Source organism: Pseudomonas sp. IT-P2, assembly GCF_949767575.1.
Lineage (GTDB): Bacteria > Pseudomonadota > Gammaproteobacteria > Pseudomonadales > Pseudomonadaceae > Aquipseudomonas > Aquipseudomonas pharyngis.
Window position 1 is genome coordinate 342849 of sequence record NZ_CATKQA010000046.1, and the last position, 41952, is coordinate 384800.

General features: G+C 60.2%; 36 protein-coding genes (1 of these 36 cut by a window edge). 9 read left to right on the forward strand and 27 right to left on the reverse strand.

What is annotated here, in order from left to right; translation table 11 throughout:
* Positions 1–764 carry the 5' portion of a heavy metal sensor histidine kinase gene (locus tag ACM6JM_RS25570; RefSeq protein ID WP_039767447.1) on the reverse strand. The gene continues 646 nt to the left of window position 1, outside the view, so 764 of the gene's 1410 nt are visible here — the first part of the coding sequence; the start codon lies at positions 762–764; its stop codon lies off the left edge, out of view.
* Positions 761–1435, reverse strand: coding sequence for a heavy metal response regulator transcription factor (locus tag ACM6JM_RS25575; RefSeq protein ID WP_007951475.1), 675 nt, complete (start codon positions 1433–1435; stop codon positions 761–763). Before ACM6JM_RS25575 ends, ACM6JM_RS25570 begins: the two co-directional genes overlap by 4 nt.
* A 408-nt stretch (positions 1436–1843) precedes the next feature.
* Between ACM6JM_RS25575 and ACM6JM_RS25580 the strand changes: the two genes are divergently transcribed.
* The 5 genes from ACM6JM_RS25580 (at position 1844) to ACM6JM_RS25600 (ending at position 8249) form a co-directional block, all read left to right on the forward strand.
* Positions 1844–3091, forward strand: coding sequence for a TolC family protein (locus tag ACM6JM_RS25580; RefSeq protein WP_414882730.1), 1248 nt, complete (start codon positions 1844–1846; stop codon positions 3089–3091).
* Between the two features lie 49 nt (positions 3092–3140).
* Positions 3141–4334, forward strand: a complete 1194-nt coding sequence (locus ACM6JM_RS25585; protein ID WP_414882731.1) for an efflux RND transporter periplasmic adaptor subunit — start codon at positions 3141–3143, stop codon at positions 4332–4334.
* A 15-nt stretch (positions 4335–4349) separates the two neighbouring features.
* Positions 4350–7502, forward strand: a complete 3153-nt coding sequence (locus ACM6JM_RS25590) for a CusA/CzcA family heavy metal efflux RND transporter (RefSeq protein WP_414882732.1) — start codon at positions 4350–4352, stop codon at positions 7500–7502.
* Between the two features lie 134 nt (positions 7503–7636).
* Positions 7637–7837 carry a co-regulatory protein PtrA N-terminal domain-containing protein gene (locus ACM6JM_RS25595; RefSeq protein WP_163975831.1) on the forward strand — a complete coding sequence of 67 codons (201 nt, stop codon included), beginning with the start codon at positions 7637–7639 and terminating at the stop codon, positions 7835–7837.
* Positions 7838–7916: 79 nt separating this feature from the next.
* Positions 7917–8249, forward strand: a complete 333-nt coding sequence (locus tag ACM6JM_RS25600; RefSeq protein WP_039767437.1) for a DUF2790 domain-containing protein — start codon at positions 7917–7919, stop codon at positions 8247–8249.
* Positions 8250–8398: 149 nt separating this feature from the next.
* On the opposite strand, the gene ACM6JM_RS25605 is transcribed toward ACM6JM_RS25600, so the two are convergent.
* Positions 8399–9724, reverse strand: a complete 1326-nt coding sequence (locus ACM6JM_RS25605) for an OprD family porin (RefSeq protein WP_414882733.1) — start codon at positions 9722–9724, stop codon at positions 8399–8401.
* A 147-nt stretch (positions 9725–9871) separates the two neighbouring features.
* Entirely contained in the window at positions 9872–10051 is a 180-nt protein-coding gene (locus ACM6JM_RS25610; protein ID WP_134333884.1) for a hypothetical protein, read from the reverse strand.
* Between the two features lie 326 nt (positions 10052–10377).
* On the opposite strand from ACM6JM_RS25610, the gene ACM6JM_RS25615 reads away from it, so the two are divergent.
* Entirely contained in the window at positions 10378–10851 is a 474-nt protein-coding gene (locus tag ACM6JM_RS25615; protein ID WP_414882739.1) for a GNAT family N-acetyltransferase, read from the forward strand.
* Positions 10852–10909: 58 nt separating this feature from the next.
* On the opposite strand, the gene nuoN is transcribed toward ACM6JM_RS25615, so the two are convergent.
* The 22 genes from nuoN to ACM6JM_RS25725 all read right to left on the reverse strand — a co-directional run bounded on the left by nuoN (position 10910) and on the right by ACM6JM_RS25725 (position 36924).
* Positions 10910–12373 (reverse strand): NADH-quinone oxidoreductase subunit NuoN, encoded by a 1464-nt coding sequence (gene nuoN, locus ACM6JM_RS25620; RefSeq protein WP_064597748.1) that lies wholly within the window; start codon positions 12371–12373, stop codon positions 10910–10912.
* A gap of 7 nt (positions 12374–12380) precedes the next feature.
* Complete coding sequence (gene nuoM, locus ACM6JM_RS25625) at positions 12381–13913, reverse strand: NADH-quinone oxidoreductase subunit M (RefSeq protein ID WP_414882734.1); 1533 nt, start codon at positions 13911–13913, stop codon at positions 12381–12383.
* A 39-nt stretch (positions 13914–13952) separates the two neighbouring features.
* Complete coding sequence (gene nuoL / locus ACM6JM_RS25630) at positions 13953–15806, reverse strand: NADH-quinone oxidoreductase subunit L (RefSeq protein ID WP_074688953.1); 1854 nt, start codon at positions 15804–15806, stop codon at positions 13953–13955.
* On the reverse strand, positions 15803–16111 hold the full coding sequence (gene nuoK, locus ACM6JM_RS25635; protein WP_003180046.1) for an NADH-quinone oxidoreductase subunit NuoK: 309 nt from the start codon (positions 16109–16111) through the stop codon (positions 15803–15805). Before nuoK ends, nuoL begins: the two co-directional genes overlap by 4 nt.
* 3 nt (positions 16112–16114) lie before the next feature.
* Positions 16115–16615, reverse strand: a complete 501-nt coding sequence (gene nuoJ, locus ACM6JM_RS25640; protein WP_007951462.1) for an NADH-quinone oxidoreductase subunit J — start codon at positions 16613–16615, stop codon at positions 16115–16117.
* Positions 16616–16624: 9 nt separating this feature from the next.
* A complete protein-coding gene (gene nuoI / locus ACM6JM_RS25645; RefSeq protein WP_007951461.1) occupies positions 16625–17173 on the reverse strand; it encodes an NADH-quinone oxidoreductase subunit NuoI in 549 nt (182 codons plus the stop codon).
* A gap of 11 nt (positions 17174–17184) precedes the next feature.
* Entirely contained in the window at positions 17185–18192 is a 1008-nt protein-coding gene (nuoH, locus tag ACM6JM_RS25650) for an NADH-quinone oxidoreductase subunit NuoH (RefSeq protein WP_007964859.1), read from the reverse strand.
* The gene (gene nuoG, locus ACM6JM_RS25655) at positions 18189–20903 is read right to left on the reverse strand and encodes an NADH-quinone oxidoreductase subunit NuoG (RefSeq protein ID WP_414882735.1); all 2715 of its coding nucleotides are present in this window, start codon (positions 20901–20903) and stop codon (positions 18189–18191) included. Before nuoG ends, nuoH begins: the two co-directional genes overlap by 4 nt.
* Positions 20904–21039: 136 nt before the next feature.
* Positions 21040–22395: an NADH-quinone oxidoreductase subunit NuoF gene (gene nuoF / locus ACM6JM_RS25660; RefSeq protein ID WP_039767423.1), complete on the reverse strand. Its 1356-nt coding sequence runs from the start codon at positions 22393–22395 to the stop codon at positions 21040–21042.
* Positions 22392–22889, reverse strand: a complete 498-nt coding sequence (gene nuoE, locus ACM6JM_RS25665) for an NADH-quinone oxidoreductase subunit NuoE (RefSeq protein WP_039767421.1) — start codon at positions 22887–22889, stop codon at positions 22392–22394. Before nuoE ends, nuoF begins: the two co-directional genes overlap by 4 nt.
* A gap of 2 nt (positions 22890–22891) precedes the next feature.
* Entirely contained in the window at positions 22892–24676 is a 1785-nt protein-coding gene (gene nuoC / locus ACM6JM_RS25670) for an NADH-quinone oxidoreductase subunit C/D (protein WP_039767687.1), read from the reverse strand.
* A 69-nt stretch (positions 24677–24745) separates the two neighbouring features.
* Entirely contained in the window at positions 24746–25420 is a 675-nt protein-coding gene (locus ACM6JM_RS25675; protein ID WP_007951456.1) for a NuoB/complex I 20 kDa subunit family protein, read from the reverse strand.
* Positions 25421–25430: 10 nt separating this feature from the next.
* Positions 25431–25844 (reverse strand): NADH-quinone oxidoreductase subunit A, encoded by a 414-nt coding sequence (locus ACM6JM_RS25680; RefSeq protein WP_003223812.1) that lies wholly within the window; start codon positions 25842–25844, stop codon positions 25431–25433.
* Positions 25845–26391: 547 nt separating this feature from the next.
* Positions 26392–27717, reverse strand: coding sequence for an isocitrate lyase (aceA, locus tag ACM6JM_RS25685; protein ID WP_039767419.1), 1326 nt, complete (start codon positions 27715–27717; stop codon positions 26392–26394).
* A gap of 476 nt (positions 27718–28193) precedes the next feature.
* The gene (locus ACM6JM_RS25690) at positions 28194–28946 is read right to left on the reverse strand and encodes a secretin N-terminal domain-containing protein (protein WP_011334955.1); all 753 of its coding nucleotides are present in this window, start codon (positions 28944–28946) and stop codon (positions 28194–28196) included.
* Positions 28947–29191: 245 nt separating this feature from the next.
* A complete protein-coding gene (locus ACM6JM_RS25695) occupies positions 29192–29617 on the reverse strand; it encodes a GNAT family N-acetyltransferase (RefSeq protein WP_414882736.1) in 426 nt (141 codons plus the stop codon).
* Entirely contained in the window at positions 29610–30785 is a 1176-nt protein-coding gene (locus ACM6JM_RS25700) for a JmjC domain-containing protein (RefSeq protein WP_414882737.1), read from the reverse strand. Before ACM6JM_RS25700 ends, ACM6JM_RS25695 begins: the two co-directional genes overlap by 8 nt.
* Positions 30786–30871: 86 nt before the next feature.
* Positions 30872–32242 (reverse strand): adenylosuccinate lyase, encoded by a 1371-nt coding sequence (gene purB / locus ACM6JM_RS25705; protein WP_039767413.1) that lies wholly within the window; start codon positions 32240–32242, stop codon positions 30872–30874.
* A 127-nt stretch (positions 32243–32369) separates the two neighbouring features.
* Entirely contained in the window at positions 32370–32993 is a 624-nt protein-coding gene (hflD, locus tag ACM6JM_RS25710; protein ID WP_039767411.1) for a high frequency lysogenization protein HflD, read from the reverse strand.
* The gene (gene mnmA / locus ACM6JM_RS25715) at positions 32990–34114 is read right to left on the reverse strand and encodes a tRNA 2-thiouridine(34) synthase MnmA (RefSeq protein ID WP_007951446.1); all 1125 of its coding nucleotides are present in this window, start codon (positions 34112–34114) and stop codon (positions 32990–32992) included. Before mnmA ends, hflD begins: the two co-directional genes overlap by 4 nt.
* 59 nt (positions 34115–34173) lie before the next feature.
* Positions 34174–34620, reverse strand: coding sequence for an NUDIX hydrolase (locus ACM6JM_RS25720; RefSeq protein WP_103386160.1), 447 nt, complete (start codon positions 34618–34620; stop codon positions 34174–34176).
* Positions 34621–34698: 78 nt separating this feature from the next.
* Positions 34699–36924 carry an NADP-dependent isocitrate dehydrogenase gene (locus ACM6JM_RS25725; RefSeq protein ID WP_039767409.1) on the reverse strand — a complete coding sequence of 742 codons (2226 nt, stop codon included), beginning with the start codon at positions 36922–36924 and terminating at the stop codon, positions 34699–34701.
* Between the two features lie 481 nt (positions 36925–37405).
* On the opposite strand from ACM6JM_RS25725, the gene icd reads away from it, so the two are divergent.
* Positions 37406–38662, forward strand: coding sequence for an NADP-dependent isocitrate dehydrogenase (gene icd, locus ACM6JM_RS25730; protein ID WP_007951441.1), 1257 nt, complete (start codon positions 37406–37408; stop codon positions 38660–38662).
* 79 nt (positions 38663–38741) lie between these two features.
* Here icd and ACM6JM_RS25735 read toward each other — a convergent pair whose 3' ends face one another.
* Positions 38742–39023 carry a cold shock domain-containing protein gene (locus ACM6JM_RS25735; protein ID WP_039767406.1) on the reverse strand — a complete coding sequence of 94 codons (282 nt, stop codon included), beginning with the start codon at positions 39021–39023 and terminating at the stop codon, positions 38742–38744.
* A 224-nt stretch (positions 39024–39247) separates the two neighbouring features.
* On the opposite strand from ACM6JM_RS25735, the gene clpS reads away from it, so the two are divergent.
* Complete coding sequence (clpS, locus tag ACM6JM_RS25740; protein ID WP_011334948.1) at positions 39248–39631, forward strand: ATP-dependent Clp protease adapter ClpS; 384 nt, start codon at positions 39248–39250, stop codon at positions 39629–39631.
* A 30-nt stretch (positions 39632–39661) separates the two neighbouring features.
* Entirely contained in the window at positions 39662–41932 is a 2271-nt protein-coding gene (gene clpA / locus ACM6JM_RS25745; protein WP_007951436.1) for an ATP-dependent Clp protease ATP-binding subunit ClpA, read from the forward strand.
* Positions 41933–41952 lie beyond the last annotated feature (20 nt).

Genomic DNA, 41952 nt, shown 5'->3' on the forward strand with positions numbered 1-41952 from the left:
TCGTGGGCCAGGTCATCGGAGAACTGCGACAACTGCTGCACGCCGCTGTCCAGTCGATCGAGCATGACGTTGATGCCCTGCGCCAGTTCGCTGAGTTCCTGGGGCATGTTCAGCACCGACAGGCGATGGTCGAGATCCTGCGTCGTCACTCGCGCCGCCACTTTGCGAAACTCGCGCAACGGTGCCAGCCCTCGCTGCACGGCACCCCATGCGGTCAGGCCGATGAATACCAGCAGCAACGGCAAAGCCATCAATGTCGAGCGCAAATAAGCACTGAGCAAGGCCTGATCGTGGGCGTTATCCATCGACAGCAGGACCGGTACGCTGCTGCCGTCCTTGAGGCGAATCAGCTTGGAGACGGTGAGAAACTTCGCACCTTCGGCATCGGCGCTGTCGGTGTGGGTCAACTGATCGGTTGTCGCCCGTACCGCCTTCAGTTCAACGCGCGGATCGGTCAGACCCGAACCGGACTTGAGCAGCGGGGTGCGCAGGTTGTTCAGGTCATAAATAGTCAGGGTCAGGTTGTCGTGCCCCATGACCTGATCGAGCAGAATGTGCGGCTTGGCGCTGATCTCGCCGGTGTCGAAGTACAGCGTCAGGCTGTGCTCGACCTGTTCCAGCTTCTTTTCCAGGCTGTCGCGCGATAGCGCGTTCAGCTCGTGGGTCAGGGCGAAATACGCGAGGATCGCCAGGAACACCACCAGCAGCGCGCCGAGAATGCTGACCGTCAGACCCAGCCGCAGCGACAGGCTCGCAGGCTTCATTCCCGCGCCTCCAGCACATAGCCGACACCGCGCAGGGTGTGGATCAGTTTGCTGTCGAACGGGTCGTCGATCTTCGCCCGCAAGCGACGGATCGAAACTTCGACCACGTTGGTGTCGCAGTCGAAATTCATGTCCCACACCAGCGAGATGATCTGGGTGCGGGTCAGCACTTCGCCGGACTGGCGCATCAGCAGGTGCAGCAGGGCAAACTCCTTGGTGGTCAGGTCGATGCGCTGGGTGCCGCGAAAGGCCCGGTGACGGCCCGGATCGAGTTCCAGATCGGCGACCTTGAGCACCTGCGGCACCGGAATATTTTCACTGCGCCGCATCAACGTGCGTACCCGGGCCAGCAGTTCCGGAAACTCGAACGGCTTGACCAGATAATCGTCGGCGCCCAGGTCCAGACCCCGGATCTTGTCCGCCAGCCGCCCGCGTGCGGTGAGCATCATCACCCGGGTGGAGTGGGTGCGACGCAGTTGTTCCAGCACGCTCCAGCCGTCGAGTTCCGGCAGATTCACATCTAGAATGATCAGGTCATAAACCTGTTGTTGCGCCAGGTGCAAACCATCCGCGCCATTGACCGCGTGATCAACGATATAACCACTTTCGGTCAGGCCCTGATGCAAGTATTCGGCAGCTTTAAGCTCGTCCTCGACGACAAGGATTCGCATGATGTTTCACCACTTTTAATGAATGGGTATTTAAGTAAGTGAGTCTGGAAGTTGCAGTTTTTGCAGGGACTTCCTGACGGACTTTGGAGCTGAGTGGCGTGTACCGTAAAGGCTGTAGTGGCTACAGAGTCAACGCCTGAGCCCTTTAAATCGGCCATCCGCGACAGCCTGTCGCAGCGAAGTGGTCAATTTTTCATGACTTCCATTTCGGCAAGTGCTGTTCGGCGGATAACTAACGTGCATTTGTTTCGATGTATTGCAGCAAAGCCATTCGAACTTCGAATCCTAGAGCAAAACAACTTCGACTAACCGTGGATAACGGATTTGTAATGTTCACGTCACCTTGTCGATAAGTTCAAAACCCTACCGTGGCGCCATCAACGATTCTTGATTGAAGGAAGTCTTCCATTGCCCGGTTTAATTGAACTGACGGCGCGATCACGCCTGAAAAAAACCGCCAGCGGCCTGTTGTTGCTGGCTTGTACCAGCCTTGCCAGTGCATCGACTTTGACGCTGGGTCAGGCGTTGCAAACCGCCTTCGCCAACAACCCGGAGCTGGCCGCCGCGCAGTGGGAAATCGGCATTGCCGAAGGTGACCGCAAGCAGGCCGGGCTGATCCCCAACCCCGAGGTGTCGTGGGAGGCCGAAGACACCCGGCGTGAATCACGCACCACCACGGTGATGCTCAGCCAGCCGATCGAGCTGGGCGGCAAGCGCGGCGCGCGGATTGATGTGGCGAGTCGTGCCCAGGATGCCGCCGGCATCGAGCTGGAGCGCAAGCGCAACGTCCTGCGCGCCGACGTGCTTCAAGCGTTCAACGGTGCGCAAACCGCGCAGCAACGTTTGCAACTGGCCCGGCAGTCGCTGCAACTCGCCGAGCACGGTTTGCGTGTGGCGCAGGGGCGGATCGAGGCGGGCAAGTCGTCGCCGGTGGAAGGCACGCGGGCGCAAGTGCAGCTTTCGGAAGTGCGCCTGGAATTGAGCCGCGCCGAGCGTGATCAGGCCAATGCGTACCAGCAGTTGGCACAGGTCATGGGCGCACCGTTGCCGACGTCGACCACGGTGCAGACCGCAACTCAAAGTCTGCCCAGCGTACCGCCGCCCACCCGTTTGCTTGAGCGTCTGAACGAGACCGCGCAGCTGCGGCTGGCCAGGTTGCAGATCGACCAGCGCGAAGCGTCGCTGGGGCTGGAAAAGTCCCAGCGGATTCCCGATCTCACCGTCAGCATCGGCAGCCAGTACAGCGAAACCGAGCGCGAGCGGGTCAACGTGGTCGGGCTGTCGATGCCGATTCCGCTTTTCAACCGCAATCAGGGCAACGTGCTGGCGGCGGCGCGGCGTACCGATCAGGCGCGGGACCTGCGCAACGCCACCGAACTGCGCTTGCGCACGGAAATCCAGACCACGCTGGCGCAATGGCAGACCGCCAACGGCGAAATCCAGGCATTCGACCGGACCATCCTGCCCGCCGCGCAAAGTGCGGTCGACAACGCCACTCGCGGTTTCGAAATGGGCAAGTTCGGCTTCCTCGACGTGCTCGATGCCCAGCGCACATTGATCGCCGCTCGCAGCCAATACATCCAGGCGGTGAGCGAGGCGACCGACGCCCGGGTCCGCATCGAACGCATCTTCGGCGACCTCAGCGCCAACCCTTGAATTTCAACGTTCTGATTACTGCGCGATGGTTTGGCGCAGAGGAGTTTCCATGGATAAAAAACTGATCGTGGTTGCTGCGGCGACCTTGGCGCTGGGCATTGGCATCGGCTCGATGTGGAGCGGCAATGCGTCTGTCGATGCGCATGCCGATGAAGCGGCGGAGCACGCCGACCATGCCGAAGAAGGCGCCGCCGCTGACGGCGGGCACGACGAAGAAGGGCACATCGAACTGACGGCCGAGCAGATCGCGGCGGCGGGGATTCAACTGGCCGCCGCCCGGGCGCAGAACTTCAGCCTCGGTCTGTCGTTCCCCGGCGAAGTGCGCTTCGACGAAGACCGCACCGCGCATGTGGTGCCGCGTGTGCCGGGCGTGGTCGAGTCAGTGTCGGTCAATCTTGGGCAGTCGGTGAAGAAGGGCCAGTTGCTGGCGGTGATCGCCAGTCAGCAGATTTCCGATCAGCGCAGCGAGCAGGCAGCCGCGCAACGCCGCTTGGCCCTGGCCCGCACGACGTTCGAACGCGAGAAGAAACTGTGGCAGGACAGGATCTCCGCCGAGCAGGATTTTCTCCAGGCGCGCCAGGCCCTGGAAGAAGCCGAAATCGCCGTGAGCAATGCCCGGCAAAAGATCAGCGTGCTCAGTGGCAGCGTGGTCGCCACTGGTGGCAATCGCTATGAACTGCGCGCGCCTTTCGATGGCGTGGTGGTAGAAAAACACCTGACGCCGGGCGAAGTGGTCGATGAAACCACGGCAGCGTTCACGCTCTCGGATTTGTCGCGGGTGTGGGTCACGTTCGGCGTGTCACCGAAAGACTTGAACAAGGTGCAAGTGGGCAAACCCGTCACCGTCAGTGCGGCGGAATTGAACGCCGAAGTCAGCGGCACCGTGACCTACGTCGGCAGCCTGCTCGGCGAACAGACCCGCACCGCGACCGTGCGCGTCACCCTGGAAAACCCGCAAGGCTCCTGGCGCCCGGGCCTGTTTGTCACCGCGCTGGTCGCCACCGACAGCCGCCAGGCCAAAGTCGCCGTACCGGAAACCGCAATCCAGACCGTCGAGGACAAGCCCACGGTGTTTGTGCGCACCGACAACGGCTTCAAGACGCAAGCAGTGGAGCTGGGCAGTCGCGCGGCAGGCCAGGCGGAAGTCATCGCCGGACTGGAACCGGGCGTGCAAGTCGCCAGTACCGGCAGCTTCGTCCTCAAATCGGAGCTGGGCAAAGCCTCGGCCGAGCACAGTCATTAATCGCGGAAGACTCCCATGTTCGAACGCCTGATCCAGTTTGCCATCGAGCAGCGCATCATCGTGCTGCTCGCCGTTCTGCTCATGGCCGGCCTCGGCATCGCCAGTTATCAGAAACTGCCGATCGACGCCGTGCCCGACATCACCAACGTCCAGGTGCAGATCAACACCGGTGCAGCGGGATTCTCGCCACTGGAAACCGAGCAGCGCATTACGTTCCCGATTGAAACCGCGATGGCCGGTTTGCCAGCGCTGGAGCAGACCCGCTCGCTGTCGCGTTCGGGGTTGTCGCAGGTCACGGTGATCTTCAAGGAAGGCACCGATCTGTTCTTTGCCCGGCAATTGGTCAACGAACGATTGCAGTCCGCCAAGGAGCAGTTGCCCGAGGGCGTGGAAGCGGTGATGGGGCCGATCTCCACCGGGCTCGGCGAGATCTTTTTGTGGACGGTCGAGACCAAGGAAGGCGCACTGAAGGACGACGGTACGCCCTACACGCCGACCGACTTGCGGGTGATTCAGGACTGGATCATCAAGCCGCAACTGCGCAACGTCCCCGGCGTGGCGGAGATCAACACCATCGGCGGTTTTGCCAAGGAATATCAGATCGCGCCCGATCCGAAAAAACTCGCGGCCTACAAACTGACCCTCACCGATCTGGTGACGGCGCTGGAGCGCAACAACGCCAACGTCGGCGCCGGGTACATCGAGCGCAGCGGCGAGCAATTGCTGATTCGCGCGCCGGGCCAGGTAGCGAGCACCGAGGACATTGCCAACATCGTCATGGCCAACGTCGACGGCACGCCGATCCGGATCAAGAACGTCGCCACCGTGGACATCGGCCGCGAACTGCGCAGCGGCGCCGCCACGGAAAATGGCCGGGAAGTGGTGCTTGGCACGGTGTTCATGTTGATCGGTGAAAACAGCCGAACGGTCTCCCAGGTCGTCGCCGCGAAGCTCGAACAGATCAACAAGTCGTTGCCCGCCGGCGTGATCGCGGTGCCGGTGTACGACCGCACGCATCTGGTCGACAAGGCCATCGCCACGGTGAAGAAGAACCTCGTCGAAGGCGCGATTCTGGTGATCGCAATCCTGTTTCTGTTCCTCGGCAATATCCGCGCTGCGCTGATCACGGCGATGGTGATTCCGCTGTCGATGTTGTTCACCTTCACCGGCATGTTCAGCAACAAGGTCAGCGCCAACCTGATGAGCCTCGGCGCGCTGGACTTCGGCATCATCGTCGATGGTGCGGTGGTGATCGTCGAAAATACGCTGCGACGACTGGCCCATGCGCAGCAGCATCACGGGCGTCTGCTGACGCGATCCGAACGTTTCCATGAAGTGTTTGCAGCAGCGAAAGAGGCGCGGCGACCGCTGATTTTCGGCCAGTTGATCATCATGGTGGTGTACCTGCCGATCTTCGCCCTGAGCGGCGTCGAGGGGAAAATGTTCCACCCGATGGCGTTTACCGTAGTCATCGCGTTGCTTGGCGCCATGCTGTTGTCCGTGACTTTTGTGCCGGCGGCGATTGCGCTGTTCGTGACCGGCAAGGTCAAGGAAGAGGAGGGCATGGTGATGCGCGGCGCGCGTCGCGTTTATGCGCCGACGCTGAACTGGGTCATGTCCCATCGGACGATGGCGGTCGGCGCGGCGTTGGCTGTGATTGTGCTCAGTGGCGTGGTCACCAGCCGCATGGGCAGCGAGTTTGTGCCGAGTCTCAGCGAGGGCGATTTTGCCTTGCAGGCGCTGCGCGTGCCTGGCACCAGCCTGACGCAATCGGTGGACATGCAGCAGCGGCTGGAAACGTTGATCCTGGCCAAAGTGCCCGAGGTTGAACGCGTGTTCGCCCGTACCGGTACTGCGGAAATCGCCTCTGACCCGATGCCGCCGAACATCTCCGACAGCTACGTAATGCTCAAGCCCAAAGAGCAATGGCCGGAGCCGGGCAAGTCCCGCGAAACCCTGATGGCCGAGCTGCAACAAGCCGCTGCGACGCTGCCGGGCAGCAACTATGAACTGTCGCAGCCGATCCAGTTGCGCTTCAACGAGCTGATCTCCGGCGTGCGCAGCGACGTGGCGGTCAAGGTGTTCGGCGATGACATGGACGTGCTCAATGCCACGGCGGCGAAGATTGCCGCCGCGATGCAGAAGGTCGACGGTGCGTCCGAGGTCAAGGTCGAGCAAACCACCGGTCTGCCGGTGCTGACCATCAACATCGACCGCGACAAGGCCGCGCGTTACGGGCTCAACATCGGCGATGTGCAGGACACCATTGCGGTGGCCGTCGGTGGACAGAAGGCCGGGACGCTGTACGAAGGGGATCGTCGATTCGACATGGTGGTGCGCTTGTCCGACGCCATGCGCAAGGACATCGACGGGTTGTCGGCACTGCTGATTCCGGTGCCGGCGGCGGGTGGTGATGCTTCCAGTCAGATTGGCTTCATTGCGCTGAAGGACGTTGCCAGCCTCGATCTGGTGCTGGGGCCGAATCAGGTCAGCCGCGAGAACGGCAAGCGCCTGGTGATCGTCAGCGCCAACGTGCGTGGGCGCGACATCGGTTCTTTTGTCGCCGAGGCGGGCGATGCGATCGAGCGCGACGTGCAGGTGCCGGCAGGTTACTGGACCACCTGGGGCGGGCAGTTCGAGCAACTGCAATCGGCGGCCAAGCGCTTGCAGATCGTGGTGCCGGTGGCGTTGCTGCTGGTGTTCGGGTTGCTGTTCATGATGTTCAACAACCTCAAGGACGGCTTGCTGGTGTTCACCGGGATTCCGTTTGCGCTGACCGGCGGGGTCATGGCGTTGTGGCTGCGGGATATTCCGCTGTCGATCTCGGCGGGTGTCGGGTTTATCGCGCTGTCCGGCGTGGCGGTGCTCAACGGGCTGGTGATGATTGCGTTCATTCGCAACTTGCGGGAGGAGGGACGTTCGCTGTCCGAAGCGATTCACGAAGGTGCGCTGACGCGATTGCGCCCGGTATTGATGACTGCGCTGGTGGCGTCTTTGGGCTTCATTCCGATGGCGCTTGCGACCGGCACCGGGGCCGAGGTGCAGCGACCGCTGGCAACGGTGGTGATTGGTGGAATTCTGTCCTCGACCATTCTCACGCTGCTGATCCTGCCGGCGTTGTATCAGCTGGCGCATCGTCGGGATGAGGAAGCGCCTACGGCGGCCTAGTCAATTTTTCCCTCAACAACAGGCCCGCCATTGCGGGCCTTTCTACATAACGGATATGTAATTTCGGCGCCACCGTCACGAAAGGTTCGGATTGTTACCTTGATCCCGTCAGTGACTTGAATGAGGAATGAACGATGAAACTTGCACAGATTGGCGCGTTTGCCGTGGCTCTGATGATGTCTTCCCTGGTGTTGGCCGAAGGTGGCGGCGACCGCACTTTCGACCGAATGATGGCCGCCAATGACCACTCGATGGAGGTGTTTGCTGCGAAGGAAAAGGCCCGTGATCCGGTCGTTGTGAACGACAAGAAGGACGACAAGACCCAAGACCTGTAAGCGTGCTGCCAGTGAATGAGCCCTTCATCGCGCATCGATGGTGGGCTTTTTTATGAGTCGTGTTTTGAAGGAAACGAATATGAAAACTCTAAAGCTGTTGGCGTTCACCGCTGTCATGGCGATGTCCTTGAATGTGTTGGCCGAAGGCGGTGGCGACAGAACGTTCGACCGGGCGCTCAGTGCCAACACCAAAGCCATGGAGCAGTACGCGGCCAGTCAGGGCAAAGCGGCGCCGGTGGTCAAGGAATACGGGTACGGAATGAAGCTGGATGTGAAGAAGGTGGTGAGCGTTGTCCGGCCGAAAAATGAATGCGCGGTCGTGCCGGCTGCGATGACTTACGAGGACTCCAAGGGGCAGCTCAATACGGTCACTTACAACGTGATGGGCAATTGTCGTCAGCAGGGTGGCTGACGCTAATCCCTGCTGAAACGCCCGGTTCATGTGCAGTGAGTCGGGCTTTTTTTCGGGCGCAAAAAAGGCGCCCCGAAGGACGCCAAAGATTCACCTCTTACCAAAGGAGCAAGGAGCTTCTAAAGGTGAATGGGCATTGCTCGTGAAACTCAGAGAATCGCCAGCGGGTATTCGACGATCACCCGCACTTCATCCAGGTCTGACTCGAATGCGGTGGCGCGGGTCGTGGCCTGGCGCAGACGCAGCGACAGGTCTTTCATCGAACCGCTTTGCACCACGTATTTGACTTCGATATCACGCTCCCAGCGCTTCTGGTCAGTCAGCGGATTGCCCTCGGCATCGCGGCGCATGTACACGGCGTTGGCGTTGGAATAGTCAGCGTCAGTGCCGCGTGCATAACGGGTCATGAACGACAGGCCCGGCACGCCATAGGTGGTCATGTCGAGGTCGTAGCGCACCATCCATGAACGCTCTTTCGGCGAGTTGAAGTCGCTGTACTGAATGGAGTTGTCGAGGAAGATCGAGTCGGACTGACGCAGGTAATCGAAGTCGTCATTGCCGTTGTTGCGCTGGTGGGAGAGGGCGACGGAGTGGGCGCCGAGTTTCACGCCGACGCGGCCGCTCCAGATGTTGTTGTCGAACTCGCCGAGCAATTGTTTGCCCTCGTCGACAGCCTTGTAGTAATTCAGGCCGCCGAACAGCGACAGGTCATCCGACAGTGGATACGTCCAGGCGGTGCCGGCGTAGTACTGGTTCCAGGCATCTTTGAGGCGGCTGGAGTACAGGCTGAAACTCAGGTTTTTGTTCAGCGCGTAATCGCCGCCGCCGTAAGCAATCCACGGCGAATTGACCGGGCCAGCATAGAAGGTCGCGAAGTTCTCGCTCAGGTCGCTGGACACCGGTTGGCTCATCGCATGCAGCCGACCACCCTGGATCGACAGACCTTCGATGCTGGTGTTGATCGCCGTCACGCCGCGAAAACTTTCCGGCAGCAATCGCGAATCGCCTGCCGCGACCACCGGGTTGGCCGGGAACACATCCCCGACTTTCACCACCGTATCGAAAGCGCGCACTTTGGCGGCGCCACCGACCTTGGTGTATTCGTCCCGCGCTTCACCGTCGCCGTTGACTGGCAACACGTCGAACGAACTGCGGCCACCGTTGCGGCCGTCGCCGGTGTCGAGTTTCAGACCGATCATCGCAAACGCATCCACCCCGACCCCGACGGTGCCCTGGGTGAAGCCGGATTCGAACTTGCCGATGATGCCGTGGGCCCAGGCTTCGGAATAACCATTGCCCGTGGGACTGGACTGGCCGTTGCGGTGGTCACGGTTGAAGTAAAGGTTACGGTTGAGCACCGTCAGGCTGCTGCCTTCGATAAACCCTTCGGGTTTTTCTTCTGCAAACACCGTGGACGGCCCGGCGCCGACAACCACTGCCAGAGCGGCCATCGACATTTTTGTGTTGTTAACCATCAATCACTCCTTGGGTTCGGCAGAACGGGAACGAGCTTCGGCGTGGGTTTTATTGTTCGAACGGGCAAAGGCCCGCCGGTAGGATCGCCGGGTGACATCGTTGCAGGCTGCAGATAACGCGGAGGTGATTGGGGAATTACAATTTCGTTAGGTGGATTTGGTTGGTGTTCGACTATTCAGCTTGGGGCAGATTTCTATTTCCCCACTGGTGATCGGTATTCGCTTTGGCAAATTCAGCGTGTGGGTTTTCAGAGTGATTTTGCCTTCGCGTGCGGCTGCCAAGTCTCTGAGGCCATCCATCAGTTCCGAAAAAATTTCGCGTTTCATTGTTCGTCCTCGTCTCGATTGAGCTCTTGAGCAGGCAAACAACATAGTGGTATTGCCCCTGGGCTGGCTGTAGGACGAAACGGATATGCTGGCGAGAGCTTTCGATAAAGAAGAGAAGAAGCTTCGCAATTGACGTGACCGAACAATCCGCAGCACTATCCAGCCATGACTGCCCAACACCGAATGATCATGATGTGCTCCTCTATGACCGCTTCCGGCGGGCCATAAGGTCATGCATGTCTGGTCAATGACGTGTTACCCAAAGCCCCGCCAGAAATGGACGGGGCTTTTTCATGCCCGTCCGCACATGGCTCAAGGAGAGAGAAATGTTCGAAATGAAAAGAGCCGACCCGGACGATGCCGGGATAGCGTTCGAGATTCGGCGACTGGCGATCCGGCATCAATGCATCGGTGCCTACAGTGAGCAGCAAATGCTCGACTGGACAATGGGCTCGGCGGCAGACGGTTATGACACGCTCATGCAAAAGCATTTCTATCTGGGTTGCGTTGAGGGTGAACCCGTGGCAACCGGCATGCTCGATCTGGAGCACCGTGAAATCGGTGCAATCTTCATCCATCCGGATTTCATGCAGCGTGGGCTTGGTAAACGCGTGCTGCACTTTCTGGAAGCGCTGGCACAGGATCTGGGGCTGGCAGAGGTTTGTCTGGATGCGACGTTGAATGCCGCTGATTTTTATCGGCGCTGCGGTTACGTCGGGGAGGGGAGGGCGATCTATCAATCGCCTTCAGGTCTGCAACTGGTTTGCGTGCCGATGGTGAAAAAACTCAAGACGGTCTAGACGCAAAAACGGCACCCGAAGGTGCCGTTTCTGTTTGTAGCCAACTATCGCTAAACGATCAGCCCGCCAGGCCCGATTGCTGAACCAGGGTCAGCAACGGTTGTGGGTACAAGCCGAGGAAGAACGCCAGGACGGCAATCGCCAGCAGCATCACGCCGCCTGCTTTCTGTTCCCAGTGCAGTTGGGCGTCGTGGCGGCGCAGGTTCGGTTCGATCAGGTACAGGGTGACCATCACGCGCAGGTAGTAGAACACGCCGATGGCGCTGCCCAGTACCAGCGAACCTACCAGCCACCATTGGTGCGACTCGACACCGGTAGCGATGATGTAGAACTTGCCGATGAAGCCTGCAGTCAGCGGGATACCGGCCAGGGACAGCATCATCACGGTCAGTACGGCGGTCAGGTACGGACGGCGCCAGAACAGGCCGCGGTACTCGTACAGGGCGTCTGCGTCACGGCCGTTGTACGGCGAGGACATCAGGGTGATCACGCCGAAGGCGCCGAGGCTGGTGATCACGTAGGTCACCAGGTACACGCCGATGGCTTCCACTGCCAGACCCTTGCTCGCCACCAGCGCGATCAGCAGGTAGCCGAAGTGTGCGATGGACGAGTAACCGAGCAGACGCTTGAGGTTGCTCTGGGTCAGGGCCAGCAGGTTACCGAACAGGATCGAGGCGATGGCGATGATGGTCAGCACGTTGCTCAGAACGCCACTGCTTGCAGCAGGGGAGATCTGGAACAGACGAACCATGACCGCGAACACAGCCACTTTCGAAGCGGTGGCGAGGAACGCGGCCACCGGTGCCGGAGCACCTTCGTACACGTCCGGCGTCCACAGGTGGAACGGTACCAGCGACAGCTTGAACGCCAGACCGATCAGCATCATGCCCAGGCCCAGTTGCGCCAGCGAGCTTGGCAGGCCGGTCGCGGCCAGGGCTTGACCGATGCCGACGAAGCTCAGCGAACCCGAGTCGGCGTACAGCAGCGCCATACCGAACAGCAGGAACGCGGAACCGGCGGCCGACAGCACCATGTACTTGATGCCGGCTTCCAGCGAACGCTTGTTGAAGAAGGCGTAGGCCACCAGACCGTAAACCGGCACCGACAGCAGCTCCAGACCGATGAACAACCCGGCCAGGTGCTGCGCGCTGACCAGAACCAGACCACCGGCGGCGGCCATCAGGATCAGCAGGTACAGTTCTTCACGGTTGCCCGGGTAACCCGAACCGCCATCGCCGAGGTAGGCGTGGGCGAGGGTAACGCAGGCGAGAGTGGCGACCAGGATCAGCGCCATGTACAGGCAGGCAAAGGTGTCGATCTGCAGCAATGGAGTCACGGCCAGAGGCGCGACTTTCAGGGCCGGCAGGATCGACAGCAAGGCCAGGTTCAGACCTGCCACCGAAATCAGGAAGGTCTGCGAGTGGTTGCGGCGCCAGGCGATTGCCAGCATCACCACGATAATGGTGAGGCTGGTGATCAACAGTGGCGCAAGCGCAATAAAGTGTTGAATCGTGAATTCCATAGCGCTCTTACCGGGCCGAAGCGAGTTGAGTGAAGGCGGTGCCGAGCCACTGCTGCACGCCATGCATCGTGGCGGCGGAAGTGTCGAGGAACGGTTGCGGGTAGACGCCGAGGTAAATCAGCAGTACCGCAAGGCCCAGCACCATGATCAGTTCGCGACCGTCCATGCCGTGCAGGATCGAATCCGATTTGGACGGACCGAAGTAAGCGCGGTGGATCATGATCAGCGAGTAGACCGAACCGAACACCAGACCGGAGGTGGCAATCGCGGTGATCCATGGCGCACTGGCGAACGTACCGATCAGGATCAGGAACTCGCCGACGAAGTTACCGGTGCCTGGCAGACCCAGCGAAGCGGCTGCGAAGAACAGGCTGATCGCCGGCAGGTAAGCGATACGCGACCACAGACCGCCCATCTCACGCATGTCACGCGTGTGCAGACGCTCGTACAACTGACCGCTCAGGATAAACAGTGCCGCGGCCGACAGACCGTGGGCCAGCATCTGGATCACGGCACCTTGCAGTGCCAGTTGGCTGCCGGAGTAGATGCCGATCAGTACGAAGCCCATGTGGGAAACGGACGAGAAGGCGATCAGACGCTTGATGTCGGTTTGCGCGAAAGCGAGGAACGCACCGTAGAAGATCCCGATCAGACCGAGGGTCATGGCGATCGGCGCGAACTCGGCCGAGGCGTTCGGGAACAGCGGCAGGGCGAAACGCAGCAGACCGTAGGCCGCGGTTTTCAGCAAGATACCGGCGAGGTCGACGGAACCTGCAGTCGGCGCCTGGGCGTGAGCATCAGGCAGCCAGGAGTGGAACGGAACCACTGGCAGCTTGACCGCGAAGGCGATGAAGAAGCCGAGCATCAGAATGTACTCGGTGGTCATCGACATCTTGGTCTTCAACAGATCGGCGTAGTTGAAGGTGATCACGCCGGTGCTGTTGTAGTTGACCAGGACCAGACCGAGGATCGCCACCAGCATGATCAGGCCGGAAGCCTGAGTGAAGATGAAGAACTTGGTCGCGGCGTAGATCCGGGTTTTCTTGCCGTCCGAAGAACTGTGACCCCAGAGCGCGATGAGGAAGTACATCGGCACCAGCATCATTTCCCAGAAGAAGAAGAACATGAACAGGTCGAGGGCGAGGAACACGCCGACAACGCCGCCCAGAATCCACATCAGGTTCAGGTGGAAGAAGCCAACGTGACGTTGAATCTCTTTCCACGAGCAGAGTACCGACAGGATACCCAGCAGACCGGTCAGCAGGATCATCAGCAGCGACAGGCCGTCGAGGGCCAGGTGCACGTTGATGCCGAAGCGCTGGATCCAGACGTGCTTGAACTCAAGCGTCCAGGTCGGATCGGCGCCAGGCGCCGGTGCAAATGAATGGTCACCGTGGGCCCACAGCCAGAGGCCGAGGGCGAGTTCCAGGGTCATGGTCAACAGCGCAATCCAGCGGGGAAGGGTGGCGCCGAAGCGCTCACCCAGCCAGCACAGCAGGCCGCCGATGAAGGGGATCAGGATTAGCCAAGGCAGAATCATGACGGGCTCGTTTCCTTTCGCAAATTCGCAAGGTTCATATCAGACCGCTACCAGCACGACAGCGCCGATGACCAACACGGCACCAGCAGCCATCGAGGCGGCGTACCAACGCAGTTGACCGGTTTCAGTACGGCTCAGGGCAGTGTGACCACCCTTGGCCATGCGCGGGATCAGACCGATGGTCTGGTCGAGCGGGTCTTTGCGCAGTACATGGCTGATCGCAAGGTACGGCTTGACGAACAGTTTGTCGTAGATCCAGTCGAAGCCCCAGGCAGCGAACCACCAGGCCGAAAGGAGACGGCCGATGCCGCTGTTGGCGATTGCGGTCACGAAGCGACGCTTGCCGAGGAACAGCAGGGCCGCCAGCAGGATACCGGCCAGGGCGATGGCGCCCGAGGCGATTTCCAGACTGTGCTTGGCTTCGCCACCGGCATGGCCAACGCTCTCTGGCAGTACGCCGTGCAGCGGTGGAACGATCATGGCGCCGACGAAGGTCGACAGCACGATCAGCACCGACAGCGGCAGCCAGTGAGCGATGCCGTGACCGGCGTGGGCTTCGGTCTTGGCTTCACCGTGGAACGCGATGAAGATCAGGCGGAAGGTGTACAGCGACGTCATGAATGCGCCGACCAGACCTGCGTACAGCAGACCGTGGTTGCCGCTGGCGAACGCTTCCCAGAGGATTTCGTCCTTGGAGTAGAAACCGGCGGTCACCAGTGGCAGGGCGGCCAGAGCGGCACCACCGACGATGAAGCTGGCGTAGGCCAGCGGCAGTTTCTTCCACAGGCCGCCCATCTTGAAGATGTTCTGCTCGTGGTGGCAGGCAACGATCACCGCACCGGAGGCAAGGAACAGCAGGGCCTTGAAGAAGGCGTGGGTCATCAGGTGGAAGATCGCGCCTTCCCAGGCACCAACGCCCAGCGCCAGGAACATGTAGCCGATCTGGCTCATGGTCGAATAGGCGAGGATACGTTTGATGTCGGTTTGCACCAGTGCGGCGAAACCGGCCAGTACCAGGGTCACGCCACCGACGATGCCGACCAGGTGCAGAATGTCCGGCGCCAGGGCGAACAGACCGTGGGTACGGGCGATCAGGTAGACACCAGCGGTAACCATGGTTGCGGCGTGGATCAGTGCCGAAACCGGGGTAGGGCCGGCCATCGCGTCCGCCAGCCAGGTTTGCAGCGGCAGTTGCGCCGATTTACCGACCGCACCACCCAGCAGCATCAGGGTTGCCAGCACGATCCAGAAATCGCCGACCTTGAAGTGCTCAGGCGCCTTCACCAGCAGTTCCTGGACGTTCAGCGTGCCCAGTTGCTGGAACAGGATGAACAGGCCGATCGCCATGAACACGTCGCCGATACGGGTGACGATGAAGGCTTTGAGTGCGGCGTTACCGTTGTTGCGATTGCTGTAGTAGAAACCGATCAACAGGTACGAGCACAGGCCCACGCCTTCCCAACCGAAGTAGATGAACAGCAGGTTATCGCCCAGGATCAGGAACAGCATGCTGGCGATAAACAGGTTGGTGTACGAGAAGAAGCGCGAGTAACCGTCTTCGCCACGCATGTACCACGATGCAAACAGGTGGATCAGGAAGCCGACACCGACGACCACACCGAGCATGGTCACGGACAGACCATCCAGGTACAGCGCGAAGTCAGGCTGGAAACCTTCCACCGACATCCAGCGCCACAGCACCTGGGTGTAGACGCCACCTTCCGGTGGCGCGACGTTGAATTGCCAGATCACGTAGGCGGCGACAATGGCAGACAGGCCGATGGAGCCGACACCGATCAGCGCCGACAGGTTTTCCGAGAAGCGGCCGCGGGAGAACGACAGCAACAGGAACCCGATCAGAGGGAATACGAAAGTCAGAAAGAGTAGGTTCATCCGCGCATCTCACTGGCAGCGTCGATATCGAGCGTGTGGAAGCGGCGATACAGTTGCAGCAGGATCGCCAGGCCAATACTGGCTTCGGCGGCTGCAAGGCTGATCACCAGGATGAACATGATCTGTCCATCCGGTTGCGCCCAGCGGGCGCCCGCAACGATGAAAGCCAGTGCAGAGGCGTTCATCATCACTTCCAGACTCATCAACACGAACAAAATGTTGCGGCGGACCATCAGGCCGACCAGACCAAGGCAGAACAGGATGCCGGCAACTGCCAGACCATGTTCGAGAGGGATAGCAGGCATGTCTTACTCCTTCGCCTCGTTACGGCCCAAATGGAACGCCGTGACGGCTGCAGCGAGCAGCAGCATCGAGGCGAGTTCGACCACCAGCAGATACGGACCGAACAGGCTGATGCCCACGGCTTTTGCATCGACGGTGGTGTGGCCGATGGCCTGACCGCTCTGGTGAGCGAACAGCACATACAGCAGTTCGGCCAGCAGCAGGGCGGCGAGGATCACCGGCCCCGCCCAGATCCCGGGCTTGAGCCAGGTGCGTTCCTGCTGAACCGAGGCCGGGCCCAGGTTCAGCATCATCACCACGAACACGAACAGCACCATGATGGCGCCAGCGTAGGCGATCACTTCCAGCACGCCGGCGAACGGCGCGCCGAGTGCGAAGAATGTCATGGCCACGGCGATCAACGAAATGATCAGGTAGAGCAGGGCGTGCACAGGATTGGTGTTGGTGACCACACGCAGTGTGGACACAACAGCGATACCCGATGCGAAATAGAAAGCGAATTCCATCGTTCTTCCTTAAGGCAGCAAGCTCTTCACGTTGATCGGCTCGGCTTCGTTTTGTGCGGCGCCTTTCGGCTTGCCCGCAACGGCCATACCTGCAACACGATAGAAGTTGTAATCAGGGTTTTTGCCGGGGCCGGAGATCAGCAGATCTTCTTTCTCGTACACCAGGTCCTGACGTTTGAACTCGGCCATCTCGAAATCCGGAGTCAGCTGGATCGCGGTGGTCGGGCAGGCTTCCTCGCAGAGACCGCAGAAAATGCAGCGCGAGAAGTTGATACGGAAGAAGTCCGGGTACCAGCGACCGTCTTCGGTTTCAGCTTTCTGCAGCGAGATGCAACCCACCGGGCACGCCACGGCGCACAGGTTGCAGGCTACGCAGCGTTCTTCGCCGTCGGGGTCGCGGGTCAGGACGATGCGACCACGGTAGCGTGGTGGCAGGTAGACCGGCTCTTCCGGGTATTGCAGGGTGTCGCGCTTGCGAAAGCCATGGCCGAAGACCATGACCAGGCTGCGCAACTGGGTACCGGTACCCTTAACGATGTCGCCAATATATTTGAACATGGGTCAAATCCTCACTGAACCGCAACCGCAGGTGTGTTCCACAACACAACCGCAGCGGTTATCAGCAAATTGATCAGGGTCAGTGGCAGGCAGAATTTCCAGCTGAAATCCATCACCTGGTCATAACGCGGACGCGGGATGGAAGCGCGCAGCAGGATGAACAGCATGATGAAGAACGCGGTCTTCAGTGCGAACCAGACGAAGGACAGTTGCGGCAGGATGCCGAACGGACCGTGCCAGCCACCGAAGAACAGGGTGACCAGCAGCGCCGAGATCAGGATGATGCCGATGTATTCACCGACGAAGAACATGCCCCATTTCATACCGGCGTATTCAATGTGGTAACCGTCGGCCAGTTCCTGCTCCGCTTCCGGCTGGTCGAACGGGTGACGGTGAGTCACGGCCACGCCAGCGATGAAGAAGGTACAGAAGCCGAAGAACTGCGGAATGATGAACCACAGGTTCTGCGCCTGGTACTCGACGATGTCGCGCATGTTGAACGAGCCGACCTGCACCACGATGCCCATCAGGGCCAGGCCCATGAACACTTCGTAGGACACGGTCTGCGCCGAGGCACGCAAGCTGCCCAGAAGGGCGAACTTGTTGTTACTCGACCAGCCGGCGAACAGCACCGCGTAAACCGACAGACCGGCCATGGCGAAGAAGAACAGCAGGCCGATGTTCAGATCCGCCACGCCCCAGGTCGGGGTGATCGGGATGATCGCGAACGCGATCAGCAGGGCGGACATGGCCACCACCGGTGCCAGGGTGAAGATCACCTTGTCGGCAAACGGCGGGGTCCAGTCTTCCTTGAAGAACATCTTCAGCATGTCGGCTGCGATCTGGAACATGCCGAACGGACCAACGCGGTTCGGACCGTAACGGTCCTGCCACCAGCCCAGCAGGCGACGCTCGACAAAGCTGAGCAACGCGCCTGCGACCACCACGGCCAGCAGGATCACGATGGCCTTGATGACCGTCAGGATCACATCGATCACTTCAGGGGTGAACCAGGTCATTGCGCTGCCTCCTGCAGACCATCAACGGTTTGGCCGAAAATCGCCGGCGGAATGCCTGCCAGACCGGCCGGCAGTGCAACCAGGCCAGCGCCCAGCTCTTCATTGATGCGCAGCGGCAGACGCAGGGTCTGGCCGGCAACATTGAGGCTCAGCAGTGCACCGTCGTTGACGCCCAGGCGATCCGCTTCGGACTTGGCCAGTGCAACGTAGGCAGCCGGGATGCGTTCCTGGACCGGAGCGGCTTTCGACGAGTTCTCGTCGCTGCCGAACAGGTGGTAGAACGGCACGGCTTGCCAGGTGCCCTGGGCCGGGTTGAACGCGCGCGGAACACTGGCGAACCAGTTCAGCGAATCACCGGTGCTTTCGATCAGGCGGGTGCCCGGATCGCCAGCGCGCAGGTGGCCACCGACTTCGTCCTGGAACTTGTTCCAGGCTTGCGGCGAGTTCCAGCCCGGCGACCAGGCGAACGGCACCTGCTGACGCGGTTCGGCGGAGCCCGAGTAACCTTCCATCGAGAAGGCGAACGCGGTGTCCTTGTCTTGCGGGGTGCGTGGTTCGTGAACGTTGATGTCGGCGCGCATCGCGGTGCGACCGGAGTAACGCAGCGGCTCACGGGCCAGTTTCAGACCCTTGATGCGGAACGAGGCGGACGGCGCGGCGTCGACGATACGGGCCAGTTGCGGGGTGCTCGAAGCAACGGCAGCGGTCACGTGGTCGAGTTGCGTCCAGTCGATCGGCTGGTTCAGCAGGGTAGCGCGCAGGGCGTGCAGCCAGCGCCAGCCTTCGTGGACCAGAATGCTCGCGTCCATGTATTGCGGGTCGAAAACCTGGAAGAAGCGCTGGGCGCGACCTTCCTGGCTGACCAGCGTGCCGTCGCCTTCAGCGAAGCTGGCGGCTGGCAGAACCAGATGCGCGCGGTCGCTGGTGGCGGTCTTCTGATGGTCGGCAACAATCACTACTTTCGCAGCGTTCAGTGCCGCATCGACCTTGGCTTTGGCGGTGCGGGTGTACAGATCGTTTTCCAGCACGACGATGGCGTCGGCCTTGCCGTCAATCACGGCTTGCAGCGCAGCATCGACCGATTCGCCACCGAGCATGGCCAGGCCGAGGCTGTTGGCTTCCGGCACGATCAGGCTGATCGAACCGTTCTTCTCGCGCAGCTTCAGGGCCTTGGCGATGTTCGCCGCGGCTTCGATCAAGGCTTTGGAGCCCAGCGAAGTACCGGCGATGATCAGCGGACGCTTGGCCGCGAGCAGGGCGTCGGCAATGCGCTTGGCCAGTTCCAGGGCTTCGGCGTCCAGACCTTCAACGGCAGGGGCGCTGGCGTCCAGGGCGTGAGCCACGGCGAAACCGATGCGCGCCAGATCGTCGGGAGCGGCGTGTACGCATTCTTCGGCGATGTCGTCGAGCTTGGTTTCAGCCAGGCTGGCGATGAACAGCGGGTTCAGTTCGTGCTGACCGATGTTCTTCACCGCAGCGTCGAGCCAAGGCTGAACGCGCATGGCTTCGGCCATGTCTTCGGCCTTGCCTTTGACCGACTGACGCAGGGCCAGGGCCATGCGGGCGGCGGTCTGGGTCAGGTCTTCCCCGAGGACGAACACGGCGTCGTGGTCTTCGATGTCACGCATGTTCGGCACGGGCAGCGGGCTGTCTTTCAGCACTTGCAGGACCAGACGGATGCGTTCCAGCTCGGAGGCTTCGATACCGGAGTAGAAGTGCTCGGCGCCTACCAGCTCACGCAACGCGTAGTTGCTTTCCAGGCTGGCACGCGGCGAACCGATACCGACGATGTTGCGGCCGCGCAGCAGGTCGGCGGCTTTGTCCAGCGCAGCATCCAGGCCAAGCTTGGTGCCATCGGCCAGCAGCGGCTGACGTGGGCGGTCGGTGCGGTTGACGTAGCCATAACCGAAACGGCCACGGTCGCACAGGAAGTACTGGTTCACCGAACCGTTGTAACGGTTTTCGATGCGACGCAGTTCGCCGTAACGCTCGCCCGGGGAGATGTTGCAACCGCTCGAGCAGCCATGGCAGATGCTCGGCGAGAACTGCATGTCCCACTTGCGGTTGTAGCGCTCGGAGTGAGTCTTGTCGGTGAACACACCGGTCGGGCAGACCTCGGTGAGGTTGCCGGAGAACTCGCTTTCGAGGGTGCCGTCTTCAACGCGACCGAAGTACACGTTGTCGTGGGCGCCGAATACACCGAGGTCGGTGCCGCCGGCGTAATCCTTGTAGAAACGCACGCAGCGGTAGCAGGCGATGCAGCGGTTCATCTCGTGGGAAATGAACGGGCCCAGTTGCTGGTTCTGGTGGGTGCGTTTGGTGAAGCGATAACGGCGCTCGTTGTGGCCGGTCATCACGGTCATGTCTTGCAGGTGGCAGTGACCGCCTTCCTCGCACACAGGGCAGTCGTGCGGGTGGTTGGTCATCAGCCATTCGACGACACTGGCGCGGAACGCCTTGGATTCTTCATCGTCGATGGAGATCCAGGTGTTGTCGGTGGCCGGGGTCATGCAGGACATGACGATGCGACCACGGGTGTCGTTCTCGTCGGTGTACTGCTTGACCGCGCACTGGCGGCAGGCCCCGACGCTACCAAGCGCGGGGTGCCAGCAGAAATAAGGGATGTCGAGGCCCAGCGACAGACATGCCTGTAACAGGTTGTCTGCCCCGTCGACTTCGAGCGCTTTGCCGTCTACGTGGATAGTGGCCATGGTTCAAAGGTCTTCGTTGGCCCGGTGTCAGCGGGCGTGGCTAATGGAATCTTGTTATCCGTCCGAATCCAGTCAGCCCCGAAAGGCGTCATCGGACGAAAGGCGAAGGGCACGGACCCTTCGCCTTTTTAAGCATTTACGCGCCGACTGTGATCGGCTTCGCCAGAGGCGGGACGGTGGCGCTTGCGGGCGCGATACCGGCTTCGAACTCTGGACGGAAGTATTTGATGGCACTGCCCAACGGCTCCACGGCACCCGGTGCGTGAGCACAGAAGGTCTTGCCTGGGCCGAGGAAGTTGACCAGACCCAGCAGGGTCTCGATGTCACCTGGCTGGCCGCGGCCTTGTTCGATGGCCATCAGCAGCTTGACGCTCCATGGCAGGCCATCACGGCAAGGGGTGCAGAAACCACAGGATTCGCGGGCGAAGAACTGCTCCATGTTGCGCAGCAGGGACACCATGTTGACGCTGTCGTCCACCGCCATGGCCAGGCCGGTACCCATACGGGTGCCCACCTTGGCGATGCCGCCGGCGTACATTTGTGCGTCGAGGTGTTCCGGCAACAGGAAACCGGTACCGGCGCCGCCTGGCTGCCAGGCCTTGAGCTTGTAACCGTCGCGCATGCCGCCGGCGTAGTCTTCGAACAGTTCGCGACCGGTCACGCCGAATGGCAGTTCCCACAGACCGGGGTTCTTGACCTTGCCGGAGAAGCCCATGAGCTTGGTGCCCATGTCTTCACTGCCGTCGCGGGCCAACGATTTGTACCAGTCCACGCCGTCGGCGATGATCGCCGGCACGTTGCACAGGGTTTCAACGTTGTTCACGCAGGTCGGCTTGCCCCACACGCCAACGGCGGCAGGGAAGGGCGGCTTGGAGCGCGGGTTGGCGCGGCGGCCTTCGAGGGAGTTGATCAGTGCGGTTTCTTCACCGCAGATGTAACGCCCGGCGCCGGTGTGGACGAACAGCTCGAAATCGAAGCCGCTGCCCAGGATGTTCTTGCCCAACAGGCCCGCTGCCTTGGCTTCTTCCACGGCACGGTTCAGGTGCTTGGCGGCGGTGGTGTACTCGCCACGCAGGAAGATGTAGCCACGGTAGGTTTTCAGCGCGCGGGCGCTGATCAGCATGCCTTCGATCAGCAGATGGGGCAGTTGCTCCATCAGCATGCGGTCTTTCCAGGTGTTCGGCTCCATTTCATCCGCGTTGCACAGCAGGTAGCGGATGTTGATGGATTCGTCCTTGGGCATCAGGCCCCACTTCACGCCAGTGGGGAAGCCTGCACCGCCGCGACCCTTGAGGCCGGCGTCTTTCACGGTCTGGACGATGGCGTCCTGATCCATGTCGGCGAAGGCCTTGCGCGCAGCGGCGTAACCGTTCTTGGCCTGGTACTCGTCGAGCCAGACGGCTTCGCCGTCGTCACGCAGTCGCCAGGTCAGCGGGTGAGTCTCGGCCGAACGCTGGATGCGGTTGGCAGGACCGAAAGAAGTCAGGGTCATACGTAGCCCTCGAGCAGTTTGGCGACGCCGGCAGGCTGGACATCGCCAAAGGTGTCGTCATCGATCATCAGCGCCGGTGCCTTGTCGCAGTTGCCGAGGCAGCAGACCGGCAGCAGGGTGAAACGACCGTCGGCGGTGGTCTGACCCAGGCCGATACCCAGGTTGTTCTGGATTTCGCTGACCACCGACTCGTGGCCACCGATGTAGCAGACCATGCTGTCGCAGACGCGAATGATGTGACGGCCGACCGGCTGACGGAAGATCTGGCTGTAGAACGTGGCCACGCCTTCAACGTCGCTGGCCGGGATGCCGAGGATCTCGCCGATGGCGTACAGGGCGCCGTCCGGCACCCAGCCGCGTTCCTTCTGAACGATCTTCAGGGCTTCGATCGACGCCGCGCGCGGGTCTTCGTAGTGATGCAGCTCGTGCTCGATGGCCGAGCGCTCGGTTTCACTCAAGATGAAACGGTCTGTCTGGATAAGCGTGCTGTTCATGCTTAGCGGTCCACGTCGGCCATAACGAAATCGATACTACCCAGGTACGCAATCAGGTCCGCGACCATGCTGCCTTTGATCACCGAAGGGATCTGTTGCAGATGCGGGAAGCTCGGAGTACGGATCCGGGTACGGTAGCTCATGGTGCCGCCGTCGCTCGTCAGGTAATAACTGTTGATGCCCTTGGTCGCTTCGATCATCTGGAAGGATTCGTTGGCCGGCATGACCGGGCCCCACGAAACCTGCAGGAAGTGCGTGATCAGGGTTTCGATGTGCTGCAGCGTGCGCTCTTTCGGCGGCGGCGTGGTCAGCGGGTGATCCGCCTTGTACGGGCCTTCCGGCATGTTGCGCAGGCACTGGTCGATGATCTTGACGCTCTGGCGCATCTCTTCGACGCGAACCATGCAGCGGTCGTAGGCATCGCCGTTGGCAGCCAGCGGTACTTCGAACTCGAAGTTCTCGTAACCGGAGTATGGGCGCGCTTTACGCAGGTCGAAGTCGCAACCGGTGGAACGCAGGCCGGCACCGGTGACGCCCCATTCCAGGGCCTCTTTGGTGTTGTACTGGGCAACGCCGATGGTACGACCCTTGAGGATGCTGTTCTGCAGGGCGGCCTTGGTATATTCGTCGAGGCGCTTCGGCAGCCATTCAACGAAGTCTTTCACCAGTTTTTCCCAGCCGCGTGGCAGGTCGTGGGCGACGCCGCCGATGCGGTACCAGGCCGGGTGCAGACGGAAACCGGTGATGGCTTCAATCACCGTGTACGCCTTCTGGCGGTCGGTGAAGGTGAAGAACACCGGGGTCATGGCGCCAACGTCCTGGATGTAGGTACCCAGGAACAGCAGGTGGCTGGTGATCCGGAAGAACTCGGCCATCATGATGCGGATGACGTCGACCTTCTCGGGTACCTTGATGCCGGCCAGCTTCTCGACCGAGAGCACGTACGGCAGGTTGTTCATCACGCCGCCGAGGTAGTCGATACGGTCGGTGTACGGAATGAAACTGTGCCAGGACTGACGCTCGGCCATCTTCTCGGCGCCACGGTGGTGGTAACCGATGTCCGGAACGCAATCGACGATCTCTTCACCGTCCAGTTGCAGGATGATGCGGAACGCACCGTGAGCCGAAGGGTGGTTCGGACCCAGGTTGAGGAACATGTAGTCCTCGTTCGGGCCGGAGCGCTTCATGCCCCAGTCTTCAGGGCGGAAGCGCGCGGCTTCTTCCTCGAGTTGTTGCTTGGCCAGGTTCAGGCTGAACGGATCGAACTCGGTGGCGCGCGCCGGGAAGTCCTTGCGCAGCGGGTGACCTTCCCAGGTCGGCGGCATCATGATGCGCGACAGGTGCGGGTGACCTTTGAAGTCGATGCCGAACATGTCCCAGACTTCACGCTCGTACCAGTTGGCGTTCGGCCAGATGCTGGTGACGGTCGGCAAGCTGAGGTCGCTCTCGGACAAGGCGACCTTGATCATCACGTCACTATTACGTTCCAGCGACATGAGGTGATAGAACACGGTGAAATCGGCACCGCCCGGCAGCCCTTGACGCTTGGTGCGCAGACGCTCGTCCACGCCGTGCAGGTCATAGAGCATGACGTACGGCTTGGGCAGGTTGCGCAGGAAGGTCAGGACTTCGACGAGTTTGGCGCGAGCCACCCACAGCACCGGCATGCCGGTGCGGGTCGGCTGAGCGGTGAACGCTTCGGCGCCAAAACGGTTGTTCAGTTCGACGACCACATCCTGGTCGTCTGCCTTATAAGGCGGGATGTACAGAGCACTGCCTGTAGTCATGGTTATTTTTTCGCTTTCGGTCAACGTAAAGAATGAAGCCAGCTTCTCGTTTCTTTGAAACAGACTGGATCAGACTTCGTCAGGGCTGCGCAGGTTGGTGACTGCGATTCGCTGTTCGCGGCGCTGTTCCTTCTGCGAAGGCATGTCGGCGCGATAAACGCCTTGATCGCCAACGACCCAGGAAAGTGGGCGACGCTCCTGGCCAATGGATTCCTGCAACAGCATCAAGCCTTGCAGAAATGCTTCTGGACGGGGCGGGCAGCCAGGTACGTAGACGTCAACGGGCAGGAACTTGTCCACCCCCTGAACCACGGAGTAGATGTCGTACATGCCGCCGGAGTTGGCGCACGAACCCATCGAGATCACCCACTTGGGCTCGAGCATCTGCTCGTACAGGCGCTGAATGATCGGCGCCATCTTGATGAAGCAGGTCCCGGCGATAACCATGAAGTCGGCCTGACGCGGTGATGCCCGGATAACTTCGGCGCCGAAGCGCGCGATGTCGTGGGGCGCCGTGAAGGCGGTGGTCATTTCCACGTAGCAGCAGGACAGACCGAAGTTGTACGGCCACAGGGAGTTCTTACGTCCCCAGTTGACCGCGCCACTCAGCACGTCTTCCAGCTTGCCCATGAAAATGTTTTTGTGGACTTGATCTTCTAACGGATCGGAAACGGTTTCCCGCTGGCCGATCGGATACTGCTCGTTAGGAGCATCGGGGTCGATTCTGGTGAGATTGTATTGCATTGCCAAAGCCTCATTGTTTCAGCTTCGCCTGCCGCTTGCGACGAGCTTCCGGAGCCCAGTCAAGGGCGCCCACTCGGAACAGGTAGACAAGACCTGCCAACAGAATTGCTATGAAAACGAGAGCTTCGACGAATCCGGTCCAGCCGCTTTCGCGGACGGACACAGACCATGCAAAGAGAAAGAGGGCTTCGATATCGAAGATCACGAACAGCATCGCGACCAGATAGAATTTGGCTGAGAGCCGCAAGCGGGCGCCACCGGTAGGTAGCATGCCGGACTCGAACGGTTCGTTTTTGCTGCGGCCCCAGGCTTTTGACCCAAGGAGGCTGGAGACGCCGAGCATGAAGGCGCACAGGCCGACTACACCCAGAAGGAAAATGGCAAAGCCCCAGTTGTGGGCCATGAGTCCTGTCGCTTCGGGCATGCTGGAAATCCTTAACAGAGAGCAAAGGTCTCTGAGCTTGATAAAGAAATAAGGCAGTGACGATATGTCGCAGCAATCAATCGCGCTGATTTTATGGCTAAACACCCGGCAAGTAAAATTCCTATAGCGAAATTATTTATTGGAATAAGGACATAGCGCACCTCGAAGGGCCCGCAGCCCATGCGTTGCGGGCATTAGCCGGAATTTCAAGAATTATGTTTTGTGGGAAATGTAACGAACATAGTTGTCGCTAAATGATAATTGATATCGTTTGCAGTGGTTTCGTAACTGTTTAACGGGTCACTAGTTGGGAAGTTGTCTTATATGCGCGTTACTGCAAGTAGCGGCGGCGCCCGTTTTAGCCGATTTTTGCGATGCGGATACCGTTCTGGATCAATGTTTTGCCTGACAGGCTGTGCCAAATCCTGAGGTGCCCGGAAAACCGCAGGCAAAAAAACGCCCCGAACCAGTCGGGGCGTCAGTTTTTTCGGCAATGCGGTTAGCTTTCTATACGGTTCGCAAAGGCCGTTCGCTCAGGCGAAGTCGATCAGTGGAACTGTTCTTCTTCGGTCGAGCCGGTCAGCGCGGTCACCGAGGACGTGCCGCCCTGGATTACGGTGGTCATGTCGTCGAAGTAGCCAGTGCCCACTTCCTGCTGGTGAGCCACGAAGGTGTAACCCTTGGCGGCGTCAGCGAATTCCTGCTCTTGCAGCTTCACGTAGGCAGTCATGTCGTTGCGGGCGTAGTCGTGCGCCAGGTTGAACATGCTGTGCCACATGTTGTGAATGCCGGCCAGGGTGATGAACTGGTGCTTGTAACCCATGGCGGACAGTTCGCGCTGGAACTTGGCGATGGTCGCGTCGTCCAGGTTTTTCTTCCAGTTGAAGGAAGGCGAGCAGTTGTACGACAGGATCTGGTCCGGGTATTCCTTTTTGATCGCTTCAGCGAAACGACGGGCTTCTTCCAGATCCGGCTTGGCGGTTTCGCACCAGATCAGGTCGGCGTACGGCGCGTAGGCCAGGCCACGGGCGATTGCCTGGTCCAGACCTGCACGAACCTTGTAGAAACCTTCCTGGGTACGGGTGCCAGTCACGAATGGCTGGTCGTACGGATCGCAGTCGGAAGTCAGCAGGTCGGCAGCGTTGGCGTCGGTACGGGCCAGGATGATGGTCGGTACACCGGCAACGTCGGCAGCCAGACGAGCAGCGGTCAGCTTCTGTACGGCTTCCTGGGTTGGAACCAGAACCTTGCCGCCCATGTGGCCGCATTTCTTCACGGAAGCCAGCTGGTCTTCGAAGTGAACGCCGGCGGCGCCTGCCTCGATCATGCTCTTCATCAGCTCGTAGGCGTTCAGGACGCCGCCGAAACCGGCTTCGGCGTCAGCCACGATTGGTGCGAAGTAGTCGATGTAGCCTTCGTCGCCCGGGTTCTTGCCGGCTTTCCACTGGATCTGGTCGGCGCGACGGAACGAGTTGTTGATGCGCTTGACCACGGTTGGAACCGAGTCCACCGGGTACAGCGACTGGTCCGGGTACATCGATTCGGCGGAGTTGTTGTCCGCCGCGACTTGCCAGCCCGACAGATAGATCGCCTGGATACCGGCTTTAACCTGCTGCACAGCCTGGCCGCCGGTCAGGGCGCCCATGCAGTTGACGAAATCTTTCTCTGGGCGGAAGGACGGCTTGGCACCCTGGGTGACCAGGTTCCACAGCTTCTCGGCGCCCATTTTTGCAAAGGTGTGCTCTGGTTGAACCGAGCCACGCAGACGGACGACGTCAGCAGCGGAGTAATTGCGAGTCACGCCTTTCCAGCGCGGGTTTTCAGCCCAGTCTTTTTCAAGGGCTGCAATTTGCTGTTCGCGTGTCAGTGCCATGGAGATAAACCTCGTCGCGTCTTTATGAAAAGTTGTTCTGCGGTGGAAAATTCCTTGCGCTCGCTGACCAGAAGCTTAGGTGGTCAGGTCGGGTTCGGCGGGGCAGGCGACGGGATGAACGATGAGCTCGAGGGGAGGTGAGCAGGTAAAGGCGAACTGGTGGGCGCATTCGGGCGTCGTGGGCCTTTATACGAACGACAGTGTAAAGCCGGGTTACCTAATTACGCTTCCGTCCCTCGGGACAACTTCGTTCCAGTCGGCAACCTCGTCAAACACGCCTTGTGGGCGGTACAGACACGAAACGGCTCGCGGGGATGTTTGCGAGCAGCGCTTCGAAGGCCCTTGCCAGGGCCTCTGATTAGCGGGAGCGAGGCCATCATGCCTTCGCTTTTTTGGCTCGTCAAACGTTTTGTAGTGCTTTTTTTAAAGCACTACATCTTTCGTCTAATACGACTAATCAGTCAGTTTTTGGTGCTTTAGTCCAGCGTGTCGACTTTCACCCGCAACGTCATGTCATCCCGGCCTTGAGTAGAGTAGCTGCGGGCCAGGCCCTGTTTGTCGGCCTGGGTCTGGCGATTCACGCCGGCGAGGGTGATCCATTCACCCAGGCGTCCGGTGACGGTTGTGTCGGTGCTTTGCACGTTCACTACATCGGGACGTTCCTGGCTCATGCGGTCACGGTTGGTACTGATGGCCAGGTGAACGGTTTCGCCGGTGACGCTGGCGGTGACGTAAAAGCCCTGGGTGACGTTGCGATATTGCGTCTGGCTGCTGTAATCGCCGTAGGAGTTGGTCTGGCTGCTGGTGATCGGCACGCTCTGGCCGACCTGGATCAGTGCCGGTGCACCTTCGCTGGCCTGGATCTGCTGAATGCCGCCGTCACGGCTGGCGGTGCTGCGGCTGATGATCCGGGTCTGCGCGCCGTTGACCGAATAGCCTTCATCGCCACGACCGTTGTTTTCGTTGGTGTCGACCGTGATCAGCAGGCGCTTGGGCGCGGTGTCGAGTTGCGAGAGCAGGTCCTTGAGTTCTTGAATCTTGCCGGGCTCGGCCTTGACGATCAGTTGGTTGCCATAGGCGCTGACCTGGCCGTCCTTGCCGATGAAGTCCTGAGCCACCGGCAGCATGTCGGCACTGGTGTGGTACTTGAGGGGCACGATTTCTGTGGCTGCCATCACCGAAAAACTGCAGCCGAGCAGCAGGGTGGTGAGCAGGGTGCGTAGGGACATGTCCGTTATCTCCGCTTTCGAAAGGCTTGATATTGCCAGTTTGTCGGCCCGGGGTGGGGCAAGTTGAATCGTAGACAGCAAAACGCCCCGGCATCGTGAGATGCAGGGGCGTTTTAGGTGTTGATCGTTCCCACGCTCTGCGTGGTAATGCAGCCAGTGACGCTCTGCGTCACATGCCGCAAGGGACGCGGAGCGTCCCGAGATGCATCCCCACGCGGAGCGTGGGAACGATCGGTGCCTGGGTCTTAAGCCGAATGACGAACCATGTCGACATGCGGAATCCCGGCTTCGAGGAATTCCTCGCTGATCAGGTTGAAACCCAGACGCTCATAGAACGCTGTGGCCTGAACCTGGGCGCTGAGCATCTGCTGCTTCAGGCCGCGTGCTTCCGCTTCGGCAATCACCGCTTGCATCAGCGCATCGCCGACCTTCAGGCCGCGCCAGTCCTTGAGCACCGAAACCCGGCCGACATGCCCGTCGGGCAAAAGGCGGGCAGTGCCGATCGGAAAGTCGCCTTCGAAAGCCAGGAAATGCACCGCCGTGGCATCATCGGCGTCCCACTCAAGCTCGGGTGGAACCGATTGTTCGGCAATGAACACCGTTTCGCGAATGCGGCGGATCTCGGCGTTGTCCTTTTGCCAGTCTGCAACACGTACGCGAATCTTATTCATCGTCGGCGAACCCCAGACTGCCCTGTTTGACCAGTTCGCACAGCAGGCCGCGACCGTCTTCGTCGCTCAGCCAGTCACCGAGGTTATCGGTGTGCAGGGCGTCGGCGGAGCAGATCAGCTTCAGCAGTTCGCGCAGCTTGCCCGGCAGGTAACGGCTCTGGCCGCTGGCGAACAGCAGCAGGTCGTCATCGACGTCCGACCACGCCAGGCGCGCGCTCGGGTTGCGGATCAGGATGGCGCCGTCTTCGAGTGCGCCGAGCAAGTCTTCTTCCTCGACCTCTTCCGGGCCTACCACCAGCTCTGGATAACGCGGCTCGGTCATGTACTGGCCGAACCAGGTCAGCAGCAGGCGCTCATCGCTCATGTGCTCGGCGAGCAGCGCTTTCAGGCGGTCGAGTGCATCGTGCTGGATCTGATGTGGATCATCGCTGACCGGTTTTGCATCGGCGTCGGTGTAGCGCTCTTCGTCAGTCAGGAACTGGCTGAGGAAGTCGGTGAAGTGGGTCAGCACTTCAGCGGCGCTCGGTGCGCGGAAACCGACCGAGTAGGTCATGCAGTCATCGACGGCAACGCCGCAGTGGGCCAGGCGTGGTGGCAGGTAGAGCATGTCGCCCGGTTCGAGCACCCACTCTTCGGTCTCGTGGAATTCGGCGAGGATGCGCAGGTCCGCGTGTTGCAGCAGCGGGCTTTCGGAGTCGCACATCTGGCCGATTTTCCAGTTGCGCTTGCCGTGGCCTTGCAGCAGGAACACGTCGTAGTTGTCGAAGTGCGGGCCGACGCTGCCACCCGGGGCGGCGAAGCTGATCATTACGTCGTCGACGCGCCAGCTCGGCAGGAAGCGGAAATTTTCCAGCAGCTCGCTGACTTCCGGCACGAACTGGTCGACCGCCTGTACCAGCAGGGTCCACTCGCGCTCCGGCAGTTTGCTGAATTCGTCTTCGGCGAACGGGCCGCGACGCAGTTCCCATGGACGCTCGCCGTGCTCGATCACCAGGCGCGATTCAACTTCTTCTTCCAGGGCCAGGCCGGCGAGTTCGTCGGCGTCGATCGGGCTTTCGAAATCAGGAATCGCCTGACGGATCAGCAGTGGTTTTTTCTGCCAGTAATCGCGCATGAATTCGCGCGCCGTAAGACCACCCAGAAGTTGAAGAGGAATATCGGGATTCATATGTAACCTATTGAAAAAAAGCATTTTTCAGACGGGAATAAAAACGCCCGGCGCGGCCGGGCGTCTCAAACGGGTCAAGCAGTCGATCAGATGCGTTTGGCTTGCGCTACAGCGTTGCCGATGTAGTTGGCCGGGGTCAGTTGCTTGAGCTCGGCTTTCGCAGCGGCCGGCATGTCCAGGCCATCGATGAAAGTCTGCAGCGCTTCAGGGCTGATGCCCTTGCCGCGGGTCAGTTCTTTCAGCTTCTCGTACGGGTTTTCGATGTTGTAGCGGCGCATCACGGTCTGGATCGGCTCGGCCAGGACTTCCCAGCAAGCGTCCAGATCGGCAGCGATCTTGTCAGCGTTCAGCTCGAGCTTGCTGATGCCTTTGAGGCTCGCTTCGTACGCGATCACGCTGTGGGCGAAGCCGACACCGAGGTTGCGCAGAACGGTGGAGTCGGTCAGGTCGCGCTGCCAGCGGGAGATCGGCAGTTTGCTCGCCAGGTGCTGGAACAGTGCGTTGGCGATGCCCAGGTTGCCTTCGGAGTTTTCGAAGTCGATCGGGTTGACCTTGTGCGGCATGGTCGACGAACCGATTTCGCCGGCGATGGTGCGCTGCTTGAAGTAACCCAGGGAGATGTAGCCCCAGATGTCACGGTCAAAGTCGATCAGGATGGTGTTGAAGCGCGCAATGGCGTCGAACAGCTCGGCGATGTAGTCGTGCGGCTCGATCTGCGTGGTGTACGGGTTGAAGCCCAGACCCAACTCGTCTTCGATGAAGGCGCGGGCGTTGGCTTCCCAGTCGATCTGTGGGTAGGCCGACAGGTGAGCGTTGTAGTTGCCGACAGCGCCGTTGATCTTGCCCAGCAGCGGAACGGCAGCGACCTGAGCGATCTGACGCTCGAGGCGGTAAACCACGTTCGCCAGCTCTTTGCCCAGGGTAGTCGGCGAAGCCGGCTGACCGTGGGTGCGCGACAGCATCGGCACGTCGGCGAAGCGGATGGCCAGTTCGCGGATGGCGTTGGCGGTCTGGCGCATCAGCGGCAGCATCACGTCGTCACGGCCTTCGCGCAGCATCAGTGCGTGGGACAGGTTGTTGATGTCCTCGCTGGTGCAGGCGAAGTGGATGAATTCGCTGACCTTGGCCAGTTCCGGCAGCTTGGCCGCCTGCTCTTTGAGCAGGTATTCGATCGCTTTTACGTCGTGGTTGGTGGTGCGCTCGATCTCTTTCACGCGCTCGGCATGCTCCAGCGAGAAGTTCTCGGCCAGTTCATTCAGAACGGCGTTGGCTTCGGCGGAGAAGGCAGGCACTTCCGGGATGCCGGCGTGAGCGGCCAGGCGCTGGAGCCAGCGCACTTCAACCAGAACGCGGGCACGGATCAGACCGTACTCGCTGAAAATTGGGCGCAGGGCCTGGGTTTTGCCGGCGTAGCGGCCGTCAACAGGGGAAACCGCAGTGAGCGAAGAGAGCTGCATGGGGTGTTCTCGGACAGTCGGGCAACGAAATGGGGCGCGTATCATACATGAAAAAATCCGCCGGTCCGTCGCCAACTGACCGGCGTATTACGCGTTACAGACTACAAAGCTTTTATTGCGCGACGATTTACTCGCTGCGCATCAACGGATACAGCTCTTTGAGCAATTTGCGTCGGCTGACGACCAACTGCCAGCGGTGACCGCCGAGCTGGCGCCACAGGCGTGCCGAACGAATGCCGGCGAGCAGCAGGGCGCGGATCTTCGAGGCGTTGCTCGGCTGCTGCAGATTGCGCATGTCGCCATGCACCTGAATGCGCTGGCGCAGCGTGCTCAGGGTGTCCTGGTACAGCGCACCGCAGGCCGCGATCACGTTTTCGTGGGCTGGGCCGAAATGCTCGACCTGTGACTGGATCTGCGGCAAACGCTTGCCAATCACGTCGAGCATGTCGTTGCGCTTGGCCAGTTGCCGCTCAAGGCCGAGCATTGACAGGGCGTAGCGCAACGGTTCGCGCTGCAAGGTGCTCGGGTCGCGCTCGAGGGCGCCGATCAGTGCGCGGTAACCCTCGCGCAGGTTGATATCGTCGCCGCCGTAAACATCCAGCGTGTCTTTCGGGTCACGAACCAGCAGGCTGCCGAGCATGCAGCTCAGGCCGGCTTCGTTGGTCTGGCCAGTCTTGGCGATGCGGTCGACCAGCACGGCGGCGAGAAACACGCCGCCCAGAGCGGTCAATTGTTCCTGAGTCGGGCTCATGCCTGGCCGCTCCACGGCTCGGCGACTTCGATCACGCCGCCACCGAGGCAGATTTCACCGTCATAGAACACCACTGACTGGCCCGGCGTGACCGCGCGTTGCGGCTCGTCGAACACGGCACGATAGCCGGTCGCGGTTTTTTCCAGGGTGCAGGCCTGATCGCTCTGGCGATAACGAACCTTGGCGGTCAGGCGCAATGGCTGGCTCAGATCGATCGGGTTGACCCAATAGATTTCCGAAGCGAGCAGGGCGCTGGAGAACAGCCACGGATGGTTGTTTCCCTGGCCGACGATCAGCTCGTTGGTGTCCAGGTCCTTGCGCAGCACGTACCACGGCTCGTCGCCGGCGTCTTTCAAACCGCCGATGCCCAGGCCCTGACGCTGGCCGATGGTGTGGTACATCAAGCCGTGGTGGCGGCCGATGACTTCGCCTTCGGTGGTCTTGATCTCGCCCGGTTGCGCCGGCAGGTATTGCTTGAGGAAATCGCTGAAGCGACGCTCGCCGATGAAGCAGATCCCGGTGGAATCCTTCTTCTTGGCGGTTGCCAGCTCGTATTTCTCGGCAATTGCGCGGACTTCCGGCTTTTCCAGCTCGCCGACCGGGAACAGGGTCTTGGCGATCTGTTCGCCGCCGACGGCGTGCAGGAAGTAGCTCTGATCCTTGTTCGGATCCAGGCCCTTGAGCAGTTCGGTGCGGCCGTCGATGTCGCGGCGGCGCACGTAGTGACCGGTAGCGATCAGGTCGGCGCCGAGCATCATGGCGTAGTCGAGGAACGCCTTGAACTTGATCTCGCGGTTGCACAGGATGTCCGGGTTCGGCGTGCGGCCGGCCTTGTATTCGGCCAGGAAATGCTCGAACACGTTGTCCCAGTACTCGGCGGCGAAGTTGGCGGTGTGCAGCTTGATACCGATCTTGTCGCACACGGCCTGGGCATCCGCCAGGTCGTCCATGGCGGTGCAGTATTCCGTTCCGTCGTCTTCTTCCCAGTTCTTCATGAACAGGCCTTCCACTTCATAGCCCTGCTCGATCAGCAGGAGAGCGGAAACGGAAGAGTCCACGCCGCCGGACATGCCGACAATGACGCGCTTCTTGGATGTGTCAGAAGGGGCTGGATCACGCATAGGGATTCAATGAGTGTCTTGAAAAAGGACGCGATTCTATCAGGCTCACGGCCTCAAGGCTAAAGGGAAGGGCGGATCAGTTCGAGGCCGAAGCGATTGCCGGCCAGATAATCATCGATGCAACGGATGATCAGCTCGCTGCGCCAGTTATCGCGCTGGGCCAATAATTCGTCGCGGGTCAGCCACTTGGCGCCGACGATGCCGTCGTCCAGCTGATAATCCGGGTGGTGTTTCACGGCTTTGGCGCTAAAGCACACGCGCTGGTAAGTCACGCCGTTACTTGGGGCGGTGTACAGATAAATGCCGATTACGCTGGTGGGTTCGACGTCCCAGCCGGTTTCTTCGAGGGTTTCGCGTACGGCGGCTTCGATCAGGGTTTCGTCCGGATCCAGATGGCCGGCGGGCTGATTGAGCACGTTGCGCCCGGCCTTGTGTTCCTCGACCATCAGGAAACGACCGTTGTCCTCGACGATGGTGGCGACGGTGATGTGGGGGAGCCATTGCATTGATTGAATCTCCTGGGCGAAAGGCAGAAACACAAACCCCGGCGCATGGCCGGGGTTTGTGATGTTCCCTTTACAACCTTATACCAGCGCAGCGATGGCCGCGTTGAAGGTTGCGCTTGGGCGCATGGCCTTGCTGATCAGCTCGGCATCGGCGTGGTAGTAACCACCGATGTCCACTGGCTTGCCCTGAACGGCGTTGAGCTCGGCGACGATGGTCGCTTCGTTCTCGGTCAGGGTCTTGGCCAGAGTCGCGAACTGCGCTTGCAGTGCAGCGTCTTCAGTCTGGGCGGCCAGGGCTTGTGCCCAGTACATTGCCAGGTAGAAGTGGCTGCCGCGGTTGTCGATGTTGCCGACTTTGCGCGATGGCGACTTGTTGTTGTCGAGGAACTGGCCGGTGGCCTGGTCCAGAGTCTTGGACAGTACCAGCGCTTTCGGGTTGTTGTAGTTCACACCCAGGTGCTCGAGAGAAGCGGCCAGGGCCAGGAATTCACCCAGCGAATCCCAGCGCAGGAAGTTCTCTTCGACCAGTTGCTGCACGTGCTTCGGAGCCGAACCGCCGGCGCCGGTTTCGAACAGGCCACCGCCGTTCATCAGCGGCACGATCGACAGCATCTTGGCGCTGGTGCCCAGTTCCATGATCGGGAACAGGTCGGTCAGGTAGTCACGCAGTACGTTGCCGGTCACCGAAATGGTGTCCTTGCCTTCGCGGGTGCGCTGCAGGGTGTATTTCATGGCATCGACCGGCGCCATGATCTGGATGTCCAGACCGGTGGTGTCGTGATCCTTCAGGTAAGCCTGAACCTTCTCGATCACCACGCCGTCGTGGGCGCGCATCGGGTCCAGCCAGAAAATGGCCGGGGTGCTGCTTGCGCGAGCGCGGTTGACGGCCAGTTTGACCCAGTCCTGGATCGGCGCGTCCTTGGTCTGGCACATGCGGAAGATGTCGCCGGCTTCAACAGCCTGTTCCATCAGCAGGGTGCCTTTGCTGTCGGTCACGCGAACCACGCCGTCGGCCTTGATCTGGAAGGTCTTGTCGTGGGAGCCGTATTCTTCAGCCTTTTTCGCCATCAGGCCAACGTTTGGCACGCTGCCCATAGTGGTCGGATCGAAAGCGCCATTGGCTTTGCAATCTTCGATCACGGCCTGGTAGATGGTGGCGTAGCAGCGATCCGGGATCACAGCCTTGGTGTCGTGCAGCTGACCGTCGGTGCCCCACATCTTGCCGGAGTCACGGATCATGGCCGGCATCGAGGCGTCGACGATAACGTCGCTCGGCACGTGCAGGTTGGTGATGCCTTTGTCGGAGTTGACCATCGCCAGCGACGGACGAACGGCGTAGACCGCCTGCACGTCAGCTTCGATCTGGGCTTGCTGCTCGGCCGGCAGGGATTTGATGCGGGCGTACAGGTCGCCGATGCCGTTGTTCAGGTTGAAGCCGATTTCGGCCAGCACGTCGGCGTGCTTGGTCAGGGCGTCCTTGTAGAACTCGGCAACGATCTGGCCGAACATGATCGGGTCGGAGACCTTCATCATGGTGGCTTTCAGGTGAACCGACAGCAGCACGCCTTGTTGCTTGGCGCTGTCGATTTCAGCGGCGATGAACGCGCGCAGGGCCTTTTTGCTCATGACGGAGCAGTCGAGGATCTCGCCCGCCTGAACGGTGGTTTTTTCTTTCAGGACGGTGGTGGTGCCGTCTTGGGCGACCAGCTCGATTTTCACGGTGTCAGCGGCGTCGATCAGGGCCGCTTTTTCGCTGCCGTAGAAATCGCCGGTGCTCATGTGAGCGACGTGGGACTTGGAGTCCTTGGCCCAGGCGCCCATTTTGTGCGGGTGCTTGCGAGCGTAGTTCTTGACCGACAGCGGCGCGCGACGGTCGGAGTTGCCTTCACGCAGGACCGGGTTCACGGCGCTGCCCTTGACCTTGTCGTAACGCGCCTTGGCATCTTTGTCGGCGTCGCTGGTCACGGTTTCCGGGTAGTCCGGCAGGTTGTAGCCCTGGGCTTGCAGTTCTTTGATCGCGGCTTGCAGTTGCGGAACCGAGGCGCTGATGTTCGGCAGCTTGATGATGTTGGCTTCAGGCGTAACGGCCAGGTCGCCCAGTTCGGCGAGGTGGTCGGCTACGGCTTTGTCGCCCAGTTGCTCGGGGAAGCTGGCCAGAATACGCGCTGCAAGAGAGATATCGCGGGTTTCCACGGCGATATCGGCCGAGGCGGTGTAAGCCTCGATGATCGGCAGCAGGGAATAGGTGGCGAGGGCTGGAGCTTCGTCGGTGAAGGTATAGATGATCTTCGAGCGGGTGGGCATATTCGGATTAACTCTCTCTTCTTTGCTAAAGCGTGCGCAGAAACTCGAGGGGCGCCGGGTAAGCGCGTTCGTTCAAAGTCATCCATGAACCGAATGTCGAGAATCTTCGCGGTGATGTTGGGTGCATCAGTAGAGCGTCAAGCAGTCGGACTGCGGTAACAACCCGACCAATCAGGCGGAAAGTCTCGTGCTAGAGAGGCCAGCCGTCGTGACCCTGTGGTCAGCGGGCGGCATTATACATAGGTAGCTGGCAATCTGCCGATGGTTCATGTGCAACGATTCTCGTCCATTGGTCTAAAGGTCGCAGGGCGGGGTGGGGCGTAGAGTCGGCGTGAATGCTTGAGATTGGCGCTTTTCCCTTTGCTTTCAGGCTTGTACGAAACGAGATGTGGCCGCGCCCGGAACAGAGGGTTTGCGTGTTGATTCAACTGGGTTACGCTCGAGCCAAGCCAGATGTTCAATCCAAACAATGGAGTTCAGCATGGGTTACAAGAAGATTCAGGTTCCAGCCGTCGGCGACAAAATCACCGTCAACGCAGACCATTCTCTCAATGTCCCCGATAACCCGATCATTCCCTTCATCGAAGGTGACGGCATTGGCGTCGACGTCAGCCCTGTGATGATCAAAGTGGTCGATGCTGCCGTAGAAAAAGCCTACGGGGGCAAGCGCAAGATTTCCTGGATGGAGGTTTATGCTGGCGAAAAAGCAACTCAGGTTTATGACCAGGACACCTGGCTGCCCCAGGAAACCCTGGACGCGGTCAAGGATTACGTGGTTTCCATCAAGGGCCCGCTGACCACTCCGGTCGGTGGCGGCATCCGCTCCCTCAACGTGGCCCTGCGTCAACAACTCGATCTCTATGTCTGCCTGCGCCCTGTGGTGTGGTTCGAAGGCGTGCCGAGTCCGGTGAAAAAGCCCGGCGACGTCGATATGGTGATCTTCCGCGAGAACTCCGAAGACATTTATGCCGGTATCGAATGGAAGGCCGGCTCCCCTGAGGCCACCAAGGTCATCAAATTCCTGAAAGAAGAAATGGGCGTCACCAAGATCCGTTTCGACCAGGATTGCGGTATCGGCATCAAGCCTGTTTCGAAAGAAGGCACCAAGCGTCTGGTGCGCAAGGCCCTGCAATACGTGGTGGACAATGACCGCAAGTCGCTGACCATCGTGCACAAGGGCAACATCATGAAATTCACCGAAGGTGCCTTCAAGGACTGGGGCTATGAGGTGGCGAAGGAAGAATTCGGCGCCGAGCTGCTCGATGGCGGCCCGTGGATGAAATTCAAGAACCCGAAAACCGGCCGCGAAGTCGTCGTCAAGGACGCCATCGCCGACGCCATGCTCCAGCAGATCCTGCTGCGTCCGGCCGAGTACGATGTGATCGCTACCCTTAACCTCAACGGTGACTACCTGTCCGATGCCCTGGCGGCGGAAGTGGGCGGTATCGGTATCGCGCCGGGTGCCAACCTGTCCGACACCGTGGCCATGTTCGAGGCGACCCACGGTACCGCGCCGAAATATGCCGGCAAGGACCAGGTCAACCCGGGCTCGGTGATCCTGTCGGCGGAGATGATGCTGCGCCACCTGGGCTGGACCGAGGCGGCCGACCTGATCATCAAGGGCACCAATGGCGCCATCAAGGCCAAGACCGTGACCTACGACTTCGAACGTCTGATGGAAGGCGCCACGCTGGTGTCTTCTTCGGGCTTCGGTGAAGCGCTGATCAAGCACATGTAAGAAAGCCAGCTGCAACGAAACCGCCCGGCTCGAGTGATCGAGCCGGGCGGTTTGTTTTCCGGCAGGTGTCCGGGTCGCTTCAGCTGGTCACTGACTGGTGCCGAGCAGCGGCCGAGGCGGCATCTTTTGCGGCTTCGACATTCTGAATTTTTGTGGCGTGCAGGCCTTTGGGCCCTTGCACGATCTCGAATTTGACGATTTGCCCGGCTTTGAGGGTTTTGTATCCGTCCATTTCAATGGCGGAATAGTGGGCAAAGAAATCGATCTCCTTGCCGTCTTCGTCCTTCCCTTCGCGGGCGTCGGTGTTGATGAAACCGAACCCCTTGGCATTGTTGAACCATTTCACCTTGCCGACAGCCATGCTCAAATCCCTCTGCAACAGTCTCCATCGCTGGAGTATCATCCAATTCATCCGCAGTCGAATCCGTTAAAAAGATTGACTCCGCGGATCTTTTTTCCCCACTGTGGGTTCTATTGGTTGTAACACCGTTTTCCCGATAGTCAAGGTGACCGGGCAGTCGGAGTTGAAAACGTGTCAAGCCGCCCCCACCACTGTATTTGCACAACTGACGAACCTTTCTTTCCATGCATGCAATCAGCCAGATTCGACTAACATTCAATCAGGATCGCCCGCTTCTCCAAAAGGATCTTCCACAGGAGCACGACGACGATTCGGCAGGCGTTGCTGTTCAGGAAGCAAAGCCTGCGTTACAGGCGCCGCCGATGTACAAGGTGGTTTTGTTCAATGATGACTACACACCGATGGATTTCGTCGTCGAAGTGCTCGAGGTGTTTTTTAACCTGAATCGCGAGCTGGCGACCAAGGTCATGCTGGCCGTCCATACAGAAGGGCGGGCAGTATGTGGAGTGTTTACCCGCGACATCGCCGAGACAAAGGCCATGCAGGTCAACCAGTACGCCAGGGAAAGCCAGCATCCGCTACTCTGTGAAATCGAGAAGGACGGTTAATCGCCGACCACTTGGGTATGAGGTGAAGCTATGTTAAACCGCGAGCTCGAAGTCACCCTCAATCTTGCCTTCAAGGAGGCACGTTCGAAACGTCATGAGTTCATGACCGTCGAACACCTGCTGCTGGCCCTATTGGACAATGAGGCTGCCGCCACCGTATTGCGTGCCTGCGGCGCAAACCTCGACAAACTCAAGCACGACCTGCAGGAGTTCATCGACTCCACCACGCCATTGATCCCCGTCCACGACGAGGATCGCGAAACCCAGCCAACCCTGGGCTTCCAGCGTGTACTGCAACGTGCTGTCTTTCATGTGCAGAGCTCGGGCAAACGCGAAGTAACCGGTGCCAACGTGCTGGTTGCAATCTTCAGTGAGCAAGAGAGTCAGGCGGTGTTCCTGCTGAAACAGCAGAGCGTTGCACGCATTGATGTCGTCAACTATATCGCTCACGGCATTTCCAAAGTGCCGGGGCATGGCGATCACTCTGAAGGTGAACAAGATATGCAGGACGATGAGGGCGGTGAGTCTTCTTCTTCAGGCAATCCGCTGGACGCTTATGCCAGCAATCTCAACGAACTCGCACGCCAGGGCCGGATCGATCCGCTGGTCGGGCGTGAAACGGAAGTCGAGCGTGTCGCGCAGATTCTGGCGCGTCGTCGCAAGAACAATCCGCTGCTGGTCGGCGAGGCGGGCGTGGGTAAAACCGCGATCGCCGAGGGCCTGGCCAAGCGCATTGTCGACAACCAGGTGCCGGACCTGCTGGCCAACAGCGTCGTTTACTCCCTCGATCTGGGCGCTCTGCTCGCGGGCACCAAGTATCGCGGTGATTTCGAGAAGCGCTTCAAGGCGCTGCTCAACGAACTGAAAAAACGTCCGCAGGCGATCCTGTTCATCGACGAAATCCACACCATCATCGGTGCGGGTGCTGCGTCCGGTGGCGTCATGGATGCCTCGAACCTGCTCAAGCCGCTGCTGTCGTCTGGCGACATTCGCTGCATCGGTTCGACCACGTTCCAGGAATTCCGTGGCATCTTCGAAAAAGACCGCGCCCTGGCGCGTCGCTTCCAGAAGGTCGATGTTGTCGAGCCGTCGGTGGAAGACACCATCGGTATCCTGCGCGGTCTGAAAGGGCGTTTCGAACAGCACCACAACATCGAATACAGCGATGAGTCGCTGCGCGCCGCTGCGGAACTGGCTTCGCGCTACATCAATGACCGGCACATGCCGGACAAGGCTATCGACGTGATCGACGAGGCGGGCGCCTACCAGCGTCTGCAACCGGTCGAGAAGCGCGTGAAACGCATCGAAGTCCCTGAAGTCGAGGACATCGTGGCGAAGATCGCGCGGATTCCGCCGAAGCACGTCACCAGCTCCGACAAGGAACTGCTGCGTAATCTGGAGCGTGACCTGAAGCTGACGGTGTTTGGTCAGGACGCGGCGATCGATTCGCTGTCGACTGCGATCAAATTGTCCCGTGCCGGCCTCAAGTCGCCTGACAAGCCTGTCGGTTCGTTCCTGTTCGCAGGGCCGACCGGTGTCGGTAAAACCGAAGCCGCGCGTCAATTGGCCAAGGCGTTGGGGATCGAACTGGTGCGCTTCGACATGTCCGAGTACATGGAGCGCCACACCGTATCGCGTTTGATCGGTGCACCTCCGGGGTACGTCGGTTTCGACCAGGGCGGTCTGTTGACCGAAGCGATCACCAAGCAACCGCATTGCGTATTGCTGCTCGATGAAATCGAGAAGGCGCATCCGGAAGTCTTCAACCTGCTGCTGCAGGTGATGGATCACGGCACGCTGACCGACAACAACGGGCGCAAGGCGGACTTCCGCAACGTGATCGTGATCATGACCACCAACGCCGGTGCTGAAACAGCGGCACGTGCTTCGATCGGTTTCACCCATCAGGACCACTCGTCCGATGCGATGGAAGTGATCAAGAAGAGCTTCACGCCGGAATTCCGCAACCGTCTGGATACCATCATTCAGTTTGGTCGCCTCAGTCATGAGGTTATCAAGAGCGTGGTGGACAAGTTCCTCACCGAACTTCAGGCGCAGCTGGAAGACAAGCGTGTGCTTCTGGAAGTTACCGATGCGGCGCGCAGCTGGCTGGCGGCCGGTGGTTACGATTCGGCCATGGGCGCTCGTCCGATGGCGCGTCTGATCCAGGACAAGATCAAGCGTCCGCTGGCGGAGGAGATTCTGTTTGGCGAGCTGGCCGAGCATGGCGGTGTGGTTCACATCGACATCAAGGATGGTGAGTTGACGTTTGACTTCGAGACCACTGCAGAAATGGCTTGACGGCTGGTAAGTGAAAAGGC

Coding starts and splice junctions, on each gene's coding strand:
- ACM6JM_RS25575 (WP_007951475.1), bottom strand. CDS start 1,435: ATGCGAATCCTTGTCGTCGAGGACGAGCTTAAAGCTGCCGAATACTTG.
- ACM6JM_RS25585 (WP_414882731.1), top strand. CDS start 3,141: ATGGATAAAAAACTGATCGTGGTTGCTGCGGCGACCTTGGCGCTGGGC.
- ACM6JM_RS25590 (WP_414882732.1), top strand. CDS start 4,350: ATGTTCGAACGCCTGATCCAGTTTGCCATCGAGCAGCGCATCATCGTG.
- ACM6JM_RS25595 (WP_163975831.1), top strand. CDS start 7,637: ATGAAACTTGCACAGATTGGCGCGTTTGCCGTGGCTCTGATGATGTCT.
- ACM6JM_RS25600 (WP_039767437.1), top strand. CDS start 7,917: ATGAAAACTCTAAAGCTGTTGGCGTTCACCGCTGTCATGGCGATGTCC.
- ACM6JM_RS25605 (WP_414882733.1), bottom strand. CDS start 9,724: ATGGTTAACAACACAAAAATGTCGATGGCCGCTCTGGCAGTGGTTGTC.
- ACM6JM_RS25610 (WP_134333884.1), bottom strand. CDS start 10,051: ATGAAACGCGAAATTTTTTCGGAACTGATGGATGGCCTCAGAGACTTG.
- ACM6JM_RS25615 (WP_414882739.1), top strand. CDS start 10,378: ATGTTCGAAATGAAAAGAGCCGACCCGGACGATGCCGGGATAGCGTTC.
- nuoN (WP_064597748.1), bottom strand. CDS start 12,373: ATGGAATTCACGATTCAACACTTTATTGCGCTTGCGCCACTGTTGATC.
- nuoM (WP_414882734.1), bottom strand. CDS start 13,913: ATGATTCTGCCTTGGCTAATCCTGATCCCCTTCATCGGCGGCCTGCTG.
- nuoL (WP_074688953.1), bottom strand. CDS start 15,806: ATGAACCTACTCTTTCTGACTTTCGTATTCCCTCTGATCGGGTTCCTG.
- nuoK (WP_003180046.1), bottom strand. CDS start 16,111: ATGCCTGCTATCCCTCTCGAACATGGTCTGGCAGTTGCCGGCATCCTG.
- nuoJ (WP_007951462.1), bottom strand. CDS start 16,615: ATGGAATTCGCTTTCTATTTCGCATCGGGTATCGCTGTTGTGTCCACA.
- nuoI (WP_007951461.1), bottom strand. CDS start 17,173: ATGTTCAAATATATTGGCGACATCGTTAAGGGTACCGGTACCCAGTTG.
- nuoH (WP_007964859.1), bottom strand. CDS start 18,192: ATGACCTGGTTCACCCCTGAAGTGATCGATGTGATCCTGACGGTCATC.
- nuoG (WP_414882735.1), bottom strand. CDS start 20,903: ATGGCCACTATCCACGTAGACGGCAAAGCGCTCGAAGTCGACGGGGCA.
- nuoF (WP_039767423.1), bottom strand. CDS start 22,395: ATGACCCTGACTTCTTTCGGTCCTGCCAACCGCATCCAGCGTTCGGCC.
- nuoE (WP_039767421.1), bottom strand. CDS start 22,889: ATGAACAGCACGCTTATCCAGACAGACCGTTTCATCTTGAGTGAAACC.
- nuoC (WP_039767687.1), bottom strand. CDS start 24,676: ATGACTACAGGCAGTGCTCTGTACATCCCGCCTTATAAGGCAGACGAC.
- ACM6JM_RS25675 (WP_007951456.1), bottom strand. CDS start 25,420: ATGCAATACAATCTCACCAGAATCGACCCCGATGCTCCTAACGAGCAG.
- ACM6JM_RS25680 (WP_003223812.1), bottom strand. CDS start 25,844: ATGCCCGAAGCGACAGGACTCATGGCCCACAACTGGGGCTTTGCCATT.
- aceA (WP_039767419.1), bottom strand. CDS start 27,717: ATGGCACTGACACGCGAACAGCAAATTGCAGCCCTTGAAAAAGACTGG.
- ACM6JM_RS25690 (WP_011334955.1), bottom strand. CDS start 28,946: ATGTCCCTACGCACCCTGCTCACCACCCTGCTGCTCGGCTGCAGTTTT.
- ACM6JM_RS25695 (WP_414882736.1), bottom strand. CDS start 29,617: ATGAATAAGATTCGCGTACGTGTTGCAGACTGGCAAAAGGACAACGCC.
- ACM6JM_RS25700 (WP_414882737.1), bottom strand. CDS start 30,785: ATGAATCCCGATATTCCTCTTCAACTTCTGGGTGGTCTTACGGCGCGC.
- purB (WP_039767413.1), bottom strand. CDS start 32,242: ATGCAGCTCTCTTCGCTCACTGCGGTTTCCCCTGTTGACGGCCGCTAC.
- hflD (WP_039767411.1), bottom strand. CDS start 32,993: ATGAGCCCGACTCAGGAACAATTGACCGCTCTGGGCGGCGTGTTTCTC.
- mnmA (WP_007951446.1), bottom strand. CDS start 34,114: ATGCGTGATCCAGCCCCTTCTGACACATCCAAGAAGCGCGTCATTGTC.
- ACM6JM_RS25720 (WP_103386160.1), bottom strand. CDS start 34,620: ATGCAATGGCTCCCCCACATCACCGTCGCCACCATCGTCGAGGACAAC.
- ACM6JM_RS25725 (WP_039767409.1), bottom strand. CDS start 36,924: ATGCCCACCCGCTCGAAGATCATCTATACCTTCACCGACGAAGCTCCA.
- icd (WP_007951441.1), top strand. CDS start 37,406: ATGGGTTACAAGAAGATTCAGGTTCCAGCCGTCGGCGACAAAATCACC.
- ACM6JM_RS25735 (WP_039767406.1), bottom strand. CDS start 39,023: ATGGCTGTCGGCAAGGTGAAATGGTTCAACAATGCCAAGGGGTTCGGT.
- clpS (WP_011334948.1), top strand. CDS start 39,248: ATGCATGCAATCAGCCAGATTCGACTAACATTCAATCAGGATCGCCCG.
- clpA (WP_007951436.1), top strand. CDS start 39,662: ATGTTAAACCGCGAGCTCGAAGTCACCCTCAATCTTGCCTTCAAGGAG.